Origin of the sequence: Nocardioides sp. NPDC057767, from assembly GCF_042798275.1 — a bacterium.
GTDB lineage: Bacteria > Actinomycetota > Actinomycetes > Propionibacteriales > Nocardioidaceae > Nocardioides.
In genome coordinates, this window is sequence record NZ_JBHVKJ010000032.1 from 1 (window position 1) to 56,240 (window position 56,240).

Sequence of the window (56,240 nt, forward strand, 5' to 3'; positions counted from 1 at the left end):
GAGTTGGCACCGTGGTGCCAGCTCGGCCGACGTACGTGACGTCTCGACCGACGTACCTGACGTCTCGTCAGAGGGCGGCGGCCACCAGCTCCGCGATCTGGACCGTGTTGAGCGCGGCGCCCTTGCGAAGGTTGTCGTTGGAGATGAACAGCGCGAGGCCGCGGTTGTCCGGCACGCCCTCGTCCTGACGGATCCGGCCGACGTAGGACGGGTCCTTGCCGGCGGCGTGGAGAGGCGTGGGTACGTCGCGGAGCTCGACGCCCGGGGCGTTCGCCAGGATCTCGGTGGCGCGCTCGGGGGTCAGCGACGAGGAGAACTCGGCGTTGACCGCGAGCGAGTGGCCCGTGACGACCGGGACGCGGACGCAGATGCCGGAGACGCGGAGGTCGGGCAGGGAGAGGATCTTGCGGGACTCGTTGCGGAGCTTCTGCTCCTCGTCGGTCTCGCCCAGGCCGTCCTCGACCAGCGACCCGGCGTAGGGAAGGACGTTGTAGGCGATCGTCTCGACGTACTTCTCCGGCTCGGGGAACGCGATCGCAGACCCGTCGTAGGCCAGCTCACGGGCCTTGTCGCCGGCAGCGGCGACACCGCTGACGAGCTCCTCGACACCGGCGACGCCGGAGCCGGAGACCGCCTGGTAGGTGGAGACGACGAGGCGCTCGAGGCCGGCCTCGTCGTGGAGCGCCTTGAGCACCGGCATCGCGGCCATCGTGGTGCAGTTGGGGTTGGCGATGATGCCCTGGCGAGCCTCGATCACCCCGGCCATCGCGGACGAGTTCACCTCGGAGACCACCAGCGGGATCGCGGGGTCCTTGCGCCAGGCCGAGGAGTTGTCGATGACGATCACGCCGGCCTCGGCGAACTTCGGCGCCAGCGCCTTCGAGGTGGCGCCGCCGGCCGAGAAGATCGCGATGTCGAGACCCGACGGGTCGGCGGTCGCGGCGTCCTCGACGACGATCGAACGGTCACCGAACTCGATGGTCTTGCCCGCCGAGCGTGCAGAGGCGAAGAAACGTACTTCGCCGAGCGGGAAGTTCCGCTCGAGCAGGATCTGGCGTACGGCGACGCCCACCTGCCCGGTGGCTCCCACGATTCCCAGGTTGACACTCATCGGCCGGTCCCTCCGTAGACGATGGCCTCTCCGTCGCTGTCGAGGCCGAATGCTCTGTGTGTGGCGCGCACTGCGCGGTCGAGGTCGTCGGCGCTGACGAGCACCGAGACGCGGATCTCCGAGGTCGAGACCATCCTGATCAGGACTCCCTCGGCGGCGAGCGCGGCGAAGAACTTCGCGGTGATCCCCGGATGCGTACGCATCCCGGCACCGACGATCGAGAGCTTGCCGATCTGCTCGTCGGTGACCGGGTCGGCGAAGCCGACCTCGGCCTGGATGTCGCCGAGCGCGGCACGCGCCTTCTTGACGTCCGCGCGCGGCAGCGTGAACGAGATGTCCGTACGCCGCGTCTCCTCGGCCGACACGTTCTGCACGATCATGTCGATGTTGATGCCGTTGTCGGCGAGGGTGTCGAAGATGCGGGCTGCCTCACCGGGCTCGTCGGTGACGCCGGCGACGGTGATCTTGGCTTCGCCACGGTCGTGGGCCACGCCGACGATCTCGGGGGTGTCGCCATTGGTGTCGGCACCGTAGGAGACCTTCTCGACCTCGACGTCGCTGAACCTCTCCGCAGCGGCCTGGACCGCGCGGTCGACCTCGTCGTCGCCGACGACCACCGAGACCCGGACCTCCGAGGTGGAGATCATCTGGATGTTGACCCCGGCCTGGGCGATGGCGGAGAAGAAGTCGGCGATCTTCTTCGGCTGCGTACGCAGCCCCGCGCCGATCAGCGAGACCTTGCCCATCCGCGGCTCGGTGTTCACGCGCTCGAAGCCGAGCTCGCCGCGCGCCAGCTCCAGGGCCTTCCCGGCGCGCTCGGCGTCGTCACGAGGCAGCGTGAAGGTGATGTCGGTGCGCTCGGCAGCCGCCGACGACGAGTCCTGGACCACCATGTCGACGTTGATCCCGACCCCGGCGATGATCTCGAAGACCTTCGCGGCGGCACCGACCTGGTCGGGGGCGTTGACGACGGTGATCTTCGCCTGGCTGCGGTCGTAGGCGATGGCGGCGACGATCGGCGCCTCCATGCCGGCGTCGTCGCTCAGTTGGTCGTCGGCGCGCGGCGAGACCGCGTCGATGCTGCCCTTGACGACGGTGCCGTTGAGGGTGGAGAAGGAGGAGCGTACGTGGATCGGAAGGCTGTGACGCCGGGCGAACTCCACCGAGCGCAGGTGGAGAACCTTGGCGCCGGAGGCGGCCAGCTCGAGCATCTCCTCGAAGGCGACCTCGCTGAGCTTGCGAGCGGTCGGGACGATCCGCGGGTCGGCGGTGAAGACGCCGTCGACGTCGGTGTAGATCTCGCAGACGTCGGCGTTCAGCGCCACCGCCAGCGCGACGGCGGTGGTGTCGGTGCCGCCACGGCCCAGCGTGGTGATGTCCTTGGTGTCCTTGGAGACGCCCTGGAACCCGGCCACGATCGCGATCGCACCGTCGGCGATCGCCGCCTGGATCCGCTCCGGGGTGATGCTGAGGATCTTCGCCCGCCCGTGCTGCGCGTCGGTGATCAGCCCGGCCTGAGACCCGGTGAACGACCGAGCCTCGTACGCCAGCCCGCGCTCGTTCGCGACGTCGTTGATCGCCATCGCGAGCAGCGCCATCGACTGCCGCTCACCGGAGGTGAGCAGCATGTCGAACTCACGCGCATGGGCGGTGGCGTCGGGCGAGACCTTGTTGGCCAGATCTATCAGCTCGTCCGTGGTGTCGCCCATAGCTGACACGGCCACGACCACGTCGTGGCCCTGCTCTTTGGTTGCGACCACTCGCTGAGCTACGCGCTTGATGCCCGCAGCATCCGCGACCGAGCTGCCACCGTACTTCTGAACGACGATTCCCACGCCGGGAGAGTCTACGTTGCCGCCGCGGCCGTCTTCTCCAGCATCTCATCAGCGGCCGCCAGGTCCTCGTCCTCACCGGTGAACGGCTCGGAGTCGAGGCGGTCGTGAGCGACCACCGTGAGCAGTGCGTTGAGCACCGCGCCGGCCAGGTTGCCCCAGTTGTTGACGTAGCTGAACTGCCACCACCACAGCGCCTCGTCGACGTCGCCGAGACGGTAGTGGCGCAGGCCGTACTCCAGGTCGGTCACCAGGCTGGCGACGTCGTCGGAGATCTGGCTGTCGACCACGTCCGGGCTGTAAGGATCGAAGACGAAGCTGTAGGTGTCGATGTCGCCGAACATCTCGGCCAGCCCCATCCGGAGCTCGTCGACGTCGGCCTCCATGCCGACGTCGGGCTGGAACTCCTCCCGTGGCTCGAAGTCCTGCTGGGCGCCCAGTCGCGCGCCCGCGAGGAGGATCTGGCTCACTTCCAGCAGCAGCATCGGGACAGCGCTGCTGCCGTCACCGTCGGCAGCGATCGCGCGCACCGAGAGCAGGAAGCTCTCCACCGAGTCGGCGATGCTGGTGGCGAAGTCCGCGCTGCGCGCGGGCACTCCCTCGCTCGGCTCGAACGAACGAGCAAGCTCGCCGTTCGACCTCGCTCGGGTCGTCTCCTTGCCGGTCAAGTCGTTCGTCATGACGGCCCCCTTCCCGAGGTCCCTTGAATCGTCAGGCTACCGCCGAAGTCGCTGCCTGACGAGGGTGAAAAGTCGGCTCTTATCAGGGCTTCAGGGTCTACTCGGCCGCACGCCGGCCGGCGAAAGCACGGCCGAGAGTGACCTCGTCGGCGTACTCCAGGTCGCCGCCGACCGGAAGACCGCTGGCCAGACGGGTGACCTTGAGCCCGAGCGGGCTCAGCTGACGGGTCAGGTAGGTCGCCGTAGCCTCGCCCTCGAGGTTGGGGTCCGTGGCGAGGATCACCTCGGTGATCCCGGGATCGTTGAGCCGCTGGACGAGCTCGCGGATGCGGAGCTGGTCAGGACCGATCCCGTCGATCGGGCTGATCGCACCACCGAGCACGTGGTAGCGACCCCGGAACTCCCGGGTGCGCTCGATCGCGACGACGTCCTTGTATTCCTCGACCACGCACAGCACCGACTGCTCACGACGCGGGTCGCGACAGATCCGGCACGTCTCCTCCTCGGAGACGTTGAAGCAGACCGAGCAGAACTTCACCTTCGCCTTGACCTCGTTGAGGATCGAGGCCAGCCGATGTACGTCGGCGGGATCAGCTTGGAGCAGATGGAATGCGATCCGCTGAGCACTCTTCGGGCCTACGCCCGGGAGCCGTCCCAGCTCGTCGATGAGGTCTTGGACCACACCCTCGTACAACGCTGTTGCCTGTCTTCTAGAAGCCGAGCTTGAACGGCGGCTCGTTGCCGCCGGGGGCACCCATACCGCCGCCGAGGCCGCCCGCGAGCGGGCCCATCGCCTCGCCGGCGAGCGCGTCGGCCTTGCCCTTCGCGTCACGGTAGGCGGCGACGATCACGGCGCCGAGGTCCTCGAGGTCGTCGGGGCTGCTGCCGTCGAACTCGCCCTGCTTGATCTCCACGCCGACCAGCTCGCCGGTGCCGGTGAGCTTGACGGTCACCGCACCGCCGGCGACGGTGCCGTCGACGATCGTCTCGGCGAGCTTCTCCTGAGCGTCGACGATCTGGCTCTGCAGCGCCTGAGCCTGCTGCATGATCGCGTTGAGGTCGAAGCCGCCCTCGCCGCCGAGGCCTTCGAGTGGGTTCGTCATCTGTGCCGTCCTAGTTGTGAGGAATCTCTTCGATCATCGTTGCACCCAGCTCCTGAGCGAGCAGCGCCTCGGCGCCCATCGCGGCCGGCCCGTCGTAGGACTGGTCGTCGGGGTTCACCGCGGCGTCGGCCTCGGCGAGGCGAGCGGCGGTGTCGTCGACAGGGGGCTCGTAGTCGGCCGCACGCGTCGGCCGGATCGCCTCACGCGCGAGCGCGATCGCGCCCGGGTCGGCCTGCTGGGTCACGGGCGGCTCCGGCGGAGCGGGCGGCTGGTCGGGCGGGGGCGGCTCTGCCGCCCAGTCGGGCGGCGGGGCCTGCTCGTTCCAGGAGGCCTCGGGTGGCTGCGGCGGCTGGGTGGGTTCCTGGGGCTGGCTGGGCTGCGGCGGGGCCTGCCGCTGCTGGGCGGGTTGGCCACCGCCGGCGACGATCGCTTCGATCTTCGGCTGGATGCCGATCACGTTGACCAGCGCCTGTCCGAGGATCGGTTCGTGCCCGCCGGTCGCGAACCGGTCACGCAGCCCCGGCGAGGCGAACCCGAGGGTGAGCACGCCGTCACGGAAGTCGACCACCTGGGCGTTCTGACCCACCAGGGACCAGGTCGCCCGGCGCAGGCCCTTGGTCTGAGCGATCACGTCGTCCCACAGGCGGCGGATGTCCACGTTGCCCATGCCACCCGGCTGAGCCGGCGCCTGGGGCTGGCTCGGTGGCTCCGGTGCGGGCGGTGCGGGTGGTGTCGCCGGAGCCTGCTGCTGCGGAGGCCTCTCCGCGATCGGCTCGGGAGCGGGCTCGGGCGAGGGCTCGGGAGTCGGTGCGTACGTCTGGACGGGCTCAGGCTGCGGCGGCGCGGGAGTGGTCGTCTCGTGCCCGGGCGCACCTACGGACGGCTTGAGCACCGGCCGGTCCTGGGCCGGGGCTGGAGCCATCGGAGCAGCGGTCACCGTCGGCGTACCGCTGACCTCGATCCGCCTCTCCAGACGGTCCAGCCGGGCGGCCAGACCGTCGGCGCCGTCGGCCGCGGGCAGCAGGACCCGGGCACAGATCAGCTCGAGCAGGAGTCGGGGCGCGGTGGCGCCGCGCATCTCGGTGAGGCCGGTCGCCACCGCGTCGGCCGCCCGGGAGAGGTCGTGGGGCCCGAAGCGTCCGGCCTGGGCGACCAGGCGCTCGCCGCCGTCCTCGGAGACGTCGATGAGCCCGGTCGCCGGCGCGTCCGGGACCGCCTTGACGATGACCAGGTCACGCAGTCGCCGGAGCAGGTCCTCGGTGAACCGCCGCGGGTCCTGGCCGGTCTCGATGATCTTGTCGATCACGCCGAAGACCGCGGCGCCGTCGTGAGCGGCGAAGGCGTCGACGACCTCGTCCAGCAGCGCATCGGGGGTGTAGCCGAGCAGCCCGGCCGCCAGCTCGTAGGTCACGCCCTCCGGCCCGGCACCACCGAGCAGCTGGTCCATGACCGAGAGGCTGTCACGCATCGATCCGGCGCCCGCACGAGCGACCAGCGGCAGCGCGGCGGGCGCGACGTTGATCCCCTCCTTCTCGCACAGCGTCGCGATGTAGTCGGAGACCAGCTTGGGCGGGAAGAGGCGGAACGGATAGTGGTGGGTGCGCGACCGGATCGTCGGGATGACCTTCTCCGGCTCGGTCGTCGCGAAGATGAACCGCAGGTGCTCCGGCGGCTCCTCGACGAGCTTGAGCAGCGCGTTGAACCCCTGCGTCGAGACCATGTGGGCCTCGTCGATGATGTAGACCTTGTAGCGGCTCTTCACCGGCGCGAAGAACGCCTTCTCCCGCAGGTCACGGGCATCGTCCACACCACCGTGGGACGCCGCGTCGATCTCGATCACGTCGATGCTGCCGGGACCGCCGCGCGCGAGATCGCGGCAGGACTCGCACTCCCCGCACGGGTCCGCGATCGGCGCCTTCTCGCAGTTCAGCGCCCGCGCCAGGATCCGCGCCGAGGTCGTCTTTCCGCAGCCGCGCGGCCCCGAGAAGAGGTACGCATGGTTGACCCGGTTGCCCGCCAGCGCATTGCGCAGCGGGCCGGTGACGTGATCCTGGCCGATGACCTCGGCAAACGTCTCCGGCCGGTAGCGGCGGTAGAGAGCTAGCGGTGCGTCCACCCCATGAACCCTAACGATCCCCACCGACAGTCGGTAGCCGCCGGGCGGCCGGGCGGTGGACGAACCCGCAAAGTGGACACCTGGGCCCGCTTTCATGAGCCACGGGCATCACCCGAGACCAAGAGACGGCTCGGGCCTGATGCGGGCATGAAAAGGCCCCCCACGTACCCAACAGAGCTCGCTTATCCTTGCTGCCTTCCGGCCCTGGGGAGGTTCGACAAGATGTCGCCACATGGGGGGTTGCCGAAGAGTCTAGACGAGTCCACGCGCCGATCCCAAAGCACACCCTTCGGCTCTCCGCCGATTTCCTCTCAGTTGCCCAACCCGCGTACGATCCCTCACGGATCTGTCGCCTAGTGGCCTATGGCGCACGGCTGGAATCCGTGTTGGGTTAATAGCCCTCGGGGGTTCGAATCCCCCCAGATCCGCCAGCAGGAAACCGCGGTTGACCTGCAAGAACGCCGATCCGGACAGCGCAAGCTCCGGATCGGCGTTCTTCATCTCTCAGGCGGTTCAGTCCAGAACGGCGTACGCCTCGACCTCGACGAGCACGTCCGGCTCGAACAGATAGTCCACGCCGATGGCGGACAACGGCGGCAGGGGCTGCGGGATGCCGAGCTCGTCGATGACGCTCTCGAGGCCTGCGACGAACGCCTCGTACTTGTCCGGGCTCCAGTCGGTGACGAAGAACCGGAGGCGTACGACGTCGGCGAAGGTGGCGCCCGCGCCGGCCAGACCACGGGCGGTGTTGCGGAGCGCGTGAGCGAGCTGGCCGGCGAGGTCGCCGGGCGCCACACCACGACCGAGCTCGTCCCGGGCGATCTGGCCGGCGACGTGGATGTGACGGGTGCCGGTGGCGACGGAGACATGGTGATAGGGCACGGGCTGGAACATGCCTTCAGGAGTGAGCAGATCGACGGACACGATGAGATTCCTTTCGGAGGGTCAAGGTTTCTCATGTGTACTTGGTATCCGCAGGACACTTCAACGAGACTAGGTTTCATGCCGGATACCCCGCTGCGCCTGACCCAGGAGCATCGCGAGCTCCTCGACCAGCTCCTCGACAAATGGTCGCTGCAGGTGCTCGACACGCTGTGCGAGCGGCCGAGGCGCTTCAACGAGCTGCGCCAGGCGATCCCAGCCGTGACGCAGAAGTCACTCACCACCGCGTTGCGGCGCCTCGAGCGCAACGGCATGGTCGCCCGGGTCGTGCTGAGCACACGCCCGCTCGCGGTGGAATACCGCATCACTCAGCTGGGCAGCACCCTGCAGGATCTCATCGACCGGCTCTACCACTGGTCGGCCACGACGCTGCCCGAGGTCGAAGCGGCACGCGAGGCCTTCGATCGGGCCTTGTGACGAGCTACATCGAGCCCTTGCGCCGCGAGAACAGCGGCCGCAGGACCAGCCCGAGACCGAGTGCGCCGCCACCTCCGATGCCCCACCAGACCGCGTTGTCACGGACGGCGGCCAGCGGGTCGACCTTCTCCCGAGCCATCGGCGCCTGCTCGACCTCCGGCGGTTCGGCGGCCTCCTTGACGGGCGGCCGCATCAGCGCGTCGTAGGCGTTCACCACACCGGCGCCCCAGAACCGGCCGCCCTGGCCCTGTCGGCCCGAGGTGGTGCTGTAGAGGCGGTCGATGACTTGGCTGGCGCTCCAGCCCGGGTTGGTCGACCAGATCAGCGCGAGCACCGCCGACACCTCCGCGGAGGCGAAGGAGGTGGAGATCGTGTCGACCCAGCACGACTGACCGAAGAGGGTCTTCGACGGCGCCCCGTACGTCGGCGCGGCGACATCGGTGTTGGAGTTGGGCAGCACCACGGAATCGGTGGGATCCGAGGCCCAGGTGCCGGACGCGCTGACCGTCACCACCGAGTCGTTGGCGTTCGGGAAGACCTTGGGTCCGATGTCCCGGTCCGTATCGGTGGTGATGCCGGACCAGTCCGCGGCCATCACCACGATGGCCCCCTTCTTGATGAGCGTGTCGACCGCCGTCTGGAGACCCGACACGCCCTGCGTCGCAGGCAGACCGATGTCGACGATCAGCCCCTTGGCGTTGCCCTTGGCCAGCGAGTTGAGCTGGGCGACCATCTGCTTGGCGTCGATCGTCGACTTGTCCTGACCGACCTTGAGAACCGGGTGGTCGCTGAGCTTCGCCTTGGGCGCGATCTGGGAGATCAGTCCGGCTGCGACGGTGCCGTGATAGTCCTGCGCACTGCGGCTGTAGCCGGAGTCGACCACCGCGATACGGATCCCCTGGCCCAGTTTGCTCACCGTCTGCGCCTCGGCGATCCGCATGATGGCGAACGGAGCCGCCGTCTCCGGCACCGGCGCCGTCTGGGTGTCTGCCTTCTGCGGCACGCCACCGCCAGTGTTCTTCTCGTAGGCCTTGCAGAGCGGGCGCTCCTCCGCCGCGTATGCGGGTCCCGGCCCACCCAGCAGGGACAGCCCGCCGACGACGGCAGCGAGTGCGACCCCGCTGCGCACCAGCGTCACTGGGCCACGCACTTGCTCTCCTGAACCTCATCGGAGTTGGGCGGGCACAGTGCCAGCTCGGTCGACAGGGCAGCACCGCCGGGGAGCAGTTGCAGCCAGGTTCCAGGCACGATCGGGCCCGAGTCGGTCGTCAGGCCGAGCCGCCCGACCGTGACCGAACCGTCCAGCGTGTTGACGGTGCCTCGGGCGTCGATCAGATAGGGCGTCGCGCTCTGCTTCTGGACGTCCTCGCTGTTGGCGGCGTATACAAACGCTCCGCGACCGGCGTCGACCTTCGCTGCGGTGAGGTCGTCGGCCGCCGGCGGCTCGGCGGGCCACGCTCGGCTCCCCGGCTCGACACCGAGCCGAACAGTCGTCTTGTCCTCGGTCTCGAGCTTGGCACATACGCCGCCGGTGCCGGGCTCGAGCGTCGACCTCGGCCAGCGGGTGGATTCTTCCAGACGGTCACCATTGATGTTCGGCTGCGAGTCCAGGGCCTGCAGGTTGGTCTTGTCACCGAATGCGATGTCGTAGACCTCGCTGGCGAAGTCCTCGAGCCGAACCCAACCGGTCTCGGTCATGAGATAGTCCTTGGCCAGGTAGTTGCCCTTCGTACCGATCGGATACTCCTCGCCCTCGACCGTTTGCCCCACCTTGGCGAAAGCGCTACCGAAGGAATCACCTGCCAGAGCCCCGCCCGTGGGGAAGAGGTTGACCCAGGATTGAGGCACCGTGGGAGTCGAGACCGGGTCGTCGAAGACACGGTCGGCGTACGTCTCCGCATCGCCTTCGACCTTGTAGCTGTACGCCTGTGTGTAGCCGTCCAGGTTCTCGCTCTCCGCGATGAGATAGGTGCCCGCTTCGGTCTGCACCATGAAGCCGGTGTTGGCGGCAGTCTTCACATCCGGCTTCGCGGAGATGTTCAGATACGTGCCCGCGCCGTTCGCGGTGCACGCTGTCCAGCCGGTGTTGATGAAGTCGGACTTCAGCGGCAGCTCCTCGGGGACGTTGGGGCCGGAGAGGCCGATCGTCTGCTTCGGGAACTCCTTGTCGATCTCCTCCTGGTCGATGACCTTGGACTTCTTCTCCAGGTCGAGCCCGAGGATGAGCTGGGCGCTGGCCAGGTTGACGACCGGGTGCAGCTCCTTGGCGTTGTCCGGTCCGGTGACGACGTAGCGGGCACCGCCCTTGGTGACGATCAGGCCGTCCTCGTCGGCCCAGCCAGTCGCGGCTTTGGGCGAGAGGAAGTGGGCGACGGCACCGCCGGCGATGAGCAGCACGGCGAGCACGACGCCGCCGAACACCGAGCGGCCCGGCCTGGCGGGCTCCACCTCGCGCCCACCGGGGGCACCGGAGAGGAACGCGGAGACGAGCCGGCGGCGGCTGAAGGCATGGGCCTCTACGAGGTCCTTCTTGCTGGCCATCAGAAACCAGCCACCGCGGCGCCGAAGAGGCCCGAGGCGAGCACCATCAGCGGCAGCATCGCGAGCAGGCAGGTCGTCTCGGCGACATCGGCCAGCCGGCCGCGCCGGATGGACCCGACGTCGGGGACGAGCGTCAGCACCAGCAGTACGCCACCCGCGGCCGCCAGCACGACGGCGGTCGTCGGCCGCCACGACTCGTGGTAGACCAGCAGCGCGGCGCCGATCGCGAGCAGCCCGGCGATCCCGGAGACCAGCCCGACGAGCACCTCGGACCCGGTCCGATACTGCCGGGTACGCAGCATCAGCACGACGCACGCGGCCAGGGCCAGCAGCGTGCCGAAGAGCCCGAGGCGCACCACGAACGGCGCGGTCAGCACGACCAGGACACCGACGGAGAGCGAGATCGCGACCAGGATCTCGTGGGCGACCTTCGCGTCGACCCGGACCTGGTCCTGCCGGATCTCGTCCGGGTCGAGGTTGATGTCCTCGTCGGAGTACAGCTGCGGGACGTCGGTCTTGGTCGTGCTCAGCGCGAGCCACGGGAAGAAGCTCCCGGCCAGCACCACCACGACCAGCACGATCCCGAGCACGACACCGGCCTTCCAGCCGGTCGCACTCAGCAGCAGGCCGGCCACGAGGAAGACACCGCCCACCAGCGCACCCGGCATCGCCAGCATCCGGGCCTCGCCCAGGCCGAGGAAGCCCATCGCCGAGAGGAGCATCGCGCCCGCACCGGCGAACGCCAGCGGCATCCCGACGCCGCCGTCGGGGCCGAGGGCGGCAGCGCCGATCAGGAAGCCGGCGACCGCGCCGTAGACCTCACCGATCCACACCGCGGCGATCGCGGCGTCGTTCTCCGCCTCGAGCCGGGAGAGCACGATCGCGCCTCCGGCGAGGACGATGCCGATCACCGCGGCGGCGACGCCGGCGAGCATCGACGGCGCCTGGGTCCACAGCGCACCGGCACCGAGGAGCAGCAGCAGCGCGGCAGCCAGCAGCGACGTACGCCGTCCGGCTTCGGGCTTCCAGGGCGCCATCTCGCTCTCGACGACATCGGTCATCGCCTCGACCACGTCGTCATAGACCCGCGGCGGCTTGTCGTCGATGCCGGCGCTCACCGTGAGCACGCCACCGTCCTCGACGCCCTGCGGGATCAGACCGAGGTCGCCGGCGAGCTTGCGCCCGTCGGCGAGCACGACGCGATAGCCGGCGTACGCCGTCTGCGGGTCGAGCAGCCCGACGCTTCGCGCGAGCTCGGGGACGAGCTCTGCCACCGGCACCGAGCCGGGCAGCACCAGATCCATCCGACGTGTGCCGGAGGCGACAGTGACCCGGACCAGCCCTGTGGGCGCCACCTGCGCCTGCGTCATTTCACGAACTCCTCGCGTCGTGCCTGTGCCCGAGACGAACCGACCGAATGTCCCGAGATCTACGCCCTACCATCGCCTGCTGAGCCAGCCGGCGAGCATCAGCGCTGACTTTGCCATAAATCCAGCGACGAGGGGACCGGTGCCCCGCACCGGTCCCCTCGTGTTGCCTGTGTGCTGAAGCTCAGCCGCCGAAGCCGCCGGCACCGCGCATGTCAGCCTCGTGCATCCGCGCCTGCGACTCGTTGACGAACTTGCTGCTGCGGTCAAGCGTGGCACTCAGCTCACGGATGGTCCCGTTCCACTTGGCCTGCGCCTGGTTGTAGGCGTTGGCCGCCTCACCGGTGAAGTTCTCTTGGAGGCCCAGGATGTACCTCTCGAGCTCGTCGAGGGCGCCGTCCATCTCCTTCACGCCCTTGAGCAGCACGTCCACGATCGAGCCCATGGCTCCGTGGTTGACGACAATCTCTTCGCCCATGACAGTTCCCTTTCAGTCTGTTGCGTCGGGTCAGAACGAGTACTTGGTGCCCTCGACCTGGCTGCTGATGGCGCTGGTCTGCCCCGCGACATCCTGGTCGGCGTCGGACCCCAGCTGGCGAGCCTTGGTGAGCCCCGCGGTGAGCTGGTCGAGCGCCGTGGTGATCTCGCGAGCCTTCTCGTTGTAGGTGTTCATGAGCTGCTGGAACGCGTTGCCACCAGCGCCCTTCCACCCGGAGGACCCAGCAGACTGAGCCTCGGAGACCGTGCGGGAGTTGATGCTCTCCAGCTTGGCCTTCGTCTCCTCGATGAACTTGACGGCGGACTCGATCGCCTGCCCTTGCTTGATCTCACTGCTCATGGTGCTGTCCTTCCACCGGCGGAACCGGTTTCCTAGGTTTGATACCTGTCGGAGCCCGGCTCCCGATGGGCTCCCCCGAGGTCCGGACAATGTGTTCTTACCCCGTCCCCGGAGTTCTAAACACAAATCTCTGAACTTTTTTCAGCCCTGCTGTCTAGCCGTTGAAACCCGATTCCCACAGGTGTCGGAAGAACCCTGAGGAAACCACGAACGATGCGATGACGGCGGCGCCGCACAGCGACTCCGACCAGTCGGCCCGAGCCGCCCACTTCGCCGACCGCCACCCCCGGCCGGTCGCGATCGCCGCGATGATCACGGCGAACCCGATCAGCACGACCCCGAGACCGAACCAGGAGACCAGCTCCGGGTCCGCCCACCCTACGAAGGCCCGTACGCCGACCGCCAGCGCAATAACCCCAGCAACCCGCAGTACGCCGCGAGGCAGCCAGTAGCGGTAGCTGCGTGCCGAGAGCAGGATCACGAAGGCACCGGCCAGCATGATCAACCAGGCGCCGACCCGGTCCACGTCGGCGGTCGCGGTCGCCACCAGCCCCGGCCCGCTGACCGCAGCCACGCCGAGGATCGCCCAGGAGGCCGCCGCCAGCGTGCGGGCACCACGCTCGGCCACCTCGGTGACCTCGTCGAACGGGACGGTCGCCTTGCCGGAGGTGGTCTTGGCCCGCGCCGACCAGGCGGTCACCGACAACTTGGAGACGTCGAGAAGATAGGAGTCCGGCACATCCACGGCGTACGACGGGACGATCCGCGCCGCGAGGGCGGCCGCGGCGAACAGGATGGACCACGGCACCTGCGGCGAGGTGCCGAGCAGGGCGCAGAGCGCGGTCACGACGAAGACCGAGACACCGGTCAGGGTCCAGACCTTGAGGGCGGAGTCGACGGTGTCGACCAGCGAGCGCGAGACGGTCGCGACCACCGCACCGCCCAGCCCGGCCACGCCGACCGCCAGCGGCAGCGTCTCCGGTTCAGGGGTGACCGTGACGACGAACGCGGCACCCGCGGCGAACGCCGGGGCCGCAATCGCCCGACGGGCCGCGTAGGGCCCGGCGGGGATGATCCCGACCAGGGCACCGATCGCGAGCAGGCCGGCGATCGCCAGCCGCTGCCAGCCGTCGGCCTGGGCGCCGAAGCCCGCGGCCGCGATCGCGAGGAGCGTGGCCAGGCCGACCCAGTAGAAGGAGAAGCTGCCCGCACGGACCGGCTCCGCCGTCTCGACGACCTCACGTCGCGCGTAGGCCTGCGTGGGCGGCGAGTCGGCAGCGAGCAGGGCACCCGAGGTGATGCCGCGCGAGGCGAGCGAGGCGTCCGGCTGGATCAGCTCGCCACGCCGGTCCCGCAGCACCGGCGCCGCGGGGAGGCCGACGGCCGTGGCGTACTCCCGAGCCAGGTCCGAGGCGTGCGCATCGGACGGAACGACGATGTCGACCACTCCGGCGGTGCCGTGGACCGTGATCGCCAGGCCGCCTGCTGCGAGCGCCGGCTCAACGGCATCGGCCGTCTGAGTGGGCATGACACCTCCCGGATGCGTGATGACCCTGTGACAGAGTTCCACATCGGAAGCTCCACCGCCCGTTTTACCCGACCGGCACGGTTAAGGGTAGTAGCCGGGGTGTGGGCGCTCTAAGATCCAGACCACCTGCGGCATCCGGGCCCGCGGGGCACTGAACCAGTCTCAGGGGGACACGTGACCATCGCCGCGACAGCAGGCGGTATCCGCACCGAGGAGCCGGAGGTCCCCGAGGGGGAGCTGGCTCTGAATGCTCCGCCGGCCATCGAAGAGGGCGAGGGCGTCGGCGGGATCCTCATGAACGCGATCCCGATGCTCGGTGGCCTCGGGTCCATCGTGCTCATCGCGACCATGCAGTCGGGCGCGGGCGGTTCCCCGCCGATCCAGCGCTACATCGCCGCCGGCATGTTCCTCTTCGCCACCCTGGGCTTCATCTTCGTGCAGATCGACCGTCAGCGGAAGCAGAAGCAGAAGCAGGTGGGTGGGCAGCGCAACGACTACCTGCGCTACCTGGCCGGCATCCGGCAATCGGCGCGCAAGGCCGGCGAGCAGCAGCGCAAGGCGCTGACCTGGCACTATCCGGCGCCGTCCTCGCTGCCCGCGATCGCCGAGGAGCGCAGCCGGCTGTGGGAGCGTCCGAACACCCACAAACGCTTCCTCGATGTCCGCTACGGCGTCGCCCACCAGCCCCTGGCCCTGACCCTCGTGCCGCCGCAGCAGACCCCGATCGACCAGGTGGACCCCGCCTCGGCGAGCGCGCTGCATCGGCTGCTGACCGTCCACCGGGTCCAGCCCGACCTGCCGGCGGCGACCAACCTGCGCGGCTTCGACAAGATGGAGATCTGCGGCAACGAGGACCAGGCCCGGGCGCTCGCCCGCGCTCTGATCTGTGGGATGACGGCCTTCCACTCGCCGGAGCAGCTGATCGTCGCCGTGCTCACCTCCGAGCGCAACCTGGCCGAGTGGGACTGGGTCAAGTGGCTCCCGCACGCGCAGAGCGGCCGCGAGGTCGACGCCGTCGGGCCGCGCCGGATGGTGGTCACCAACATCAACGACCTCGGCGCGCTGCTCCCCACCGAGGTCGGTGAGCGCGCCCGCTGGGGCACCGACGACCGGATCCCCTCGCCGCAGGTCGTCGTGATCGTCGACGGTGGTTCCGTTCCGCCGGGCAACCACGTGCTGCCGGACGACGGCATCCAGGGCGTCACCGTCATCGACCTGCCGACCCACTGGGACGAGCTCTTCGACTCCAGCCGGGTGCGGTTCCTGATCGACGACGAGGAGCCCGACGAGAACAGCACCGTCCCCGGCTACCAGGTCCGGGTACGCATGGACCCGGTCCGGCTCCGCGTGGACCAGATGAGCATGGCCGACGCCGAGGCCTACGCCCGCCGGCTGACCGCTCTCCACACGGTGGCCCCCGAGGGCTCGGACGCGGCCGCCGAGACCCCGCAGGACACCGAGATCGCGGCGCCGAAGGACTACATGGCGCTGCTCGGTCTGGGCGACGTACGCTCCTTCGACCCCGACGTCGCCTGGCGTCCCCGCGCCAACCGCGACCGGCTGCGGGTGCCGGTCGGTGTCGGTGAGGCCGGTCAGCAGATCTACATGGACATCAAGGAGTCGGCCCAGCAGGGTATGGGTCCGCACGGTCTCGTCATCGGCGCGACCGGTTCCGGTAAGTCCGAGTTCCTCCGCACCCTCGTCCTCGGTCTGGTGCTCACCCACCCGCCGGAGGTCCTCAACCTGGTTCTGGTCGACTTCAAGGGTGGTGCGACCTTCGCCGGGATGGCGGGCATGCCGCACGTCTCCGCGGTGATCACCAACCTCGAGGGCGAGCTGACCCTCGTCGACCGTATGCAGGACGCGCTCTCCGGAGAGATGACCCGCCGCCAGGAGCTGCTGCGCGAGGCCGGCAACTTCTCCTCGCTGAAGGACTACGAGAAGGCCCGTACGCAGGACCCCTCGCTGGATCCGCTGCCGTCGCTGTTCATCGTGGTCGACGAGTTCTCCGAGATGCTCTCGGCCAAGCCCGAGTTCATCGACCTGTTCGTCGCGATCGGTCGTCTGGGCCGATCCCTCGGCATCCACCTGCTGCTCGCCTCGCAGCGGCTCGAGGAGGGCCGGCTGCGCGGCCTCGACTCGCACCTGTCCTACCGCGTCGGCCTGCGTACGTTCTCCGCGCAGGAGTCGCGGACCGTGCTCGGGGTGCCGGACGCCTACGAGCTCCCGGCGGTCCCCGGCCTCGGTTACCTCAAGCCCGACCCGACCTCGATGCAGCGGTTCCGGGCTGCGTACGTCTCCGGGCCGCCGGCCGCCGGGTCGCGGATCCGGCGCGACGAGGGCGGCAAGCTGCAGGGCATCTTCCCGTTCTCGATCGCCGAGGTGAAGCAGCTGGCGATGCCGGTCGAGGAGGAGGAGCGTCCGGCCACCCCGGTCGTGGGCGCGGACGGCGTCGAGAAGTCGATGCTCGACATCGCCGTCGACCGGATGACCGGACACGGCAGACCGGCCCACCAGGTCTGGCTGCCGCCGCTCGACATCCCCGACACGCTCGACTCGCTGATGCCCGACCTGACCACGTCGCCCGAGCTCGGCCTGCACTCGCCGGCCTGGAAGCGTCTCGGCGGGCTGGTCGTGCCGCTCGGCATCGTCGACAAGCCGCGTGAGCAGCTGCGGGACACGCTCACCGTCGACCTGCGCGGGGCCGCCGGTCACGTCGCGGTCATCGGTGCGCCTCGCACCGGTAAGTCGACCACGCTGCGCACCATCGTCACCTCGATGTCGCTGACGATGACGCCGCACGAGGTGCAGTTCTTCGTGCTCGACTTCGGTGGCGGCACGTTCGCACCGCTGGCCAAGCTCCCGCACGTCTCGGGCCTCGGCACCCGGTCCGAACCGGACGTCGTACGTCGCGTCCTGGCCGAGATCTCCGGCATCATCGACCGCCGCGAGGCCTACTTCCGGGCACAGGGCATCGACTCGATCGAGACCTACCGCACCCGCCGCGCCCGCGGCCAGGCCGACGACGGCTGGGGCGACGTCTTCCTCGTCATCGACGGCTGGGGCACGCTGCGCGCCGACTTCGACGACCTGGAGTACGCGATCCAGGAGATCGCTCCGCGCGGCCTGACGTTCGGTGTCCACATCGTCGCCGCGGCCGGCCGCTGGGCAGAGTTCCGCTCCTCGATGCGCGACGTCTTCGGCACCAAGCTCGAGCTGCGTCTGGGTGACCCGATGGACTCCGAGCTCGACCGCAAGCTGGCCGCCCTCGTCCCGACCGGGCGTCCGGGGCGAGGCATCGTGAAGGAGAAGCTCCACTTCCTCAGCGCCCTGCCCCGCATGGACGGCGACGGCTCCGCGGCGACGCTGGGCGACGGCGTGGACGACCTGATCTCCCGGGTCTCCGCCGCCTGGCAGGGTCCTGCCGGCCCGAAGCTGCGGCTGCTGCCGGAGAAGATCACGATCGAGCGGATCCGCGAGCAGGCCGGGGTCACCGAGGAGAAGCCCGGCAAGCGACTGCTCCTGGGCATCAACGAGAAGGAGCTGGCGCCGGTCGGTCTCAACCCCGACACCGAGCCCCACCTGCTCGTCTTCGGCGACGGCCAGTCCGGCAAGTCCACGCTGCTGCGTAACATCGCCCGCGAGATCATGCGGACGCACTCGCCGAAAGAGGCCCAGATCGCGGTGGTCGACTACCGGCGCTCGATGCTCGGCGAGATCCCGGACGACTACCTGGTCAGCTACCTCACCTCGGCCACCCAGGCGACACCCGCTCTGAGCGATCTGGCGGACTACCTGTCGAAGCGGATCCCAGGGCCGGACGTCACGCCCGAGCAGCTGCGCAACCGGTCCTGGTGGACGGGTGCGGACCTGTTCCTGCTGGTCGACGACTACGACCTGGTCGCCACGCAGCAGGGGTCGCCGGTCGCACCCCTGCAGCCGCTGATGGCTCAGGCACGCGACGTCGGCCTGCACGTGATCATCGCCCGCCGCTCGGGTGGAGCCTCGCGATCGCTCTACGAGTCGGTCATCCAGTCGATGCGCGACCTGGCCATGCCCGGCCTGCTGCTCTCCGGCAACCCCGACGAAGGCCCGCTCATCGGCAACCTGAAGCCGGTCCCGACGCGCCCGGGTCGTGGCCGCCTGGTCACCCGCGACCGCGGTATCGAGGTCGTCCAGCTGGCATGGAGCGAGTCCTCGGTGTAGTTCGCCTCGTCCCGAGCGAGACAGAACGGCCCGCGACCTGAGCCAGGTCGCGGGCCGTTCCAGTTGATCTAGAGGGTCCCGGTGCCGTTGTTGTTGGATGCCTTGCGCAACGGCGGGTGGGTCTCGAACTGGTCGGCCCCAGGCATCTCCCAGGTCTCGGCGGTGAAACCGTCCTTGCCGGAGATCAGGACCGACGCCTTGTTGAGATACTCGTAGTCCCCGTCGCCGGCGCGCAACGGGTTGACCAGGTCGTCCCTACCGTCACCGTTGACGTCAGCGACCCCGGGGATCTGAGACCCACTGAGCGTGTCGTCGTTCTTGACCGGATCGTCGATGTCCCACGACGGTTCGGGAACGAACTTCTTGGCCTCGGGGTCGTAGGAGTAGACGCGGATGGCCCACTTCTGATCGACGATCTCCTGGGTGATGAGCTCGTCCTTCCCGTCACCGGTGACGTCGGCGAAGTTCGACGACCCGGCGACCCGATCACCGTCGGGGCCAGGCACCTCGAGCTCGGTCTTGGTGAGCTTCGAGCCCTGGCTCATCAGCAGGACCGCTGCGGCCGGTGAGGTCTCCCTGGCGCCCATGATGACGTCGGCTCGCTTGTCGCCGTCGAAGTCACCGACGTCGAAGTTGACGTCGAACGTGGTGCCGTTCCAAGGGCCGGTGTACCAGTCGGTGCTCTTCCCCCAGGTGTTGTCTGACTGGCTCACCATGACCGTGACATGGATCTGGAGATCCTTGAGCTTGCCGAGCTCGGCATCGTCCGCCGGCAGCTTGGTCCCGTTGCCGACCGAGATCATCCCGATGTCGTCTCGGCCGTCGCCGTTGAAGTCGGCGCAGAACATGGCCAGCCGCTTGCCCGATGCCGGCACCTGGATCGCGCCGTCGGGTTGGTCCTTCGCATTGGAGTCGACGTTGAACGAGGACCCGATGCCGGAGACCTGCACCACGTCGACCCGCCCGTCGGCATCCAGGTCCCCGAGCAGGTTGCCGAACTTGAGGCCCTCCGTGGTGCCAGCCTTGAAAGCCTTGCCGGTAGAGGCGAAGAGGGTCGCGGCATTGCCGTCCCAGTTGTAGTTGACATCGCCGAACGGTGCACCGAGCACCAGATCGCCCAGGCGGTCCCCGTCGATGTCTCCGCTCACGGCCGGTTTGGGCTTCACGGGAGTGTTCTCCGTGGTCGCGAGGGTGACTCCCACCGCGGTGCCGCCCGCAACGAGGACCGCGAGTGCCGCCGCGCCGGCGATCCACCATGTGGCCTTGGCACGTTTGAGCGTGACGGTGGCTCCGGACGCGAAGCCCATCTGACGCCCGGCCATCGCAGCGAAGCGGTCCCGAACCCGGACCGCCTCGTTCGTACGCTGGGCCGGATCCTTGGCGAGCAGACCACGCTCACCGGAGAGCAGGTCGTTGGCCTGCAGGGTGAAGTCGTCACGACCCGGCAGCGTCGGGATCGGCTGTGATCCATGAGCCATCGCGGTCTCGACGTCGTTCGCCCCGGTGAACGGTACGGTCCCGGTGACGAGCTCGTAGAACAGGCAGCCCAGGGAGTAGAGGTCGCTCGCCGGGGTAGCCGGTGCACCCATCGCGCGCTCGGGCGCCAGATAGTTCCACGCGCCGGAGTGGATCCCGGGCCTGGCCGTCGCGGAGTCGTCAGCCCGCGCCGCCGCGAAGTCGGACAGGTAGGCGTAGGGCGGAGTGTTGCCGTCGCGCAGCAGGATGTTCGACGGCTTCACGTCGCCGTGCACGACGCCGACCTCGGGCGAGTGGATCGCCGCCAGTCCGTCGGCGATCTGGGCACAGATATCGGCGGCCAGCGGGCCGGGGAGGCGGCCCCGCGCCTTCAGCAGCGAGCCGAGATCGCCTCCGTCTGCGAACTGGGAAACCAGGTAGGGGGCACCCTCGTTGGTCCGGCCGTTGGTGTAGACGCCCATGATGTGGGGAGAGTCAAGCTTCGCCATCAGCGTGGCCTGCTTGTCGAACCGGGACACGAACTCGGGGTCGCGGGCGCTACGCCCGAGGAGCACCTTGATGGCGACCGCGCGGTTGAGGCGGGTGTCGGTGGCCCTGTAGACGACCGCCATCTCGTTGGACGCCACCTGCTGCTCGAGCCGGTAGGGCCCGATCATGCCGGGGGCATCCGCTCCTAGCACGGTCGCCGGCAACGGGTCCTGCACCGGCGGTGGCGGGGGCGGCGGAGTCTGGGCCGGCGGCGGGGTGGAAGGAGGAGGTGGTGGTGGTGTCGGAGCAGGAGACGGTGTGCCAGAAGGTCCGTTGGGCCGAGCGACCCGCGGCCTGATCGTGGTCTTGTCCGGATCGTCGACAGGGGGACGCTCGAACGACGGCCCGCGAGGTGTGTTGTCAGGAGCTCCGGTGGAATCGCTCATCCGAGGGTTCCTCCCATCAGGTTGTAGCGGCGGACATCGTCGGGCGACTTCTTCCACGTCGCCATCATGTGACCGGGGAAGGTCCCGGTCTTCGAGGCCAGGGCCACGTAGAAGGCATAGGGGCTCTCGCTGGTGTCCTGCGTGACCGCGACGATGTCGGTCCGTCCGTCACCGTTGACGTCGGCGACGGCCACGGGATACCTGCTGGTGGTCTTGAGGGTGTTGCGGGGCTTGGGAAGCTTTCCGCGGTTGGCGATCGAGAACTGGGCTAGGTCCTCGCTGAACCTGCCGACGGTGATGGACTGGCCCTCACCGCGACCTGACTCCGCGGCGACGATCTCGTCGCGACCGTCGCCGTCGACGTCACCAGCGACCAACGAGCTGATCCCCTTGTGCTGGAAGGGGAACGACTTGGCCGCGGCAGCGGCAGTCCCGTCGCCCTGGTAGAGATCCAGGTCCGAGGTTCCGGTCGTCAGCGTCTTGTCCTCCGGCTCACCCGGAGCTCGATTCAGCACCACCAGATCAGCCTTCTCGTCACCGGTGAACTCACCCACCACGACCTGCTCCCTGGTGGCAGCCGGATAGGCCGCGAACTGTGTCGGCTCCGCAAACCCCGACCCGGTGCCGCGATAGACCCAGATGGCACCGTCCCCGACCGTTCTGCCCTGTCTGTCGAGGTCAGGGTCCGGGTTGCCGAAGGTCGTGGCCATGAACAGGTCGGTGACACCGTCACCGTCGAAGTCGTCGGCACCCAGGTCGTAGTAGAAGGACGACCCGGCCATCTTCTTGCCCTGCTCGACGACCCCCGCGGGTGCCTTGAGGGATCCCTCCAGATCACCGTGGAAGTTGAAGCCCTTCTCGCTTCGTACGAAGGTGATGAGTGAGTTCTTCCCATCGCCGGTGAAGTCGGCGCAGAGCGGGAACACCTCGCCACCGTCGTTGTCCTCGGGGAGGGCGGGGTCGTCGTAGGTGACGGCCTTCGACGGGGTCAGCGTGCGCCCGTCCGACTTCCAGGTGACCACGTCGACGCCCTTGCCGTCAGGGTTCTGGGTGTTGGTGACCACGTCCCCGAACTTGTCGCCGTTGACGTCCGCGTACGCGGCGCCCTTGACGGTCGGCACGATGGGCTCGGGGCCGTGCTCGACCCAGGGCTGGGTGATCGCCAGAGCTCCACCGACCCCGAGGGCGGCCACGCCGACCATCGCCGCCCCGACCCGGAGCGGGGTGATCCTGGAGGGCCGCGCGGCCTCCTCGATCAGGATGGCCTCGCTCTCGGACGGCGCCCGCACCGCGGCGACCGGGATCGGCACCGGGTTCGGGTTGGTCATGGACGGCGCCGGCACGAGCTGCGCCGGAGCGGTGATCTCGCGCAGCTTGAGCAGGTCGTCCTTGAAAACGGCGGCGCTCTGGTAGCGGTTGCGCCGGTCCTTCGCCATCGACAGCTGCAGGATCCGGTTGGCTTCCCGGGTCCACTCGTCGGTGCCGACGAACTGTGGGATCGGCGCGTTCTGGTGCGCCATCGCCACCTGCACTGCCGCACCCGAATAGGGGATCATGCCGGTCAGCGAGAACCACAGCATGCAACCGGCGGCGTAGATGTCCCGTGAGGGCTCCGGCGTGATCGGGCGGCCCTGCGCGTCGCGCTCGTCGCGGATGTATTCCGGCGCGAGGTAGTTCCACGTGCCCGTGATCCCGCCTGCGGGCGAGTCGGAGGAGGAGGTCGCGATCCCGAAGTCGCACAGGAACGCGAACGGGTCGAGAGGGCTCGCCGGGTTGCGCACGAGCACGTTCGACGGTTTCACGTCCTGGTGGATGATCCCGACCTGGTGAGCATCGTGGAGCGCCCCCGCGACCTGTGCGTTGACCAGGCACGCCAGGTGTGGAGCCAACGGCCCCTTCGAACGTACGAGGCCGGACAGGTCGCCACCCTTGATGAACTGGGTGACGATGAACGGGCTGCCCTGCTGCTCGCCGATGTCGTAGATCGCGATGATGTGGGGCGACCTGATCTGGGCGAGGGTCTGGCCCTCGCGGATGAACATGTCGATGAACTGCCGGTCGGCGAGATGGGCGTGCACCATCTTCAGTGCGACCTGGCGCTCGAGCCTGGTGTCGAATGCGTCGTATACGACGCCCATTCCACCTTCGCCGAGGATGCGGTCCAGGCGGTAGTGTCCGAACACTGCCCCGGGATGAAGCGTCGTCATGCCCGCACCCTATGCAAGGGACGAGGAACCCAACCACTCAAAAAGTCGAAAAGTCGTCTACTTCTTGGTCGGCGACCACTCGACGATGGTGGAGATGAGCGGAGCGACCTGACCGGACCGGGGGCGGACGCTGTCGACCTTCTTGTCGATCACCGTCACCGTCGGGTTCATCACGATCGGCACCACGATCGAGTCCGCGACCAGCGTCTTCTCGATCTGGACGCGTACGTCTCGGGCCTCGTAGGGATCGGCGGTGCGGGCCAGCTCGCCGATGAGCCGGTCGCGTTCGCGGTCCCCGCCCCCGGTCGCGTTCTGGCTGCCCTTGCTGCCCCACTGCGCCGAGATCTCCTCCGGCGTCTGCGGGATGGGGATCCTGGCGAGGACGGCGTCCCACTTGCTGCCGGACAGCACCTTGTCGGCCCCGGACACACCGCAGTCGGTGGTGGACCAGCCCTCGTCGTCGACGACGTTCGCGATGGTGTCGTAGGCGCCCGAGGCGAAGGCGTTCGACTTGTCGTAGGCGATGCACACCCTGGCGCCGCGCGGGGCCGTCGCGTCCTCCGAGGCCTTGAACTTCGTGGAGAACCCGGAGTCCTCGGTCGCGATCTGGTAGCCCTCGCCACCCGGCGGGAACAGCACGACGTCGGTGGCTTCGTACGCCTCGGCCCACTCGCCCGCGCCGCCCTCGGAGATGTCGCCACGGGGCACGGCCCGCAGATAGGACGTGCGGGTCTCCTTACGCTTGAACAGGCCGCGGTCGGTGCGGAGGATCAGCGCCCACATGGTGCCGTCGTTGGCGGTCTCGACGCCGTAGTCGCGACGCTCGAGGTCGCGCACCTGCTTCCGGTTGCCCTTGGTCGGGGTGACCTGGACGACGTCGACCTTCTCCCCGAGGCCGGCCAGCGCGTCGGCGCTGGCGGGGGTGAGGCGTACCTGCTCGTAGGTCGGCCTCGCCTCGCCCGCATATTCGGGGTTGGCCTCGAGGTCGACCTCCTGGCCGGCCTCGCCGGCCGTGATCTTCGCAATCCGGTAAGGCCCGCTGGACAGCAGCGCCTCCTCGGACGCCTTGCCGTCCTCGGCGACCGTGAAGGCGGTCTTCCACGCCTCCGCGATCTTGGTCAGCTTCGCGGTGTCGGACTCCTCGATCGCGGTCTCGACGACCTCCTTGGCCTCGATCGGGTCCTCGATCTTCAGCGCCTTCTGCCCGACCACGTGTGCCGGGACGGCGACGTCCAGAGCCGTACGCCAGTCGACCACCGGCACCACCAGCGGGACCTCGATGGCGCGCGCGCCCTCGTCGACCTCGGGGATGTAGGCGCTCTTGGTCAGACCCGTCGGCACCGCGCCGAAGTCGACCGTCCCGTCGCTGCCTTCCTGGGCGGTGCCGAAGAAGCCCGACGTGGCCGCCCAGGCGAGCATCAGGTCGGCCGTGTCGATCGGAACTCCGTCGGACCAGGTGGGCTCGGCCAGGTCGTAGCGCACCCGGGCCTGCTTCTCGCCCTCCATGGTGACCTTGCCGAACGTCTCGTCCATCTCGACGGTGTCGTCGATGAGGGTGCCGAACGCGCCGCGCGTCAGCGAGGCGATGTCGAGGTTTCCGTCGGTCACGCTGCCGGCGCTCGCCGGGTTGGTGCTCGTCAGGGAGCCTCGCCACGCGACCGCGACCTCGGTGCCCTCCTCGACCGACGCCGGCAGATCGCCCGAGCAGGCGGTTGCGACGAGCGCCAGACTGGCAACGGAAACGACCCCCACGCGACGACGTGCCCCAGGATGCACCTTCAGTCCCCTCTCCGAGACAACGGACGCCCAGATCCTAACGAGCCTCGGCGGAGACCGGCCATCGACATAGCCGGTCTCCGCCGAACGGGCAGCGGTCACCTCACGACGCGGGGATCTCCACCTGCTCCGTGAACTCGGCGATGGTCTTGTCCGAGCCGATCACCTTCGCTCCGTCGCGCTCGTACTCGATGAGGTACGTGTCGGCCTTCTCCTCCACCTGGAAGGCGATCCAGCCGGTGTGCTCACCGCCGTCGCGCCGCTGGACGTCCTCCAGCGGCGTACGCTGCGCGGCGGTCAGCTCCTCGGTCATCAGACGGGTGTCGGAGCTCTCGAAATCACCGCCGTTGTCCCACGAGATCTCGAAGTTCCCCTCCGAGATCCGGCCGCCGTACTCCGTGCCGGGCTTGATCTTCACCTGCAGCAGCACGACCTCGCCGCCCTCGGCGATGAGGTCCGCCTCCTCCGTCGACGGGAAGTCGCGGACGGCCGAGACGATCTCGATCGTGTCGCCCATGTCCGGGTCCTTCAGCGTCTTCCCGATCTTCACCTCGGTCTCGTCGCCCGCCGGCGCCGCGGACGGGGACTCGGAGGCCGGTGCGCTGGACTCGACCTCGACCGCGGCATCCGCGGCGCTGTCGGTCTCCTCGGAGCCGCACGCGGTCATCGTGAGCGCGAGGCCGAGGCTGAGACCGGCGGCGGCCAGTCGGCAGGTCCGGACGGTGGTGCGAGTACGCATGAAGAACCCTTTCAACAGTGCATGTTCCCGAGAACGAAAGACGGGGGCAGGAGTGCTAACCGAAGGAGCGAGGCCCCAACGCCCGCAGGCAGCCTACCTGAGGCGGATGGCAGTGCTCACCTAGCGTTCAGCCGACTGTTGTCGCTTCCGCCGGACTCGTACGGCAGTCCCGGCCTGACCGGGAGTCAGACCCGAAGCCCCGCCAGGATCAGCGTCGCACCGAGGCCGAAGAGAGCGACCGCAATGACCAGCAGGACGTACAGCCACACCATGGACGACGCTTCGCTGACGTCCTCCCTCTCCGGGTCGTACATCACCGTGATGCGTGAGTTTCGTTTCGGCGCCCGGAACCACGGTGTGTCAGTTCCCGATCGTGCCTGGCCCGACGAATCGACAAATCGATAGTGCACGGTGGTCGACGTCTCACCGTTGTTCCGCCGCTTTGTCTTCACCGACGTGACTGTGGCTTCGACGTGCGTCCACGTACGCCGACGCATCCAGGTACGGACCGTCATGATGAGCACGATCGGAAGAACGAGTGCCAGACCGGCACCGGTCCCGATCAGGTCCACCGATTCCATGGCGACACCCACCCTCCGCTTACTCGCCCTGCTTCGCCAACCACGTGGGGTTGACCGCCAGGGCCGTGACAGAGGCGTCCTTGGTCGGGAAGTCCACGTCCTCCACGTCGACTTCGAGAGCCAGCGCCGCCTTCCCGGTGGCCAGGTCCGTGCGCACCAGGCTCAGCTCGGTGAGCTCGGTCCACACTCGATCGCTCCGACGCCTCGTGAAGCGCTCGCGCAGCTCGCTGTCATTGATGACCGTGTAGACGCCGCTCGACGAGTACGCCAGCGCCTCCGCGTCGAGCCCGACGGAACCCTCCAAGTAAACGACCTTGCGGGCACGAATCGGCGCAGCCTCAGTGGTCGGCACCGGTGCGCTCCACATTGTGTTGTCGACGACCCAATAGAGCTGACTGTCCGAGACCGTCACCCGATCCGGTCCGCCGATGCGCGACGAGTCGTCATCCGCCGGATAGACGATCTCGTGGTCGACCGCAACCTGCTCGGCGGGCGTCCCCTTCGCGGTGTTCCAGATGCGGACGAAGTGCTGGTCATCGTCGTTCTCCCACCCCTCGTAGACGAGGCCGTCGACACAGGGAGAGGTGGTGCCCGGGAAGCCTGAGGGCTCCAAGGTGCTCAGGATGTCCGCGCCGTCGTGCGGGTACGCAGACGTCAGAGCGGCTCGGTCCCGCTGGCTCTCTGGGATCGACTCGCTGTCGTCCTCGAAGGCCTTGGTGTCGGTGCCCCTTCCCGATGAGAACACGCGCTCACCACACACGGCTGCGGTCGATGTGGCGCCGTACGGAGACATTCGGGTCGTCGCTTTACCGCTCTCTCCGTCGATGTACGTCACGAACGGATCCTTGGACCCGTCCTCGGGGCTGAACCCGACCAACGTCCCCGCCCCGACCGGCACCCGATACCACTCATGTTGCGTCTCGACTTCGTTCCCGCCACTCGTTCGCTCGTTCGCGGTCAACCCGGTCTCATCGATCACGTAGTCGTGGCTCCGGTCGGACGTCGTGATCCCGTTCTCCGTCCATGAGATCTGGGCGCCCTCGACACGGTCGAGCTCGACCGATCGCGTCTCCCCGTTCGCGGAGACCAGTACGAGGTGACTGGAGTCCTCGCCACCCTCGTGCACCCGCAACGCCAGGACCGCGTCACCGGTCGCGAAGTCCTCCGGCGGCGGACCGACCGCACAACCCGAAACCAGCGCTGCCGTGGCCACTGCCATCGCTGCCAAACCCCGAGCCACCGCTCACATCCCGTCATCAGTAGGTGCGCAAAGACGCGGTAAGGCTAGCGAGCGCCGAACTCGACCTCTCGCCGACGTCGCCTGTCGCCGCGGATTAGGGTTCAGGTACTCGACCTCGGGCAATCGGGACAAGAGAGGAACGTCCGGAGCATGGGACTGGATGACGTCATCGGCCTGACCTTCTGCGTCATCGCCGGCATCGCGATCGGCGCAGCGGGTTACCTCAACTTCGGAGATGCTTGGCGAAGGGCCCTCAACAGTCGCGAGTGGGCCCGGACGACCGCTCGCATCACCCGGGCTTGGAATGTGAATCTCGGTGGTGGACCCGGCACCACGAGATACAACGTCAACTACACGTTCACCGCTCCCGAGACCGGCGGCAGCTACTACGGCCACAGCGAGGGCGCTGCCCCGGACATGAAGACCGGGGACGACGTCGAAGTGATGTACGACCCAAAGGGGCCGTTCGACAACGAGCTGCCGCTGAACAGCTTCGAGCGGTGGTTCTACCCGATCGCGTTCGGCAGCCTCACCGTCGTCGGCGCGGTCTTCGTCATCGGAAGTCTGGCCGTCGCTGCGGTGATGGTGGCCGACCAGATCCGCTAGCGCACTTGCGGCCGTCGACAGCCTGTCAACGTTTCGCAGCTATGCCTGCGGCGGCGACCAGCGAAGCGACGAGGCGCACACGTCGAACGCCGTCTTCCAGCCGATGAACAACGGGTCTGTCGCCGACATCTCCACAGGACGCGCGACCGATGCCGTGAGCTGAAGACCGCGACGGTGCTTCGACCCAGGGATTGGTGTCACATAAACGATCGAGGTCATCACGATCGAGCCGCCCTGGAGATCCTTCGTGGACTCGCGTTCGAAGCGGATGAATCGCTTGTCGCCAAAGAGCGGCTTGGCGTCGTACGTCTGGATCGCATGCGTCACGTAGCCGTCGAGGCTCTCGCCGTTGGGCGCGCGCCGGATGGTTGCGAACATGGAACCCGGGATGTAGACGTCGCCGGTCGGCGCCCCGGTGGGCGCGAAGTAGGCGATCACGTTCTGCTGCTTCATGAGCGAGAACGCCTGATCCATCTGCATCCGAAGGTGCGCATGCAGATCGGGCCGGTTGGCCTCCATGCAGCGCCGCTTCATCTCGGCGTCGATCGCCTCTCGGTCGGAAGCGTCCGGAACGTGGCGCTCCCAGCCATCGAGGAGCTTCAGGTGGAACTCCGGGTCCTTGGGAGCACCCAGCATCTCCCTCAACGAACTTGCACTGTTTCCGGACATCTCAAGCCTTTCCGTCAGCACGTGCAGTCAGAGGACTGCGATCCAGTGCATCGAATTCGTCGTAAGACACGATCGAGCGCGAGCGCAGCGTGGTCAGCGCTTGGCGCCTCGAGGCGAGAAGCACCTCGAGCTCGTCCGGGGTCAACGCATCGACGTCGACCGCCGGCGGCTTCTCCTTCGAGTAGAGCCGGAACTCCGCGACGATCACCGCGATGCCGAACACCAGCAGCAACAGCGGTGCGATCACGAGGGGAACGCGCGGATAGGCATCCGCGTCGCTCATGAAGATCAGGACCAGAAGCAGGACGGTCGAGACCAACACGAAGACCGAGAACCCGAACAGGGATCGGTCCCACTGCCGGTGAGTCGACCGGGCCCACGGCACGAAGTGATAGAGCAGGGCGAGGAAGCCGAGCGCGCAGCCGATGTAGACGCACGGGACCTCGAAGCCCGGTGAGAAATCCTCGGAAAACTTCCTCGCACCTCCGCCACTGGCAAAGACCGCCACGGAGAACAGCGGTCCGGCCAGACCGATGAGCGCGACCCAGAACATCAACTTCGCAGCAACGTTCGCCGCACCCGAGCGGCGACGCTTCCTTTCCGCTGCTTCCAGCTCGATCTGCGCATAGTCCAGCACCACTCGATTCAACTCATTGATGTCGAAGCGATCGAAGTTGCTGTGCACCGTTGCCCAGTTGCCCGGATCAATCGCTGCCGCCTTAGGCATTGGAAAGGTGCTCCCATTCGTCAACGTGGTTTCGTGTGAGACCCGGAACCGGGCTGGCCTCGAAGGGACGACCGTCCGGGTCGAAGAGAGAAAGACTCGAGAGAATGACCGGCATCTGAGTGATCGTGAGCTGGAACGCCAACGGCAGACCGGACTCCACGATCAGGCCCACACCACCGGTGTCGCCGCTGAAGGCATAGACCGCGGTGGACAGGTGCAGATCCTGTCCGTCGACGGTCTCGTCCCGCGATGCGACGCACTTGATGCCGGGGCCCATCGCCGCACCGATGCACTCATCGACGTCGAAGCCCGACTTCTCCCAGGCCTCGACGTCCAGGTCGCCAGCTTCGGCAAGGACTACTCTGACGCGGCTGGCAATCGGGACCGTCATCGGCCAGTGAAGCATGGTGACCAGCCTGCCCGGCTCACCGATGCCGGCGAGGGAATCCGTCAGAACGCGGCGTACGTCCTCGTCGGACTGCCGGCTCGCGTTGCTGCCGAACCACTCGCGGACACGGGCGCACTCGGTCGACACCCACGTGTCGGCGCCCTGCCCCAGGTCGCTGGGAACGAGCGTCCATTCGCGTTGTGGGTAGATTCCTTCAGCTCGCCACGTTCCGACCATGGTCGTCCTCCGATTTGATTACAAGCTCCGAGCAGCACACGTCAGTATGGTCGATCGATCGCTCAGGCGAAGATGTCGCCGGCCGAGTCGGGCAGGCCCTGGATCGTGTTCACAGTGCTGTAGAAGGAGTTGGTCTGCTTCGCCAACGCGCCCTGGATGTCACCAGCCGCGCGCCACATCTTGCTGTACGAGCTGATCCGCGTGAAGTCACCGACATCGAGACCGGCGTGAAGGCTGGTCATGATGTCCGGAAAGGCCTTGAACTTGACGGCGTCCCCGACGCCACCCGCCGCCTTGTACCCAGCCGAGAACTTGGCGAACTTGGACGCGCCGGCGCCCAGGTCAGTGATCGCATCGGCCATCTTTCCGAACTTGCCGAACGGCACGACGTCGAGAACAGCTAGCACGAGGTCCCAGCCTGAGCACTTTCCGGCACAGAACTGGATGGTCTTCGCAAGGAGCACCAGGGCCGACACCGCCATCGCGATCGCCGCCAGCGGTCCCGCGATGAACAGGCTCGCCACGAAGAGCACCATCGCAACGATCTCCAGGACGGCGATGATGTCGTCGAGGACCTCCCAGAAGCCGTCCTCGATCTTCCCGGACATCTCGTTACCGATGCCGCTGACGGCAGCGTCGTACGCGTCTTCCCAGGAGTCGTAGTAGCCGTCCCAGGTCTCGGCGGCGTTCTCCCAGTCCTTGCGGGCCTGTTCCTTCGCCTCGGCAGCATCTTCCTCCTGCTGCGCCTCCGGGCTGCCTTCCTTCGGGCCGGCACCCGGAAGATGGTTCGGCGCACCTTCCATGCCGTCGTACTTGGCCCACAGGTCCTCGCAGGTGTCGACCTGCGACCTGATCAACGGCTGCCACTGTTGGAGCTCTTGGCCGTACTTCGCAATGATCGGGCCCACCGGCGTGTAGAGCGCGCTGGCCTCTTCGAGCGTCTTGTAGGAGTCGCCGATCTTGTCCTGAAGCTTCTCGACGGCCTTGCCGTCCATCTCGCCGTTGGCGAGATCGTGTTCCGAGATCTTCTTCAGCTCTTCGTAACAGGACTTCATCATCTCGCCCAGACGCTCGATGGCGTCGCCGCGCTCGATGATGCCGGAGGGATTGCCCTCGACAGTCCTGATCTCTCTGCCCTTAGGTGATGAATCCATGGCTCATGTGCTCCTTCGTCGAGCCCGTCAAGTGTCCTGAACCGTCCGCCCCGCCGCAGTCACCGCGCTGCGGGGCCGAACGTCCTACTTGGTCTGGAACTGGAGGGCAGTCTCGCTGTCCCAGTTCTCGAACCCGTCGACCACGCCTTTGACGTGCTCGTGGAGCTCCTTCAGGCTGTCCTTGAGCTCATCGCGCTTGTCGTCCCAGCGCTCCTCGAAGTCCTGTGCCTTGTCCCGGAGGTCGCTGCGGCCGTACGGATTGCCGATGTCCGCCTCGAGCTCCTCCGACTGGCTCGTCGCATTCTCGAACTCGCTGACAATCGAGTCCAACTGTGTCGCGATCCTCGAGAGTGTCTCGATCTTGATCCTGACGTCCGCCACCGCAAGCTCCCCTTCGATCTTCCGCCATCTGCCCGGTCAACGTGCCGAAATGTCGCCGCGGGTGGGGCGACCGCGCATGCTCCGCCCCACCCAACCAAGCGAATGGATCAGCCGCCGGCGAGCTGGCTGTCGAGGTCCTGGATCGCCGTGGCCATGTCACGCAGCGCCTGCGCCATGTCCTCGACGCCGGCAATAGCGTCCTTCAGACCCGTGGTCATCTCCGTGTAGCCGTCCTGGAACTTCCCCGACGCCTTCTCCGTCTTGAACCCGTCCTGAACCAACTCATCCACGTAGCCCTGGCACTCGTCCAGAGCCGACTCGATCGTGTCCTTGCCCTGGTCGAGCTTGTCGGCGGTGCCGGTCATCTCGTCGTATGTTGCCCCGAAGTCACTCATCGATCATCGCCTTTCCCGCGATTCTGTCGAACGACACATGGCAGCGCCGTTCGTCACCGTACGTAGCGCGTCACATGGTCGTGACGAGCTGACCCGACGAGGCGACGCCATCATCACGGACATGCTCCGAGATCCGGGCGTTCGACATCGTCACGGTCGTCCTACCCGCTTCGTCGAGTTCTAAACATCTTCGAAAGTAAAGATTTCTGCTGACCCGGTTGAGAGGTCGCAGCGCCCGGCGGGAGTCGACACCGCAGCACCTGACGGGGACGTCCGAGACGGGCAGATGGTGGGCTCACAGATGCGAGCCCACCATCCTGACAAACGCTGTGACTCAGCCGCCGGCGAGCTGCGAGTCGAGGTCCTGGATCGCCGTGGCCATGTCACGCAGAGCCTGCGCCATGTCCTCGACACCAGCGATGGCGTCCTTCAGACCCGTGGTCATCTCGGTGTAGCCGTCCTGGAACTTACCGGACGCCTTCTCCGTCTTGAACCCGTCCTGAACCAGCTCATCGACGTAGCCCTGGCACTCGTCCAGCGCCGACTCGATCGTGTCCTTGCCCTGGTCGAGCTTGTCGGCGGTGCCGGTCATCTCGTCGTATGTTGCCCCGAAGTCACTCATCGATCATTGCCTTTCCCGCGATTCCATTGCAGGACGCCCCGTCGGAGCGCCGGACGTCACGGTATTGCACGCGACGCGGAGTCGTGAAGCGCAAATCACGATCCGCTGCCACCTTCGCTCGACAACTCTTATGGGGCCCGACTTCACTTGCAACGTTGCCCTGGCAACCTCAGCCGATCCCGATCGCGGAGTCCTTGGATGGCGGCCCAACGCTGCAACCCGAAACCATGGCCGCCGTCGGATCCGTCACCGCTGCGGTTCCTCGAGTCACTGTTCACATCAGACCTCAGACGATGAGCTATGGGATGCACCTAGTAGCCACCGCCCTCCGAGGTGCCCAGAATCGGCAAGCTAGAGTCCGAGAACACCCTCGGGCGTGGGCAAGTGACGCCGTTGCAACCACGCGCCGACATCTGGCCACGGCCAGGTCATACACATGACCACACCGCGACTCGGAGCTGGAAACTGCCCATGACAACAACAGGCAAACGCGCCGGAATCTTGCGTTCCCTAACGCAACCCGGTCTTCTCGGGAGACTCAGTCGAGGCAATCCGAAGTCGGCCCCATGGGTTCTGAGCGGCGTTCACCTGCTTCCGGTCGCAATCGTCGTCCTCATCTGGTGGATCGGCCTGTCTCCGGCCTTCGACAGCATTCACTGGGTCCCAGCGATCCTCGCCACGGTCGTGGCTGTCGCCGTGCCGCTCCCGATGATGTACGCCTTCGGCTTCTGGGGTGTTGGCGCCGCCAGCGGTCAAGATGGCGGTGATCAGTTTGATGGCGACTTCACGCCTCTCGTTGCCTTCGCACTTGGATGGCTCCGCTGGGTCCTCCAGATCGTCATGATCGGCGGCGTTATGATCGGGACGGTCTTCATCTGGCTCGACTTCCGCCCCTGGCACTTCTTGAGTAGCCCAGAGATCGACGCAATGCCCAACAAAATTGCCGCCATCCCGATCCCGGATGACTGGGAAGAATCCAGCCAACCCTCTGAGGACTGGAAGAAGGATCACACGTCCTATACGAAGCCGCACGCACAGCTTCGCGCATACTTCTACGCGCCGGTCACCTATAAAGAGATGACGGAATGGGTGAATCACACGTCAGCGTGGGAGCAAAGCAAGTTCGGAGCAATCGATCACATCGAGTGCGACTCTTCACTCGAATGGTGCCACGCGGAGCGTGTCCCGGCGCCCGGCGAGCCGCGAGAGTACAGCCTGACAATCAGCTGGCACGAGGCCCGAGGAGTGACCGATGGCGCTGGGCAACCACTCCACTCGGTCGACATCGACCTGAAGTACGCCGCGGAGGGGCAGCCCTGGAACTGAAATCCCCTGACTTGACCTGCCGTTCACAGGTCGCCTCCGGTTCGGTCGGACCTTTCGGTATCCTGCCGGTCACGAGAGGTGGCGTGCCGGACCCTGTCTCCCCCGCACACCAGGTTCCGCCCTCAGCGGACCGTCATTACAGTCCGTACATCGCGAGAACGTTGCCGCCCAATTCAATCTCCGGCAACTGATTCGGGTCGTCCCACGGAACCTCGGTCTTATGCTGCAGGTAGTAGTTGCCAACTGGTGACGCCGGCGCAGGGTCGCTGCCGTCCACCGCACCTCGTACGCGTTCCAAGAACTTCGTGAGCGCACGATCGTTCAATCGACCATCCAGAAGCGCGGCAGGTGTCCGCGGGTCCGCCCCAACCACTACGTGAAACACCGAACCTGAACCGTTCACGTCGACGCCCACGAGGATGAACCTCGGGTTCGAATACCATGGCTTCTCGCGAGCAACGAGCCTTCGACCATCGTTATGGACCGCGAGAATCTTGCAGGTCTTCGTCTTCTGAACAACGCCTAGGGCCGCCTTGAAGACCGTCTCAGCATCCTCAGGCACTTCGACAGCAACGTCGCGCGCGTCACGCATCAAACTCACCTCATCTTTAGCTTCCGCCCAGTGCGCAAGCAGGACTTCACATCGTACTCAGGGCGCCGGAGGGAGCCATCGCAACGTCGACACGCACGCATCGAACGCGAACTTCCACGACCGAACCAACTTATCCTCGTTCGAAGACTCTAGCGGGCGCATGAAGCTTGCAGTGAACTGAAGCGCACGACGTCGGTGCGCCCCTGGAATCGGCGTCAGGTAAATCAAGCTATTCTGGATGACCGTTGACTCATCCATGGCGAGCGTCTTCTCGCGCTCGAAACGCACGAACCGCTTATCACCGAAGAGCGGACCGGCGCCATGCTCTCGGATCAAACTCTTCGTGAGTTCATCCAATGACCCACCACTCGGCGAGCGACGCACCGATGCTACAAGAGATCCCGGGATCAGAGTCTTGTCATCTTCTACCTTCGATGGCACGTAGTAGGCGATGACAGACTGCTGATTCATTGTCTCATAGGACTCATCGACCATCTTCGAAACCATCCCGTAGAGATCTGGCCTCTGAAGTCCCGAGAGTCGCAACTTGAGGTCCGCGCTCAGACGAGTCCTGTCGGCATCGTCTGGCGTGCGTCGCTCCCACCCAGGGAGCAACTTGATCTCAAAACCTGGATCCTTCGGTGCTCCTAGCATCTCCCTAAGTGAAACAACTTCCGGCGAAGGACTCATTCCGTGCCTTTCCGAGTGACAACCAACGCGCCCAAAGGTTTCTTGATCGCTTTGTTTACGGTCCTCAGTTTGACCGCCTTGCGTTTCGCGGCCTCCTTGAGCGCCGCATTTCGATGATCAAGCAACAATTGAGTCTCTACTTCCGACAAGTCGCTGATCTCGACCTTAGGAAGGGCCTTGGTGGAGTTGCCAAAAACAAAGGAACATAGCGAGGCCAGCGCTGCAAAGAATGAAGCCCAAGTCGGCCACATATAGACCCCGCCGACGTCAACACCATCGCGAATAGCCGCGAAAACCAGTGTGAATCCGGAACCACCCAGGAGTAGCCCCGACAGGAGAAGGTCCGACTCCCTCGTGCGCAGCCCCGCCCGCCACCAGCCCACGATGCCTACGATCTGACAACCCAAACCGATCAGGAAAGACAGAAGAACGATCTGAGTAGCGGCTCCGGTTGAAAATTCAGTGCTCTGAACGTGGCGAAACTGTACGTTCCCCGCGAATGCGAGAGCGCCAGCTACCGGCGCCAAACCGGATAGAGCAACAAGGATCTGATTCCCAAGCGAGCGCGGCGCGCAGATCGACCATATTCCTTGAAGACGCTCATCGCGATACAAGATATAAGAAGCGCGGTCGAGAACCTGTTGTTCCACGTCAGCGACTTCGACTTGTTCTCCGCGACGGAGCCGTTCAGCCCACTCGAATGCGTCGTGCCACATGTTTTTCATTCAGGAAGTCCCCAGACCTCATCCACCAATACTATGTGACTGAAACTCGCCGATTTCCCACGAAAGACCGCCCCGCTTTCGCTGAAAACCTCGAGACCCTGAAGCAACTCTTCGATTCCGGGTCGCATCATCACGAAGTAATTCACTGGCATCGGGTCGAGAGAAACCTTGACGCATCTGGAACCGTCAACGAACACATAGTCCGCCGTGACGATCTGGACATCTACATCGCTGGCCGATTCCCGAAGGACCGCGTCGACACTGACGCACTCGACGCCAGCTCCCAGTCGCTCCGACTCGTAACTGCGCAGTTCATACCCGTCATCAACCCAGTCCTCAAGCCGTGGCACTCGGCCAGAGGTCACGTTGACACCGAAGAACAGGTCTCCGAATGGCGGCCAGTATGCGGCCGTCAGACTTGCAGCACCCGGCCGCAGGCGCTGAGCGCGTTCGAGGTCACTCCTGATCAGGAGCGTCGTATCCGAACTGAACTCGGTGTCCCATGCTGCTTCCAGCGCGCTTGTGACCTCCGACGACCAAGAAGAAATCGCGGACTCCGGCAACTCTGGGATCTCAAACCAACCGGGTTCACGGACCTCTGCGTTCATCATCCACGCAGTCACTGGCTTTCCTCGCATATGTGAGTCGGGAACACCATCGTCACCACACGACGTCTAGGACGTCGGACACCGCTCCGCCAGGCTCGAAGTCATGGGAGAATGGGTTGAGAGTCGGCCCACCGCTCAACTTTGAAATCGAATCGATGACCTCTGGCCCCTTTCCCCAGTTGGAAACGAGTGTGTGTCCCTGCTCCCAGACCCTTCCGTGAGCCGTCGACCCCTCTCCACCACGAGTGAACGCAGAGATGACGTCCCCTCTCGGACGCGCGCGGACCGCTTCGTCCCAGCCACGCAGGGTCGCCTTTGTTGCCCTGAATCCAACCTTCCCGAACACGGTTCCTGCAGTCGACATTTTGCCGCCAAGCCCAGCTACGCGACTTGCACCCTTCATGGCACCGCTGAGCGCACGACCAGCGGCTCCGAATGGGATCACGCCGAGCGCAGCCCACCCGACGTCAGCCCAGCTGCCGTTTCCGAATATGGCTTGGCCCAAGCGGCCTGCCAGGATGACCGCGGACACGATGAGAGCAAGGGCAGCGAACGGGCCAGTTAGGAAGATCGCCGCAATAGCGAGCACTAGAGCGACGTAACCGAGAGCATCGAGAACAGGTCCGATGTCATCCCAAAAGCTGTCCTCGATCTGACCAGACGTGCCATCGGTCACACCTGAAACCGCCTGCTCATAGGCATCCTCCCAGGTGTCGAAGTAGTTATCGAAGTTCTCGGCCTCTTCGTGCCACGCGTCGTAGAGCGCCTGCTTCTTCTCAGCTTCCTTCGCCGCGTCATCAGCCTCTGGACTGTCGGGCTCAGGTCCGAGCTCAGGCGGAGCCATCCCGATCTCCGGGCCAGGAGCATTCTGATACTCAGTCCACTTCGTGTAGCACTCATCGACGGATGCGTTGAGGCCATGCTTGATCACCATCAGGGACGACCCGTACTCCTGGATGGGGGGACCCACCGGCTTATACAGGTCCGCGGCCTCGCGCAGCTTCTGAAACGAATCTCCGATCGCTTCCTTGAGGGAGTCGACCGCCTCGCTCACCATCGCCTCGCCCTCGAGGGTGCCATTCTTGATGCCCTCAAGAGTATCCGCTGCAGATTCCATCATCTCGCCGAGACGTTCGATCTGATAACCGCGGTTCCAGATGGAGTCGCCATCATCAGCGATCGACTCGATGGTCCGATTCTTCGGAGAAGTTCCGCCGCCGCTCATATCATAATACCTTCCACACCGAGACCGGCATATTGGACGAGTTCGCCCTACTTACCGCTGTTTGACATGTTCTTGGCTGCATCGTCGTCCAACTTGTTGAAGCCATCAACAACAGCCTTGGTCTTCTTCGCAATCTCATCGAGGCTTTCCTTCAACTTCCCGCGCTGATCGTCCCAACGCTCCTCGAAGTCCTTTACCGCGTCCCGAAGCTCAGACCTACCGAACGGAGTGCCAATATCCGCTTCGAGGTCCTCGGACCGGTTGGTTGCCTCCTCGAACTCTTTGACGATGCTCTCGAGCGCAGCATGCATCGTCTCCAGTTCGGATATCTTGATGTGAACCTTGTCGCCCATCGCAACCTTTCAGAAAAACGTGTAGATCGCCGCAGATGGTGATCGACTCCGCCGAAACCGCCATCACATCCGATCCGACGGTGGTGGTGGACCGAGACGGCCCCCGGCCCACCACCACGCACCAGCGAGAATCAGCCGCCGGCGAGCTGCGAGTCGAGGTCCTGGATCGCCGTGGCCATGTCACGCAGCGCCTGCGCCATGTCCTCGACACCAGCAATGGCCTCCTTGAGGCCAGTGGTCATCTCCTGGTAGCCGTCCTGGAACTTACCGGACGCCTTCTCCGTCTTGAACCCGTCCTGAACCAGCTCATCCACGTAACCCTGGCACTCATCAAGAGCCGACTCGATCGTGTCCTTGCCCTGGTCGAGCTTGTCGGCGGTGCCGGTCATCTCGTCGTAGGTTGCCCCGAAGTCACTCATCGCTCATTGCCTTTCCCGCAATATTCATTACACGACACCCGTTACGGCGCCGTTCGTCACCATCACTCACGCATCACATGGTCGTGAAGCGTGATCCCGACGAGCCGACACCGTCATCCCGAGCGTGGTGGTCCGAGATCCGGGCGATCAACGTCGTCGCGGTACTCCTACCCGCTACGTCCAGTTCTAAACATTTCTGAAAGTAAAGTCTCTGCTGATCCTGTTTGGGAATCGCAGCAGCGCATCCGTGGGAGTCGACACCGCGGCATCTGGCCGAGACGGATGATGGTGGGCCCACAGATGCCAGCCCACCATCTTGACCAACGCCGCGGATCAGCCGCCGGCGAGCTGCGAGTCGAGGTCCTGGATCGCGGTCGCCATGTCACGCAGAGCCTGCGCCATGTCCTCGACACCAGCAATAGCCTCCTTGAGGCCAGTGGTCATCTCCTGGTAGCCGTCCTGGAACTTGCCCGACGCCTTCTCCGTCTTGAAGCCATCCTGAACCAGCTCATCCACGTAACCCTGGCACTCATCCAGCGCCGACTCGATCGTGTCCTTGCCCTGGTCGAGCTTGTCGGCGGTGCCGGTCATCTCGTCGTACGTTGCGCCGAAGTCACTCATCGGTTACTACCTTCCCGGGATTTCATGAGGTGACGCACGTCAGCACGCCGCTGGCCACCGTAGGCCACCCTTTACGAGGTTGTGAAGGGTAAAGACGGATTCGTTGTCGGATTCATACAGAGATTCATACAGACGTCACGCAGAGCCCTCGGAGTCGCTCGCGAGAGGCATCTGCATCGTCACCGTGCGGCCGGCCTGGACGAAGATTCCTCGGCCTGCCGGGAAGTCGGTGCGCTTGAGCTTGCCGAACGGAACCTTGAACAGCGTGTCGCCGTCGTAGGTGTCCGGCTTGAGCACGATGCCCTGGCGAGCGGCCTTCCATTCACCCATGACGCCCGAGCCGCCGCCGGCCCGAGTGACGTCGGCGTCGCCGATGAAGAGGTGGTCGGAGTTGTTGATGGCCTGCAGCAGGGCGCGCATCGGACGGTCGGCGGGACCGTCGGCCAGGTGGGTCATGTCCTCGGCGACGATCATGATGCGGCCGGGGAAGGACTCGTCGGCGACGATCTCGGCGAGCTCGGTGACGAGCGCCTTCTCGTCGTCGGGGCGGGTGGCACTGCGTACCCAGGGACGGAAGTCGCCGAGCATGGCGCGACGGCTGCCGAGGTGGAACAGCTTCACCTCGGGGTCGAAGCGCTCCACGGACTCGACGAGCGCCTTGAGGGCGTTCGTCTTACCCGACTGCGGCGGGCCGGTGATGATGAACGAGCCGATCGGGTCGAAGCCGCGGGCGGACAGGGTGTCGTCGGCGATACCGAAGACGGGCTGTCCGTTGGCCTGGGCAGGCATGGCCCGGCTGGAGATCTTCGTCGGCAGGGCGCCGATCTCGCCGACCTCGGGAACACCCTGGGCGCGCAGCTGACTGACGAGCTCGTCGAGAGCCTTGGTCTGCTCGGCCACGTTGGTCGTGCCACCGAGCACGGCCAGCTGGACCTCGGCCTTGTCGACGACGGCACGGCCGGGCACCGACTGCTCGTTGAGTACGTCCTTGGGGGCTCCGACGAGGACGTACTGGCTCGGGTCGGAGAGCCGCATGACGACACGGCGCGGGATGTTCGCGAAGACGGCCGTCGGGACGGACCCGGACCGGTCGGCGGTGATCACCGCGTGGATGCCGAGCGGGCGGCCCTCACCGAGAACCCGCATGAAGGACTGGTAGAACGGCGCGCGACCGGCGGCGATCTCCCACTCCTTCTTGAACTCGGGGTAGTTGTCGATCAGCAGCAGGATGCGCGGCATCGAGGCGTCGGCGATCTCGCGGTATTCGGTGAGGTTCGCGGCCGCGGCCTTGGAGAACAGCTCGGAGCGGCGGTCCATCTCCCGCTCGAGCGTGCGCATCAGCCGCTGCAGACGCTCGGCGTCGTCGCCGTCGATGATCGAGCCGACGTGCGGGAGACGCTCGATCGCGCCCAGCGCGCCGGAGGCGAAGTCGAGACCGTAGACCTGCACCGTGCCGAGCTCCGGACGGGCACCAGCGGCGGTCGCGATCGTCTTGAGCAGCGTCGACTTGCCCGAACCGGACGAGCCGAAGATGAGCAGCGAGCCGTCCCGGTCGGGAGAGAAGTAGACCGCGTTCTGCTGCTGACGCTCCGGGATGTCGGCGAGACCCAGCAGGATCTGGCCGTCGCCCTCCAGCGGCAGGTCGCGCATGTCGACCACGGGCGCGAGGTCGTCGAGCCACGGACGCCGCGGGGTCATCAGGCCGGCGGTGGCCGAAGCCTTGATCAGGGTGGCCACGATCCGCTTCTGGTCGTTGGGACCCAGATCCTCGTCGTGCGAGTCGCTCTCCGGCGGACGCTCCGGCTCCCACTCGGTGATCGAACCGAACTTGAGCTCGGCGACCTTCACATCAGCGGTGACCACCTCGTCCTCGCGGGTCCAACCACCGGCGTACGCGGACTGGAACGGGGTCAGGCGGCCGGGACCGGTCTTCGCGATGCCGCGGCCGGGAAGTGATGGCGGGAACGACGCCGCCACCGGGTCGTCGACGACGTCCTTGGAGTCGGTCTCGTCGGCCATCCGCAGCGCGACGCGGAGGTTGGTGTTGGCCCGCAGGTTGTCCTTGATGACACCGGCCGGACGCTGGGTCGCCATGATCAGGTGGATGCCGAGCGAACGGCCTCGCTGGGCGATGTCGACGACACCGTCGACGAACTCGGGCACCTCGCCGGCCAGAGCGGCGAACTCATCGATGACCAGCACCAACGCGGGCGGGCACTCCGGGTCCTGGCGCTTCTCGAGCTCGAGGAGGTCCTTGGCCTTCTTCCGGTTGAACAGGTGCTCGCGGTAGTGCAGCTCGGCCTTGAGGCTGGTCAGCGCACGGCGCACGAGGTGCGGGCTCAGGTCGGTCACCAGACCGACACAGTGCGGCAGGTCGATGCAGTCGGCGAAGGCCGAGCCGCCCTTGTAGTCGACGAAGAGGAACGTCACCCGGTCGGGCGAGTGCGCCGAGGCGATGCCCAGCACCCACGCCTGCAGGAACTCGGACTTACCGGCACCGGTGGTGCCGCCGACCAGGGCGTGCGGGCCCTGCGTACGCAGGTCCAGCGTCATCGCGTCCGAGGCTCCCTGACCGATGATGGCGCGCAGGTTCCCGGCCTTCTTCAGGCGCGGCCGGGGCCGGTCGGAGCGATCGATGATGGAGTTGTTCTGCGCCCAGCGCTCGACGACGGAGTGCGGGTCCTCCGCGACCTCGTTGCCGACCAGGGACAGGAAGCCGACCGAGTTCGGGAGGTCGGAGGAGTCGTGGACGACGGTGCTGGCGTCCACGACGGGCGCGAGCCGCTTGGCGAACATGTCCATGTAGGCGTTGGAGACGCCCTCCACGGTGACACCCTCGTAGAGGTCGCCGTTGCGGACCAGACCGACGGTGGCGCGCTCCAGGCCGTCGCTGACGTCCAGGTAGCTGCGGCAGACCGCCGGCAGCGCCTCGACGGTGGAGGACATGAAGACGGCGTGTACGCCGACGTCGGCTCCACGCTCGAGCACCTGCACCAGCCGGGCACGGTCCACCGGGGCGTCGTTGGTGACGAAGACGATGATGGAGACCTGCACGCGCGCGTTGGTCTCCTCGCCAGCCCGAGCGACGTCGGTGCCGTACTGCATCGGGTTCCACTTCTCGGGGAACGGGCCGCGGTGCTCCGCGGTCCGCCCGGCGCGCATGATGTATTCCTCCAGCGCGCTGAGCAGGGCGTTGGCCGTCGGGGCGGAGTCGGCCAGCGGCATGTCCTTGAAGCGGTTGGTCTCGGAGGTGGTGTGCGGCAGCCACTTGAGCCACTCGAACTCCTCGACCCAGTCCGGGTCGGCGAAGGCGACGGTGACGACCTCGTTGGGCGCGTGCAGACCGAAGAGCTGCACCGCGAGCCCACGCATAGCGTCGGCTGCCGGGCCGGCGGGCCCGGCGACACCAACGGAGCCGACGGCGGGCAGCGACTCCAGCAGTGGTACGTCGTCGACGTACTTGTAGCGCTCCTTGAGCCGGTCGATCCGCTCGATGAACTCGGGCAGACCGTTCTGGGTGTCGCGCTCCGCGATCGTGTTGCGCGAGAGGGCGCGGGTGGTGCCGAGGCGTACGGCCAGGAAGTTCCAGTGCTCAGGACGCCTGGTCCACAGCCGCGGACCGAGCTGCATCGCCTGCTCGAAGACCTCGGCGACCGCCGGGACCTCCTCGTTGCGAGCGAGCTCCTCCTCGGGCTTGCTGCGGTAGAAGACCTCTTCCAGCTTCTCGAACTGCCGCTCGAAGAGCTCGATCTCGTGGTCCTGCTTCGCGCCGGCCTGGCGGTGCTGGTTGATGTAGTTGCCGACCGCCATCATCGGGGTCATCACGACCAGGAGCAGCGCCCGCGCGCGGCCGGTCATCGCGTAGATCGAGAGCGCCATGATGATCGGCGCGATCAGCACGAACCACGGGAACAGCTTCTTCTGCATCTCCGTCGGCATCCACGGCGGCGGGTGCTCGGTGCCCGGGTAGCGGACGTCGACCCGCGGGCTGCGGTTGAAGAGCAGGCCGCCACCGCGCTCGAGGACCGGGTCCTCGACCGTGTCGAGGAAGTCCTGGGAGAGCTGCATGACCAGCGTGGTGCTACCGATCACGACGGGCGTGTCCGGCGCCAGACGTACGCGGGAGACCTGGGTGCCGTCGACGACGACACCGTTGGCGGAGTTGAGGTCGACCAGCTCCACGGAGCGGTCGACCTCGATGCGGGCGTGGCGCTTGGAGACCATCGGGTCGGCCAGCACGATCTCGTTCTCGGGTCCACGCCCGATCGAGGCGTGGCCGGTGACCAGTGGAAACGCCTGGCCCCGGACCGGACCGTCGATCGCGCGCAGCACGCCGACGCTCTTGCGCCGCGAGCCGGTCGCCTCGGCGTCCGGGCCAAGATTCACCACCGCTGCGGCGAAGCCGGACCCGATCGGTGCCTCGCCGATGGGGATGTCGTGCTGGAGCGGTTCCATTCGGTCGGCGGTCGGCGGGGCGACTGCCAACGTCAAGACGTCGTGCTCACCCGCGATGATCGAACGCGCTGGGTCGGCGTCGGCGATGTGCCGCGCGACGTCACCTGCGGTGGCCGTGGAGTCAGCCGTGATGATCACATCCGCCGGCGCCACACCGGGCCGGTGCAGAGTGAGCTTGACCTTCATCCTTCGTTCCCCTCGTCAACGTGTCTGAAAGACCATGAAGCAAGATCGTGCGGGTGGGGCCGCGTCACCCGCGGCGCACCAGGGCCGAGCGGTCGCCGAAGCGAATCATCGCGCCGACGGGGGCGAGCACCGGCTCCCAGGCCGTCAGCCGGCGGGTGGCACCTTCGTGGATCACCACGGTGCCGTTGGTCGAGCCTCGGTCGGTGACCTCCACCCCGTCACCGCTCGGACGCAGCGACAGGTGGGTCTTCGAGACCGACACGTCGATGATCGAGACCGTACGTGCCCCGAGGGTGTTCTCCGTCAGGGCCGGGTCGCGGCCGACCAGAACCAGGCCGGACACCGGGATCCGCTCGCCGGAGTCGACCTTGAGCATGATGCCGCGCGGCTGCGACTGCGCCGCGGGCTGGTGGCCGCCGGTGGTGGGCGCCGGAGCCGGCGCCGGAGTCGGGGTCGGAGCCGGGGTAGGAGCCGGCGTCGGCGCGGGAGTCGGGGTCGGCGGGATCGGCTGAGGAGTCGGGTGAGGCGTCGGCGTGGGGGTCGGCGGCGGAGGAGGCACTGCCTGACCCTGGGTGGGCACGACGCCGCGCGAGGGCGGGATCGACGGCGTCACCGGCTTCGGCGCCACCGGTCCCGACGGCGGGGTCGCGAGCGCACCGCCCGGGGAGGCACCGGGTTCCTCGCGCTTCGCCTTCGGACGGGACACCCCGAGCACGCCGGCACTGACCCGCCCCGCGGGACGGTAGCTGCCGGCGTCGTGGTCGTTGGGCGTGCTGAGCGAGGGCAGCGACTTCCGCTCCGCGACGGGCGCGGCCGCGACCGTCTTGCGGGCGATGCGCATCCGCTTCTCGTCGTAGGGGTCGAGACCGTCACGTACGTCGACCATCCAGGTCTCGGCGACCTTGTCGTGCCAGCCGCGGCCACGGTTCTCCTTGTCGAACAGCGGCGAGGCGAGGAAGACGATCGGGGCGATCGGGATGATGCCGGAGCCCCAGAGCACGAGGGCCCGGAGGAACGCGCGTCCGACACCGGGGCGATCGAGGGTCTTGACGTTGACCGACCGGATCCCGGCCATGGACTTGCCGAGCGTGACGCCGCGGCGGCCGTGGAAGACGATCTGGACGATCACGAAGATCAGCGTCAGCAGAACGGTCGCGCCGCCCGCGATCGCGGCCAGCATGAAGTCGGGGTGGCTCAGGAACCGGGCGAAGCCGAACTTGCCTTGAGCCAGCTTGAGCAGCAGCGGAAGGGTGAAGACCAGATACGGGATCTGCAGGACCGCGTAGCAGACGATGTCGATGGCCGCGGCGACCGCCCGGCGGCCCAGGGGCGCGTCCTTCAGCCCGAGCGAGGCGGCGTACGCCGGGTCCGGCTTGCCGTCTGCGGTGAGACCTTCGATCCGGTCGTCATTCTCGGCGACCTCCCATATCTCCACCGCAAGAGCTCCTCACGCCCGATGTCCGAGTATTTTCGGCGCTGACCCAACAACGCCAGAAGGCTACCGGAATGTCCCGGCTCGGGCGCGATGGTGTCTGGCAGGATCGACGTATGTCAACACCCGCCGGGCCATCCGGGAGCCCCGAGCGCATCGTCTTCTCCGACGGCAGCACCGCCGATCTCGTACGCAAGGAGGACGGCTGGGTCATCGAGATCAACGGCGTGGCACAGTCCCACGTCGGAGATCCCGCACAGCCGCCGAAGCTCGCCTCGATCCGGTGGATGCTGGCAGCGCTCGGCGAGCGGGCGCCACGGACGGCTGCGCACCTGGGCGGAGCCCTGCTCGCGCTGCCCCGGGCGGTCGCTCACCGGTGGCCGTCGACCATCCAGACGGTCGTGGAGCTGGAGCCCGCCCTGGTCGAGCTGACCAGGTCGCGGTTTCCCCTGCCCGCAGGCATCACGATGGAGACGGCCGACGCGCGCTCGTGGCTCGAGGCCCACCCGGGGTCGGAGCACGATGCCATCGTCATCGACATCTTCGTCGGCAACCGGATCCCGCCGGCGTTCACCTCGCTGGAGTGCATGAGCGCCGCTCGCCGTGCGCTGCGCGAGGAGGGTCGGCTGGTGCTGAACTCCGTCGCCGGCCCCGAGCTGCTCTTCACCCGTCGCGAGCTCGCGACGCTGCGTACGGTCTTCGAGCATGTCGCGATGATCGTGCAGGGGTCTGCGCTCGCGGGAGCGAGGTTCGGCAACGCCACCCTGATCGCTTCAGCGGCTCCGATCGACGGCGACGCGATCCGCGCGGCGCTCGCCGGCGACCCGTCGAAGGGAGCGCTGGTGACCGACCTCGACCCGATCATCGACGGCGCCGGCCCGGTCAACGACGCCGACCAGCTCTGGTCCCCGGAGCCGAACCTGCCCGACGCGAGCGCGGCGCTGCGGCTCCTCGATCAGGCCCGACGGGCAGTGGACACGCTGAAGACCGCGTCGGACTGACCCTCCGTCGCCTTTGTCTAGCGAGATTCGGCCCTATCGCTCGGCAGATACCGCGACAGGCATCGCCAGCCATTTCTTTTACCGAAACCGGCTTGTAACGTTCAAACAACCTGCTCGCGACTTGGGAGCGGGATGCTTGATGCGCACGACAAACCACGATGCACACCATCTATCCGTTGTAGGGGGGACCTCGATGGAAACACTCACCGCGATCGAGCCTGAGGCGAACAGCGCCGCGAAGCAGCGCAGCCTCAAGTTCCGTCACGCCAGCGCCCTGACCAAGCTCATGGACGAGCGACAGGACCTGCGCGGGGTTCACGTGTTCGCCGACTTCGTCGACGACTCGGTTCGCTGGTCCGCGTGACCGGCATCTGAATTGGGGGGATCCACGATCCCGTTGCGTAAGGCCCGGCCGACGACGGCCGGGCCTTCGCGGTTCTCGAGGGGCGGCTAGAGGCTGCGGTGGACGATCCGCCCGCCGACAACGGTCAGTACGACGCCGCCGTGGGCGATCGCGGCCAGATCTGCGACCGAGGCCCGGAGCGGGTCGACGTCGAGCAGGGCCAGGTCCCCGCGAGATCCGGGGGCGACCGTCACCTGGCCGTCCACCGAGGCGGTCAGCGCCTCCTGGACGGTCAGTGCCTGCTCCGGATGCCACGGCTCCTTGCCGTCTCGCGAGCGACCGACGGCCGAGGCGATCGCCAGCCACGGGTCGAGCGGCGCGACCGGAGCATCCGACCCGAGCGCGATGCGCACGCCCTCGTCGAGCATCCAGCGGGTGGCGAAGCAGCGCTCCTCCCGCCCGGGCCACACGTCCTCGGTCATCTCGCGGTCGTCGAGGATGTGCGCCGGCTGCACGGAGGCGGTGATCCCGAGCCGAGCCATCAGCGGCAGATCCTCGCGGCGTACGAGCTGGGCGTGCTCGATGCTCCCGCGCGCACCCGTCGCCGCGTACGCCGCCAGAGCCTCCGACACCGCCCGGTCGCCGATCGCATGGGTGGCCACCTCGAGACCGGCCGCGCGGGCCTTCCCCAGCAGCCCGGTCAGCTCCTCGGGCGACTGGTTCGGCGCCCCGCAGCTGTCCGGGTCGTCGGCGTAGGGGTCGCAGCACCAAGCGGTTCGGGTGCCCAGCGAGCCGTCGCTGATGATCTTCAGCGGTCCCATCGTCAGCCGGTCCTCGCCGGGGATCAGCGGGTCCCCGGTGCGGAACCCCGACGCGATCGCCTCATCCAGCTGGTCGGCGTAGGTCGCCACCCGGACGCGCAGGAGGTCGCAGCCGTAGGCCCAGCGCCACCGCCAGTCCTCGAGTCGGACACCGACCTCGAAGTCGGTCATCCCGACCACCCCGAGCGCGGCGGTCCTGGTCAGCATCCTGCGGTAGGCGGCCGGGGTGCTCCCGCTGGTCTCGAAGAGCTCGGCGACCCGCGGATAGGCCTGATACCACTCCGTCTCCTGCACCATGTCCTCGCGGCGAGGAAGCTCCACGGCGTCGAGGGCCGCAGTGTTCAGCCAGGCGTGGTGGAAGTCGTGGTTGACCAGGATCGCGGGGATGGTGCCGGTGACCGAGTCGAGCTCGGAGACGGTGCCCCAACGGTCCCAGGTGCCGGCCGAGTGACCCATCCCGACGATCGCCTCACCCGGCTGGGTCTCACGTGCCGCCGCGGCGACCCGAGCCAGCGCCTCGGCGGGCGAACGGGTCCCGTGCAGGTCCAGCCGGCTGGCCCGCAGCGTCCACTGGCCGAGGTGGGTGTGGGCGTCCCACAGCCCCGGAACCAGCCACCGGCCGCCCGCGTCGTACGCCTCGACACCATCGGGTCGGGACAGGCCTTCTCCGACCGCTGACACGAGACCGTCGGTGACGAGGACGTCGACCACCCCGGCGGGCACGTCCGCCCGAGGTGAGAGCGGAACGATGCGTACGTTCCGGAGAAGCAGGTCGGGCATGAGCAGACGATAGAGACACTGCCCATGCCCGAGCCAATCAGATAACCGACCGGACTCAGCGGCGCTTGAAGAGTCCCCGGACGAGCTCCCTCGCGGCGGTGCGTGCGGCCTGCTTGAAGGCGGTCGACTTCACCACCGTCTCGATCATCGAGTCGTCGTCGTCGCGCGACCTCGAGCGCGATCCCGAGGACTTCTTCGGCGCGGCTTTCTTGGCCGCCTTCGCCTCGGCCTCGGCCGCCCGTGCGGCCGCCGCGGCGTCCGTCTTCGCCTTGAGCTGGTCGGCGGCGGACTCGACCTCGACGGCCGTGGAGTACTTCGCGGCCAGCGGCGAGGCCGCCACGGCTGCCGTCATCGCCGCGGCCTCCGCGGGACCCATCAGCGACTCGGGTGCCCGGAGCCGGGTCCAGGCCACCGGCGTCGGCGCACCACGCTCGTTCATGACGGTCACGATCGCCTCGCCGATGCCGAGCGTCTGGATGACCGCGCCGAGATCGTCGTAGGACGAGGTCGGGTAGGTGTTGACGCTGGCCTTCAGCGCCTTGGCGTCGTTGGGGGTCGCGACCCGCAGCTGGTGCTGGATGCGCGAGCCCAGCTGCCCGAGCACGTCCTCGGGGACGTCGGTCGGCTTCTGGGTCACGAAGAAGACGCCGACTCCCTTGGACCGGATCAGCCGGACCGTGTTGGTGATCTGGTCGAGGAACGCGTCGGAGGCGTCGTTGAAGAGCAGGTGCGCCTCGTCGAAGAAGAAGACGAGCTTCGGCTTGTCGGCGTCGCCGACCTCGGGAAGCGCACGGAAGAGCTCGGCGAGCAGCCACATCAGGAAGGTCGAGAAGATCGCCGGCCGGTCCTGCAGGTTCGGCAGCTCGAGCAGCGAGATGATCCCGGCCTCGCCGTCGTTGCGTACGAAATCCGTGACGGCGAAGGCCGGCTCACCGAAGAACTCGTCCGCGCCCTGGTCCGCGAAGGCGATGAGCGTACGCAGGATCACCCCTGTCGTGGAGGAGGAGAGGCCGCCCAGATCTTTGAGATCGGCCTTGCCCTCGTCGGAGACCAGCCACTGCAGCACCGCTCGCAGGTCGTCGAGCCCGACCAGCTTCAGGCCGGACTTCTCGGCGTAGTGGAAGACGAGCCCGAGCGAGGACTCCTGGGTCTCGTTGAGGTCCAAGACCTTGGAGAGGAGCGTCGGACCGAAGGCATCGACCGTGACCCGGACCGGGATGTCGGTGCCCTCGCCGCCGAGCGCGAAGAACTCGACCGGGAACCCGCGCGCCTGCCAGGCCTGTCCGACGGAGGCTGCCCGCGCGGTCAGCTTCTCGCTCGACTCGCCCGGGACGGACAGACCGGAGAGGTCGCCCTTGATGTCGGCGGCGAACACCGGGACCCCGGCCGCGGAGAGCTGCTCGGCCAGCAGCTGCAGGGTCTTCGTCTTACCCGTGCCGGTCGCACCGGCGACCAGACCATGCCTGTTCAGCATCCCCAGAGGAATGCGGATCGGCGTCTCCGTCAACGTCTCAGCGTCCGCCATGAGGCCCCCGAGCTCGAGGGCAGTGCCCTCGAATTGGTAGCCGGGCCCGACCGCTTCTGAGAGAGCAGCAGCATCCGTCATGGGCTGACTCTATGTTGGGATTTGGTTGCGGGGCGATACAGTCACGAGGGTGATCTTCAAGCGTGTCGGCGATTCTCGCCCCTACCCTGACCATGGTCTGACGACCAAGGGGTGGGCTGCGCTGCCTCCTCGGACGGTACGTCTCGACGAGCTGGTGACCACCAAGGACACCCTCCAGTTGGTCGCTCTGCTCAACGAGGACTCGACGTTCTTCGGCGACCTCTTCGCCCACGTCGTGGAGTGGAACGGCGACCTCTACCTCGAGGACGGGCTCCACCGGGCGCTCCGCGCGGCGCTCCAGCAGCGCAACGTGCTCCACGCCCGCGTGCACACGCTCGGCTAGAAGGTGCCGAGCGGTTAGGCTCGGCATCATGCTCGACTCGGCCCTCACGGGACTTCGTACGTTCATCATCCTCGCCGTCCTCGCGGCCGCGGTCGCTCTGGCCGGTGCCTGGGGATGGAAGGCGATGACCGCACCCTTCCCGCAGAAGGTGGACGTGGGGCCGTGCGTGGACACCCCGGTCGAGAAGGGCTCCGAGGTCTACCCCTCACAGGTGGTGGTGACCGTGCTCAACGCGAGCACGCGGGCAGGGCTCGCCACCCGGGCGATGACGGACCTCGTCGACGAGGGCTTCGTCAAGGGTCGGACCGGCAACGCTCCCAGCGGCACCAAGCTGAGGACCGTCGAGGTGTGGTCGCCCGACAAGGACGCGCCCTCCGCCGCTCTCGTCGCGAGCTGGCTCGGCGACGCGAAGATCGTGGAGAAGAAGTCCGACGTCCCTGGCATCGTGGTCGTCACCGGCGAGAACTTCCCGGAGGTCACCGGGGGCGACAAGACCGTCACCGCCAAGGCGGACGCCACGATCTGCAGCCCTCCGGTCGAGTAGGGCTCGGCCCTCAGCGCAGCCAGCCGGCCAGGCGGCCCTTCCGACTGACCATCTCGAGGCGCCGCTCCGCCTTCTCCCGCTGGTTGCGCGGCACGACGACCAGGACCACGTCCCGAGCGCGGAGCACGGTGGTTCCCTCCGGCACCATCGTCTGTCCGTCGCGGATCAGCAGTGACACCGACGACCCCGCGGGCAGCCGGAGCTCGCCGACCTCGACACCGTGGAGGCGTGACTCGCGCGGGATCCGGAGCTGGATCAGGTCTGCCGCGATCTGCTCCAGCGGCGCGACATCGAGGTCGAGCGATCGAGGGTCGTTCGGTCGGGCGACGGCGAGCACCCGAGCGACCCAGGGCAGCGTCGGACCGGTCAGCAGCGTATAGACGACGACCATCACGAAGACCAGGTCGAAGAGCTCCTCGGCACCGTCCACGCCCTCGGCCAGCGGGATCGTGGTGAGCACGACCGGCACCGCCCCACGCAGCCCGGCCCAGGAGACGAACACGGTCTCGCGCCAAGACATCCGGGACACCACCGTGCTGACCAGCACGGACGCGGGCCGGGCGATGAAGGTCAGGATCAGCCCGGCAGCCAGGGCGAGGCCGATGGTCCGCAGGTCGATACGTCCCGGGGAGAGCAGCAGCCCGAGCATCACGAAGAGCCCGATCTGCGCCAGCCAGGCGACGCCCTCGGCGAAGGACCTGGTGGCGCCGCGGTGGGGCAGGTCGGCGTTGCCGAGCACCAGCGCGGCGACGTAGATCGCCGCGAACCCGGATCCGTGCAGCCAGGACGATCCGCCGTAGGCGAGGAATGCCAGGGTCATCACGGCCAGCGGGTAGAGACCGGCTGAGGGCAGCGCGGCCCTGCGCATCAGCCAGGCACCACCGAAACCGATGAGCAGCCCGATCACGATGCCCACCAGCAGCTCGCCGACGACGATCCCGGTCACGACGACCGGATGGTTCTCCCCGATCGCACCGCTGGCGATGAGCGTCACGATCACCACGGTCGGGGCGTCGTTGAGTCCCGACTCCGACTCGAGGACACCGGTCAGCCGCTTGGGCAGCGGCACCACGCGCAGCACCGAGAACACCGCGGCCGCATCGGTCGGCGAGGTCACCGCCCCCAGCAGGAACGCCAGCTGCCAGGGAAGCCCGAGCAGATAGTGCGCCCCCACCGCGACGATCCCGATCGAGACCACCACCCCGACCGTGGCCAGCATCATGCCGAGACCAAAGGTGGGACGTACGTCGTTCCACGACGTCGTCAGACCACCTTCGGCCAGGATCAGTGCCAACGCGCCGAAGCCGATCGCGTGCGCGACCGCGGCGTCGTCGAAGCGGATCCCGAGCACCGACTCGCCGAGCAGGACACCCATCAGCAGGTAGATCAGCAGCGACGGGAGGCCGGCCTTCGTCGAGACCCGCACCGCCATGATCGCCAGGAGCGTGACCAGGGAGCCGATCAGTACGAACATGTCGAGCTGATGGACATCGAAGCTCATGCGGCCGCCTTCGTAGCGCGAGCGCAAGAGTACGCAGGCGGCCGCATGGAGGACTGGACTGTCGCTCGCTGACGCTCGCTCATGTACGCCGGGCCCCCCTCCGACCTCTGGGACTGCATCCTAATGTTTGCCCTTATGGACCGCCTGACTGTCGCCCAACGCGCGAACGTGCCTCCTTTTCACGTGATGGACATGCTCGAGCGAGCGGCGCAGAGGCAGCGGACGTACGCCGATCTCATCTCGCTCACCTCGGGGCAGCCGTCGACGGGGGCACCCCAGGCGGTCACCGCCGAAGCGGTGCGGCTGCTGCAGAGCGGTGACCCGCTGGGCTACACGCCGGCGACCGGGATCCTGGAGCTGCGGCAGGCGATCGCCGGGCATCACCGGGCCTGGCACGGGATCGAGGTCTCCCCGGAGGACGTGATCGTCACGACCGGCGCCAGCGGCGGATTCCTGGCCAGCTTCCTGGCGGCCTTCGACGTCGGCGACAAGGTGGCGATGGCCCGTCCGTCCTATCCCTGCTATCGCAACGTGCTCGCGGCCCTCGGGTGCGAGGTCGTGGAGATCCCGACGGGCGCGGCCGAGCGGTTCCAGCCGACCGTCGAGCAGGTGCAGGAGCTGCATGAGCGCGTCGGGCTGAAGGGCCTGGTCGTCGCCAGCCCGGCCAACCCGACCGGCACGATGCTGCTCCCCGAGGAGCTGGCCGGGCTGGCGCGCTACTGCGAGGAGGCCGGGATCCAGCTGATCTCGGACGAGATCTACCACGGCCTGACGTACGCCACCGACGGCGGCCGCGGCCGCAGCGCCTGGGAGACCTCGCGCGACGCCGTCGTGTTCGGCTCGTTCTCCAAGTACTTCTCGATGACGGGCTGGCGCATCGGCTGGCTGCTCGCCCCCGCCCATCTACGACGCGCGATCGACGTCCTGGTCGGCAACTTCACCATCTGCCCGCCTGCTCTCGCCCAGCATGCCGCCGTGGCCGCGTTCACGCCGGACGCCTACGCCGAGCTCGACGGCCACGTGACCCGCTACGCGGTCAACCGCGGCGTACTCCTCGACGGTCTCCGCTCGCTCGGGGTCACCGAGATGGCTCCGGCCGACGGCGCGTTCTACGTCTACGCCGACGTCAGCCGCTGGACCGACGACACCATGGCCTGGTGCCATCAGGTCCTCGACCGCACCGGTGTCGCGATGGCTCCGGGGATCGACTTCGATCCCGTCGACGGCCATCGCTTCGTACGTCTCTCCTTCGCCGGCTCCGCCGCCGAGATCGAGCAGGGCCTCGACCGCCTCTCCACCGTCCTTCGCTAGGACGCCGCGGACGATTTTGAGAAAGTTCAGGATTTTACGTTTAGAAACCGCGTGACGGGGTAGGACCATCTCAGAGATCTGTCCGAGGAGGGATATGTACGGCGACAGCGACGTGATCCGCCGCCGGGTGAACCGTCTGCGTGAGCAGGCGGACGACATCCGCGCGAGTGCCGACAAGCTGGTGGTGCAGGCCGAGGCCGTGCCGTGGCACGGTCGGGCGGCCGAGTCCCTCCGTGGGCGGATGAAGGAGCGTGCGACCGCGCTGCGCATCGCGGCCGAGCAGCACGATCGAGCAGCCGACAGCCTGGCCAAGCACCTCAAGCAGGTCGACCTGTTCAAGGAGCAGATCGCCGAGACCGAGGCACGCGCCGAGGCGCTGATCACCGACGGCAAGCTCACCGGATTCGAGGCCCCCGAGCCGGGCCACAAGGACTGGCTGGAGGTCACCCTTCGATGACGACGATCGACCTGGGACCCGCTCCGGCGGCGCCGACCGAGCCGTGGGCAGGGGTGCCCCGCCGGGTCGGCCTGACCCTTCCCGAGCTCACCCATGCCTGCGAGACCATCGGCGCGCCGCTCCCCTTCGAGGTCGCGACGCACCGCGAGGAGGGGCTCGACGCCCGGTTGGGGCGTACGCGCTCGGCAACCGAGGCCGAAGCCCTGGCCCGCGCGGTCGACGGCTTCGGTGAGGGCAGCACCTCGCTGCAGCGACGCGACCTCCTCGACGCCGACGGCACCCTCGACGCCGGGATCGCCGGCGCCCTGGGGATCCTCGCGACTCCCGAGGTGGTCATCGATCTCGATGTCGTCGTCGACGGTCTGCGCGGCCGCGCCTGGCACCGGCAGAAGGGCGAGGCGGCCGCCTCGCTCGCCACCGTGGACGGGCTCGTCTTCGAGCTCTCCTGGTATCCCTCCTCGGCCTGGGCGGCGGAGCTCGGACGCACCGCCACGCTGCCGGGTGACACCGCTCGGCTGACCTCGGCGGTGCCCGACCGGCTCGAGGTCCCGTTCGCGACGGCCGATGCCGTCTTCGAGGCGTTGCGCACCGGACGCGGAGACCTGGTGCCCGTGCTGACCGCGGGCGACGTCGTCGTCGCGAGCGCCCTCGAGGCTCTGTCCAACGAGACCCACGGCAGACTGCGCGCGGTCGTGGCGACGACCGCCGACCCGGAGCACCCGTTGATCGGCACCGTCGCCTGGACGCTGGTCAACGACGGCTGGCGTTCGATGCGCACGGTGTCGCTCGATGGAGAGCTGACGCTGCTGATCACCAGCGTGGAGCCGTCAGAGCTCGCTGCAGACCTTGCCCCTGTTCTCGCGGAGGTGGCCCGATGAACGAGCCCGGAAACAACGCAGCCAACAACCCGGTCAACCGCCTGGGCCCCGTTCCGGGTGGCGCCGCCGACCCGGCGCTGCCGACGGCGGGACCGGAGGACAAGTACACGCAGATCCTCGGGCTGGCGAGCTCGATCGGCGACGCCGGCGCGCAGCTGCGGGAGTGGGCCGAGCTCGGGCCCGCGATCCTTGCCGACGACGACGTCACCGACTCGGCCGAGCTCTCCGCGAAGACCTGGCAGCCGGCCGAGGACGAGATCCGCGCCGCCGTCTCCGAGAAGGGTGGTGTCCTCGGCCTCGGACAGGCGCTCGACGCCGACGCCGTCTCGGTGCGCGCGACGGTGCAGACCTACCGCTGGATCGACGAGCTCCAGGCAGCGGCCCGCCGCTCGCTGGGTGCCATCGCGGCCAACGCGCTCGACTACCTCGCCCCCGAGGTCGAGCTCGGTGGGTCGCTGCTGTCCGCGGGCCTGATCGAGACCGACGCGCTCGACCGGGAGGGCGTCACCGCCTACCTCGGCGAGCTCGCCCAGGGCCACCCCGAGCTGATGGACCACATCGCCACCGGTGGCGGGCTGCTCGAGTCGCTCGAGCTGCGCTCGCTGCTCACCGCCGACTTCCCCCGCGGCGACGACGCTGCGGCGGCCGCCGCGGGCGCCCGGCGTGCTGCGGGTATCGACGCGTTCACGACCGACGCCGGTCACGCGCTGCGTGACGTCGGTGGGGCGCTGGCCGCCACCGAGGAGGAGACGCACGTCGGCGACGTCACCGCGGGCACCCCGGCGACCATCGAGGAGCTGATCCGCACCCTCGAGGCCACCGGGTCCGGTGTCGCGGTCCAGCAGACCGCACCCGGTCGCTACATCGCCTATCTCCCAGGTCCCTACGCCGGCAACCGACGGCTGCGGCTCGTCTCCGGCGACCTCTCCGACTACATCGCCACCGCGTCGCGGACCATCGAGAAGACGGTCGAGGCCGGCTCGCACGTGATGCTCGTCGGCGCAGCGGCAGGAGGAACCGCGGCGGCCGCGATCGCGGCGGCGGCCGGGGCTGCGTACGTCGTGGACCAGGTGGTCACCGTGGGTGCTCCGGGCGCGGCAGCGCCGAGGGTCCCGGAGACCACCCGGGTGCTGTCGCTGGAGGACCGTTCCGATCCGGTCGCGCTTCTCGGCGGGCTCATCAACGCGGGTGTCGGACACCGGTTCACGGTCGTCTACGACAGCACCGCGG

At 67.4% G+C, this 56,240-nt stretch carries 51 protein-coding genes, 1 tRNA gene, 1 other RNA gene and 1 pseudogene (1 of these 54 running past the window's edge); 13 read left to right on the forward strand and 41 right to left on the reverse strand.

The window, feature by feature from the left end:
• Nucleotides 1-67 precede the first annotated feature (67 nt).
• From ACFVDI_RS17195 to ffs, 8 genes and pseudogenes are all read right to left on the reverse strand, one after another.
• Nucleotides 68-1,111 (reverse strand): aspartate-semialdehyde dehydrogenase, encoded by a 1,044-nt coding sequence (locus tag ACFVDI_RS17195; protein ID WP_378907114.1) that lies wholly within the window; start codon nt 1,109-1,111, stop codon nt 68-70.
• Nucleotides 1,108-1,602, reverse strand: coding sequence for an ACT domain-containing protein (locus ACFVDI_RS17200; protein ID WP_378907276.1), 495 nt, complete (start codon nt 1,600-1,602; stop codon nt 1,108-1,110). Before ACFVDI_RS17200 ends, ACFVDI_RS17195 begins: the two co-directional genes overlap by 4 nt.
• Before the next feature lie 39 nt (nt 1,603-1,641).
• A pseudogene (locus ACFVDI_RS17205) lies at nt 1,642-2,946 on the reverse strand (aspartate kinase); the annotation flags it as partial.
• An 11-nt stretch (nt 2,947-2,957) separates the two neighbouring features.
• Nucleotides 2,958-3,623, reverse strand: a complete 666-nt coding sequence (locus tag ACFVDI_RS17210; protein WP_378907116.1) for a DUF5063 domain-containing protein — start codon at nt 3,621-3,623, stop codon at nt 2,958-2,960.
• 97 nt (nt 3,624-3,720) lie between these two features.
• Nucleotides 3,721-4,317 carry a recombination mediator RecR gene (gene recR / locus ACFVDI_RS17215; protein ID WP_008356228.1) on the reverse strand — a complete coding sequence of 199 codons (597 nt, stop codon included), beginning with the start codon at nt 4,315-4,317 and terminating at the stop codon, nt 3,721-3,723.
• Nucleotides 4,318-4,333: 16 nt separating this feature from the next.
• A complete protein-coding gene (locus ACFVDI_RS17220; RefSeq protein ID WP_008356226.1) occupies nt 4,334-4,726 on the reverse strand; it encodes a YbaB/EbfC family nucleoid-associated protein in 393 nt (130 codons plus the stop codon).
• A gap of 10 nt (nt 4,727-4,736) precedes the next feature.
• Entirely contained in the window at nt 4,737-6,842 is a 2,106-nt protein-coding gene (locus ACFVDI_RS17225; protein ID WP_378907119.1) for a DNA polymerase III subunit gamma and tau, read from the reverse strand.
• A gap of 151 nt (nt 6,843-6,993) precedes the next feature.
• Nucleotides 6,994-7,084, reverse strand: an RNA gene (gene ffs, locus ACFVDI_RS17230) — signal recognition particle sRNA small type.
• A gap of 100 nt (nt 7,085-7,184) precedes the next feature.
• Here ffs and ACFVDI_RS17235 point away from each other — a divergent pair.
• Nucleotides 7,185-7,273: transfer RNA gene (locus ACFVDI_RS17235), tRNA-Ser, on the forward strand.
• 82 nt (nt 7,274-7,355) lie between these two features.
• Here ACFVDI_RS17235 and ACFVDI_RS17240 read toward each other — a convergent pair.
• Nucleotides 7,356-7,766, reverse strand: coding sequence for a RidA family protein (locus ACFVDI_RS17240; protein WP_378907121.1), 411 nt, complete (start codon nt 7,764-7,766; stop codon nt 7,356-7,358).
• A gap of 78 nt (nt 7,767-7,844) precedes the next feature.
• Between ACFVDI_RS17240 and ACFVDI_RS17245 the strand changes: the two genes are divergently transcribed.
• Nucleotides 7,845-8,201, forward strand: a complete 357-nt coding sequence (locus ACFVDI_RS17245; RefSeq protein WP_378907123.1) for a winged helix-turn-helix transcriptional regulator — start codon at nt 7,845-7,847, stop codon at nt 8,199-8,201.
• Between the two features lie 4 nt (nt 8,202-8,205).
• Here the strand turns inward: ACFVDI_RS17245 and ACFVDI_RS17250 are convergent, their stop codons facing one another.
• The 6 genes from ACFVDI_RS17250 to ACFVDI_RS17275 form a co-directional block, all read right to left on the reverse strand.
• Nucleotides 8,206-9,351 carry a S8/S53 family peptidase gene (locus tag ACFVDI_RS17250; RefSeq protein WP_378907125.1) on the reverse strand — a complete coding sequence of 382 codons (1,146 nt, stop codon included), beginning with the start codon at nt 9,349-9,351 and terminating at the stop codon, nt 8,206-8,208.
• Entirely contained in the window at nt 9,336-10,742 is a 1,407-nt protein-coding gene (locus ACFVDI_RS17255) for a type VII secretion protein EccB (protein ID WP_378907127.1), read from the reverse strand. The genes ACFVDI_RS17250 and ACFVDI_RS17255 overlap by 16 nt, the downstream gene beginning before the upstream one ends.
• Nucleotides 10,742-12,112 carry a type VII secretion integral membrane protein EccD gene (eccD, locus tag ACFVDI_RS17260; RefSeq protein ID WP_378907129.1) on the reverse strand — a complete coding sequence of 457 codons (1,371 nt, stop codon included), beginning with the start codon at nt 12,110-12,112 and terminating at the stop codon, nt 10,742-10,744. Before eccD ends, ACFVDI_RS17255 begins: the two co-directional genes overlap by 1 nt.
• 181 nt (nt 12,113-12,293) lie before the next feature.
• Complete coding sequence (locus ACFVDI_RS17265; RefSeq protein ID WP_378907131.1) at nt 12,294-12,587, reverse strand: WXG100 family type VII secretion target; 294 nt, start codon at nt 12,585-12,587, stop codon at nt 12,294-12,296.
• 30 nt (nt 12,588-12,617) lie between these two features.
• Nucleotides 12,618-12,947, reverse strand: a complete 330-nt coding sequence (locus ACFVDI_RS17270; RefSeq protein ID WP_378907133.1) for a WXG100 family type VII secretion target — start codon at nt 12,945-12,947, stop codon at nt 12,618-12,620.
• 154 nt (nt 12,948-13,101) lie between these two features.
• On the reverse strand, nt 13,102-14,475 hold the full coding sequence (locus ACFVDI_RS17275) for a hypothetical protein (RefSeq protein ID WP_378907135.1): 1,374 nt from the start codon (nt 14,473-14,475) through the stop codon (nt 13,102-13,104).
• Between the two features lie 174 nt (nt 14,476-14,649).
• Here ACFVDI_RS17275 and eccCa point away from each other — a divergent pair, with 174 nt between their 5' ends.
• Nucleotides 14,650-18,681, forward strand: coding sequence for a type VII secretion protein EccCa (eccCa, locus tag ACFVDI_RS17280; RefSeq protein ID WP_378907137.1), 4,032 nt, complete (start codon nt 14,650-14,652; stop codon nt 18,679-18,681).
• 68 nt (nt 18,682-18,749) lie between these two features.
• Here eccCa and ACFVDI_RS17285 read toward each other — a convergent pair whose 3' ends face one another.
• From ACFVDI_RS17285 to ACFVDI_RS17310, 6 genes are all read right to left on the reverse strand, one after another.
• Nucleotides 18,750-20,813 carry a protein kinase gene (locus ACFVDI_RS17285; protein ID WP_378907139.1) on the reverse strand — a complete coding sequence of 688 codons (2,064 nt, stop codon included), beginning with the start codon at nt 20,811-20,813 and terminating at the stop codon, nt 18,750-18,752.
• Between the two features lie 254 nt (nt 20,814-21,067).
• Nucleotides 21,068-23,278, reverse strand: coding sequence for a protein kinase (locus tag ACFVDI_RS17290; protein WP_378907142.1), 2,211 nt, complete (start codon nt 23,276-23,278; stop codon nt 21,068-21,070).
• Nucleotides 23,279-23,335: 57 nt separating this feature from the next.
• On the reverse strand, nt 23,336-25,030 hold the full coding sequence (locus ACFVDI_RS17295; RefSeq protein WP_378907145.1) for an ABC transporter substrate-binding protein: 1,695 nt from the start codon (nt 25,028-25,030) through the stop codon (nt 23,336-23,338).
• 127 nt (nt 25,031-25,157) lie between these two features.
• Nucleotides 25,158-25,793: a transcriptional regulator gene (locus ACFVDI_RS17300; protein WP_378907147.1), complete on the reverse strand. Its 636-nt coding sequence runs from the start codon at nt 25,791-25,793 to the stop codon at nt 25,158-25,160.
• 185 nt (nt 25,794-25,978) lie between these two features.
• Nucleotides 25,979-26,374 carry a DUF3592 domain-containing protein gene (locus tag ACFVDI_RS17305; RefSeq protein ID WP_378907150.1) on the reverse strand — a complete coding sequence of 132 codons (396 nt, stop codon included), beginning with the start codon at nt 26,372-26,374 and terminating at the stop codon, nt 25,979-25,981.
• A 19-nt stretch (nt 26,375-26,393) separates the two neighbouring features.
• Entirely contained in the window at nt 26,394-27,593 is a 1,200-nt protein-coding gene (locus tag ACFVDI_RS17310) for a hypothetical protein (RefSeq protein ID WP_378907152.1), read from the reverse strand.
• 171 nt (nt 27,594-27,764) lie between these two features.
• Between ACFVDI_RS17310 and ACFVDI_RS17315 the strand changes: the two genes are divergently transcribed.
• On the forward strand, nt 27,765-28,220 hold the full coding sequence (locus ACFVDI_RS17315) for a DUF3592 domain-containing protein (protein ID WP_378907155.1): 456 nt from the start codon (nt 27,765-27,767) through the stop codon (nt 28,218-28,220).
• A 39-nt stretch (nt 28,221-28,259) separates the two neighbouring features.
• Here the strand turns inward: ACFVDI_RS17315 and ACFVDI_RS17320 are convergent, their stop codons facing one another.
• The 7 genes from ACFVDI_RS17320 to ACFVDI_RS17350 all read right to left on the reverse strand — a co-directional run bounded on the left by ACFVDI_RS17320 (nt 28,260) and on the right by ACFVDI_RS17350 (nt 32,793).
• Nucleotides 28,260-28,910: a protein TPRXL gene (locus tag ACFVDI_RS17320; RefSeq protein ID WP_378907158.1), complete on the reverse strand. Its 651-nt coding sequence runs from the start codon at nt 28,908-28,910 to the stop codon at nt 28,260-28,262.
• The gene (locus tag ACFVDI_RS17325; RefSeq protein ID WP_378907160.1) at nt 28,891-29,616 is read right to left on the reverse strand and encodes a hypothetical protein; all 726 of its coding nucleotides are present in this window, start codon (nt 29,614-29,616) and stop codon (nt 28,891-28,893) included. Before ACFVDI_RS17325 ends, ACFVDI_RS17320 begins: the two co-directional genes overlap by 20 nt.
• Nucleotides 29,609-30,241, reverse strand: a complete 633-nt coding sequence (locus tag ACFVDI_RS17330; RefSeq protein WP_378907163.1) for a hypothetical protein — start codon at nt 30,239-30,241, stop codon at nt 29,609-29,611. Before ACFVDI_RS17330 ends, ACFVDI_RS17325 begins: the two co-directional genes overlap by 8 nt.
• Nucleotides 30,242-30,303: 62 nt before the next feature.
• Nucleotides 30,304-31,395, reverse strand: coding sequence for a hypothetical protein (locus ACFVDI_RS17335; protein WP_378907166.1), 1,092 nt, complete (start codon nt 31,393-31,395; stop codon nt 30,304-30,306).
• Nucleotides 31,396-31,479: 84 nt separating this feature from the next.
• Nucleotides 31,480-31,776 carry a flagellar protein FlgN gene (locus ACFVDI_RS17340; RefSeq protein WP_378907168.1) on the reverse strand — a complete coding sequence of 99 codons (297 nt, stop codon included), beginning with the start codon at nt 31,774-31,776 and terminating at the stop codon, nt 31,480-31,482.
• Between the two features lie 107 nt (nt 31,777-31,883).
• The gene (locus ACFVDI_RS17345) at nt 31,884-32,171 is read right to left on the reverse strand and encodes a WXG100 family type VII secretion target (protein WP_008356172.1); all 288 of its coding nucleotides are present in this window, start codon (nt 32,169-32,171) and stop codon (nt 31,884-31,886) included.
• 334 nt (nt 32,172-32,505) lie between these two features.
• The gene (locus tag ACFVDI_RS17350; RefSeq protein ID WP_008356172.1) at nt 32,506-32,793 is read right to left on the reverse strand and encodes a WXG100 family type VII secretion target; all 288 of its coding nucleotides are present in this window, start codon (nt 32,791-32,793) and stop codon (nt 32,506-32,508) included.
• A 471-nt stretch (nt 32,794-33,264) separates the two neighbouring features.
• On the opposite strand from ACFVDI_RS17350, the gene ACFVDI_RS17355 reads away from it, so the two are divergent.
• A complete protein-coding gene (locus ACFVDI_RS17355) occupies nt 33,265-34,119 on the forward strand; it encodes a hypothetical protein (protein WP_378907171.1) in 855 nt (284 codons plus the stop codon).
• 136 nt (nt 34,120-34,255) lie between these two features.
• On the opposite strand, the gene ACFVDI_RS17360 is transcribed toward ACFVDI_RS17355, so the two are convergent.
• The 10 genes from ACFVDI_RS17360 to ACFVDI_RS17405 form a co-directional block, all read right to left on the reverse strand.
• The gene (locus ACFVDI_RS17360) at nt 34,256-34,711 is read right to left on the reverse strand and encodes a hypothetical protein (protein ID WP_378907174.1); all 456 of its coding nucleotides are present in this window, start codon (nt 34,709-34,711) and stop codon (nt 34,256-34,258) included.
• A 57-nt stretch (nt 34,712-34,768) separates the two neighbouring features.
• Nucleotides 34,769-35,206 (reverse strand): hypothetical protein, encoded by a 438-nt coding sequence (locus tag ACFVDI_RS17365; protein WP_378907177.1) that lies wholly within the window; start codon nt 35,204-35,206, stop codon nt 34,769-34,771.
• 191 nt (nt 35,207-35,397) lie between these two features.
• Complete coding sequence (locus ACFVDI_RS17370) at nt 35,398-36,117, reverse strand: hypothetical protein (protein WP_378907179.1); 720 nt, start codon at nt 36,115-36,117, stop codon at nt 35,398-35,400.
• A 5-nt stretch (nt 36,118-36,122) separates the two neighbouring features.
• Complete coding sequence (locus tag ACFVDI_RS17375; protein WP_378907182.1) at nt 36,123-36,749, reverse strand: hypothetical protein; 627 nt, start codon at nt 36,747-36,749, stop codon at nt 36,123-36,125.
• 37 nt (nt 36,750-36,786) lie between these two features.
• Complete coding sequence (locus ACFVDI_RS17380; RefSeq protein ID WP_378907185.1) at nt 36,787-37,959, reverse strand: hypothetical protein; 1,173 nt, start codon at nt 37,957-37,959, stop codon at nt 36,787-36,789.
• Nucleotides 37,960-38,006: 47 nt separating this feature from the next.
• Nucleotides 38,007-38,312: a flagellar protein FlgN gene (locus tag ACFVDI_RS17385; protein WP_378907188.1), complete on the reverse strand. Its 306-nt coding sequence runs from the start codon at nt 38,310-38,312 to the stop codon at nt 38,007-38,009.
• A gap of 131 nt (nt 38,313-38,443) precedes the next feature.
• Nucleotides 38,444-38,731 (reverse strand): WXG100 family type VII secretion target, encoded by a 288-nt coding sequence (locus ACFVDI_RS17390; protein WP_328527801.1) that lies wholly within the window; start codon nt 38,729-38,731, stop codon nt 38,444-38,446.
• Nucleotides 38,732-39,064: 333 nt separating this feature from the next.
• Nucleotides 39,065-39,352 (reverse strand): WXG100 family type VII secretion target, encoded by a 288-nt coding sequence (locus tag ACFVDI_RS17395; RefSeq protein WP_328527801.1) that lies wholly within the window; start codon nt 39,350-39,352, stop codon nt 39,065-39,067.
• A gap of 135 nt (nt 39,353-39,487) precedes the next feature.
• Nucleotides 39,488-43,993: an FtsK/SpoIIIE domain-containing protein gene (locus ACFVDI_RS17400; protein WP_378907190.1), complete on the reverse strand. Its 4,506-nt coding sequence runs from the start codon at nt 43,991-43,993 to the stop codon at nt 39,488-39,490.
• A 64-nt stretch (nt 43,994-44,057) separates the two neighbouring features.
• Nucleotides 44,058-45,428 carry an RDD family protein gene (locus ACFVDI_RS17405; RefSeq protein WP_378907193.1) on the reverse strand — a complete coding sequence of 457 codons (1,371 nt, stop codon included), beginning with the start codon at nt 45,426-45,428 and terminating at the stop codon, nt 44,058-44,060.
• Nucleotides 45,429-45,541: 113 nt separating this feature from the next.
• Here ACFVDI_RS17405 and ACFVDI_RS17410 point away from each other — a divergent pair, with 113 nt between their 5' ends.
• Complete coding sequence (locus ACFVDI_RS17410; RefSeq protein ID WP_378907196.1) at nt 45,542-46,426, forward strand: spermidine synthase; 885 nt, start codon at nt 45,542-45,544, stop codon at nt 46,424-46,426.
• Nucleotides 46,427-46,619: 193 nt separating this feature from the next.
• On the forward strand, nt 46,620-46,790 hold the full coding sequence (locus ACFVDI_RS17415; protein ID WP_378907198.1) for a hypothetical protein: 171 nt from the start codon (nt 46,620-46,622) through the stop codon (nt 46,788-46,790).
• Between the two features lie 86 nt (nt 46,791-46,876).
• Here ACFVDI_RS17415 and ACFVDI_RS17420 read toward each other — a convergent pair whose 3' ends face one another.
• Nucleotides 46,877-48,370: an amidohydrolase gene (locus ACFVDI_RS17420; protein ID WP_378907201.1), complete on the reverse strand. Its 1,494-nt coding sequence runs from the start codon at nt 48,368-48,370 to the stop codon at nt 46,877-46,879.
• A gap of 55 nt (nt 48,371-48,425) precedes the next feature.
• Nucleotides 48,426-49,976 carry a helicase HerA-like domain-containing protein gene (locus ACFVDI_RS17425; protein WP_378907203.1) on the reverse strand — a complete coding sequence of 517 codons (1,551 nt, stop codon included), beginning with the start codon at nt 49,974-49,976 and terminating at the stop codon, nt 48,426-48,428.
• 49 nt (nt 49,977-50,025) lie between these two features.
• On the opposite strand from ACFVDI_RS17425, the gene ACFVDI_RS17430 reads away from it, so the two are divergent.
• The gene (locus tag ACFVDI_RS17430; protein ID WP_357337115.1) at nt 50,026-50,319 is read left to right on the forward strand and encodes a type II toxin-antitoxin system VapB family antitoxin; all 294 of its coding nucleotides are present in this window, start codon (nt 50,026-50,028) and stop codon (nt 50,317-50,319) included.
• 28 nt (nt 50,320-50,347) lie between these two features.
• Entirely contained in the window at nt 50,348-50,863 is a 516-nt protein-coding gene (locus ACFVDI_RS17435) for a LytR C-terminal domain-containing protein (RefSeq protein ID WP_378907207.1), read from the forward strand.
• A gap of 10 nt (nt 50,864-50,873) precedes the next feature.
• Here ACFVDI_RS17435 and ACFVDI_RS17440 read toward each other — a convergent pair whose 3' ends face one another.
• Nucleotides 50,874-52,364, reverse strand: a complete 1,491-nt coding sequence (locus tag ACFVDI_RS17440; RefSeq protein WP_378907209.1) for a potassium/proton antiporter — start codon at nt 52,362-52,364, stop codon at nt 50,874-50,876.
• A 135-nt stretch (nt 52,365-52,499) separates the two neighbouring features.
• Between ACFVDI_RS17440 and ACFVDI_RS17445 the strand changes: the two genes are divergently transcribed.
• From ACFVDI_RS17445 to ACFVDI_RS17460, 4 genes are all read left to right on the forward strand, one after another.
• Nucleotides 52,500-53,675 (forward strand): aminotransferase class I/II-fold pyridoxal phosphate-dependent enzyme, encoded by a 1,176-nt coding sequence (locus ACFVDI_RS17445; protein ID WP_378907211.1) that lies wholly within the window; start codon nt 52,500-52,502, stop codon nt 53,673-53,675.
• A 94-nt stretch (nt 53,676-53,769) separates the two neighbouring features.
• Nucleotides 53,770-54,132 carry a hypothetical protein gene (locus ACFVDI_RS17450; RefSeq protein WP_378907214.1) on the forward strand — a complete coding sequence of 121 codons (363 nt, stop codon included), beginning with the start codon at nt 53,770-53,772 and terminating at the stop codon, nt 54,130-54,132.
• Nucleotides 54,129-55,010, forward strand: coding sequence for a hypothetical protein (locus tag ACFVDI_RS17455; protein ID WP_378907216.1), 882 nt, complete (start codon nt 54,129-54,131; stop codon nt 55,008-55,010). Before ACFVDI_RS17450 ends, ACFVDI_RS17455 begins: the two co-directional genes overlap by 4 nt.
• Nucleotides 55,007-56,240: the 5' portion of a hypothetical protein gene (locus ACFVDI_RS17460; RefSeq protein WP_378907219.1), read on the forward strand. 107 nt of this gene lie beyond the right edge of the window; 1,234 of the gene's 1,341 nt are visible here — the first part of the coding sequence; the start codon lies at nt 55,007-55,009; its stop codon lies off the right edge, out of view. Before ACFVDI_RS17455 ends, ACFVDI_RS17460 begins: the two co-directional genes overlap by 4 nt.

What these genes read in the sequence shown, in the direction of transcription:
- ACFVDI_RS17195 (WP_378907114.1), bottom strand. Translation starts at nt 1,111, where the DNA reads ATGAGTGTCAACCTGGGAATCGTGGGAGCCACCGGGCAGGTGGGCGTC.
- ACFVDI_RS17210 (WP_378907116.1), bottom strand. Translation starts at nt 3,623, where the DNA reads ATGACGAACGACTTGACCGGCAAGGAGACGACCCGAGCGAGGTCGAAC.
- ACFVDI_RS17220 (WP_008356226.1), bottom strand. Translation starts at nt 4,726, where the DNA reads ATGACGAACCCACTCGAAGGCCTCGGCGGCGAGGGCGGCTTCGACCTC.
- ACFVDI_RS17245 (WP_378907123.1), top strand. Translation starts at nt 7,845, where the DNA reads ATGCCGGATACCCCGCTGCGCCTGACCCAGGAGCATCGCGAGCTCCTC.
- ACFVDI_RS17255 (WP_378907127.1), bottom strand. Translation starts at nt 10,742, where the DNA reads ATGGCCAGCAAGAAGGACCTCGTAGAGGCCCATGCCTTCAGCCGCCGC.
- eccD (WP_378907129.1), bottom strand. Translation starts at nt 12,112, where the DNA reads ATGACGCAGGCGCAGGTGGCGCCCACAGGGCTGGTCCGGGTCACTGTC.
- ACFVDI_RS17265 (WP_378907131.1), bottom strand. Translation starts at nt 12,587, where the DNA reads ATGGGCGAAGAGATTGTCGTCAACCACGGAGCCATGGGCTCGATCGTG.
- ACFVDI_RS17270 (WP_378907133.1), bottom strand. Translation starts at nt 12,947, where the DNA reads ATGAGCAGTGAGATCAAGCAAGGGCAGGCGATCGAGTCCGCCGTCAAG.
- ACFVDI_RS17275 (WP_378907135.1), bottom strand. Translation starts at nt 14,475, where the DNA reads ATGCCCACTCAGACGGCCGATGCCGTTGAGCCGGCGCTCGCAGCAGGC.
- ACFVDI_RS17285 (WP_378907139.1), bottom strand. Translation starts at nt 20,813, where the DNA reads ATGATCGGGCCCTACCGGCTCGAGCAGCAGGTGGCGTCCAACGAGATG.
- ACFVDI_RS17290 (WP_378907142.1), bottom strand. Translation starts at nt 23,278, where the DNA reads ATGACGACGCTTCATCCCGGGGCAGTGTTCGGACACTACCGCCTGGAC.
- ACFVDI_RS17300 (WP_378907147.1), bottom strand. Translation starts at nt 25,793, where the DNA reads ATGCGTACTCGCACCACCGTCCGGACCTGCCGACTGGCCGCCGCCGGT.
- ACFVDI_RS17305 (WP_378907150.1), bottom strand. Translation starts at nt 26,374, where the DNA reads ATGGAATCGGTGGACCTGATCGGGACCGGTGCCGGTCTGGCACTCGTT.
- ACFVDI_RS17310 (WP_378907152.1), bottom strand. Translation starts at nt 27,593, where the DNA reads ATGGCAGTGGCCACGGCAGCGCTGGTTTCGGGTTGTGCGGTCGGTCCG.
- ACFVDI_RS17315 (WP_378907155.1), top strand. Translation starts at nt 27,765, where the DNA reads ATGGGACTGGATGACGTCATCGGCCTGACCTTCTGCGTCATCGCCGGC.
- ACFVDI_RS17325 (WP_378907160.1), bottom strand. Translation starts at nt 29,616, where the DNA reads ATGCCTAAGGCGGCAGCGATTGATCCGGGCAACTGGGCAACGGTGCAC.
- ACFVDI_RS17330 (WP_378907163.1), bottom strand. Translation starts at nt 30,241, where the DNA reads ATGGTCGGAACGTGGCGAGCTGAAGGAATCTACCCACAACGCGAATGG.
- ACFVDI_RS17335 (WP_378907166.1), bottom strand. Translation starts at nt 31,395, where the DNA reads ATGGATTCATCACCTAAGGGCAGAGAGATCAGGACTGTCGAGGGCAAT.
- ACFVDI_RS17345 (WP_008356172.1), bottom strand. Translation starts at nt 32,171, where the DNA reads ATGAGTGACTTCGGGGCAACATACGACGAGATGACCGGCACCGCCGAC.
- ACFVDI_RS17350 (WP_008356172.1), bottom strand. Translation starts at nt 32,793, where the DNA reads ATGAGTGACTTCGGGGCAACATACGACGAGATGACCGGCACCGCCGAC.
- ACFVDI_RS17355 (WP_378907171.1), top strand. Translation starts at nt 33,265, where the DNA reads ATGACAACAACAGGCAAACGCGCCGGAATCTTGCGTTCCCTAACGCAA.
- ACFVDI_RS17360 (WP_378907174.1), bottom strand. Translation starts at nt 34,711, where the DNA reads ATGCGTGACGCGCGCGACGTTGCTGTCGAAGTGCCTGAGGATGCTGAG.
- ACFVDI_RS17365 (WP_378907177.1), bottom strand. Translation starts at nt 35,206, where the DNA reads ATGGTCGATGAGTCCTATGAGACAATGAATCAGCAGTCTGTCATCGCC.
- ACFVDI_RS17370 (WP_378907179.1), bottom strand. Translation starts at nt 36,117, where the DNA reads ATGTGGCACGACGCATTCGAGTGGGCTGAACGGCTCCGTCGCGGAGAA.
- ACFVDI_RS17380 (WP_378907185.1), bottom strand. Translation starts at nt 37,959, where the DNA reads ATGAGCGGCGGCGGAACTTCTCCGAAGAATCGGACCATCGAGTCGATC.
- ACFVDI_RS17385 (WP_378907188.1), bottom strand. Translation starts at nt 38,312, where the DNA reads ATGGGCGACAAGGTTCACATCAAGATATCCGAACTGGAGACGATGCAT.
- ACFVDI_RS17390 (WP_328527801.1), bottom strand. Translation starts at nt 38,731, where the DNA reads ATGAGTGACTTCGGGGCAACCTACGACGAGATGACCGGCACCGCCGAC.
- ACFVDI_RS17395 (WP_328527801.1), bottom strand. Translation starts at nt 39,352, where the DNA reads ATGAGTGACTTCGGCGCAACGTACGACGAGATGACCGGCACCGCCGAC.
- ACFVDI_RS17400 (WP_378907190.1), bottom strand. Translation starts at nt 43,993, where the DNA reads ATGAAGGTCAAGCTCACTCTGCACCGGCCCGGTGTGGCGCCGGCGGAT.
- ACFVDI_RS17410 (WP_378907196.1), top strand. Translation starts at nt 45,542, where the DNA reads ATGTCAACACCCGCCGGGCCATCCGGGAGCCCCGAGCGCATCGTCTTC.
- ACFVDI_RS17415 (WP_378907198.1), top strand. Translation starts at nt 46,620, where the DNA reads ATGGAAACACTCACCGCGATCGAGCCTGAGGCGAACAGCGCCGCGAAG.
- ACFVDI_RS17420 (WP_378907201.1), bottom strand. Translation starts at nt 48,370, where the DNA reads ATGCCCGACCTGCTTCTCCGGAACGTACGCATCGTTCCGCTCTCACCT.
- ACFVDI_RS17425 (WP_378907203.1), bottom strand. Translation starts at nt 49,976, where the DNA reads ATGACGGATGCTGCTGCTCTCTCAGAAGCGGTCGGGCCCGGCTACCAA.
- ACFVDI_RS17435 (WP_378907207.1), top strand. Translation starts at nt 50,348, where the DNA reads ATGCTCGACTCGGCCCTCACGGGACTTCGTACGTTCATCATCCTCGCC.
- ACFVDI_RS17440 (WP_378907209.1), bottom strand. Translation starts at nt 52,364, where the DNA reads ATGAGCTTCGATGTCCATCAGCTCGACATGTTCGTACTGATCGGCTCC.
- ACFVDI_RS17445 (WP_378907211.1), top strand. Translation starts at nt 52,500, where the DNA reads ATGGACCGCCTGACTGTCGCCCAACGCGCGAACGTGCCTCCTTTTCAC.
- ACFVDI_RS17450 (WP_378907214.1), top strand. Translation starts at nt 53,770, where the DNA reads ATGTACGGCGACAGCGACGTGATCCGCCGCCGGGTGAACCGTCTGCGT.
- ACFVDI_RS17455 (WP_378907216.1), top strand. Translation starts at nt 54,129, where the DNA reads ATGACGACGATCGACCTGGGACCCGCTCCGGCGGCGCCGACCGAGCCG.